Origin of the sequence: Stenotrophomonas sp. GD03654 (assembly GCF_029845105.1) — a bacterium.
Taxonomy (GTDB): Bacteria; Pseudomonadota; Gammaproteobacteria; order Xanthomonadales; family Xanthomonadaceae; genus Stenotrophomonas; species Stenotrophomonas africana.
Genome location: NZ_JAOCLC010000010.1, coordinates 1 through 55,413, shown reverse-complemented (window position 1 = coordinate 55,413; position 55,413 = coordinate 1). Strand labels below are relative to the sequence as shown.

At 66.8% G+C, this 55,413-nt stretch carries 55 protein-coding genes (1 of these 55 only partly in view); 28 read left to right on the top strand and 27 right to left on the bottom strand.

Going from position 1 to position 55,413, the window contains the following annotated elements:
* From N5J73_RS06215 to N5J73_RS06195, 5 genes are all read left to right on the top strand, one after another.
* Nucleotides 1–443 carry the 3' portion of an SDR family oxidoreductase gene (locus N5J73_RS06215; RefSeq protein WP_049446041.1) on the top strand. 340 nt of this gene lie to the left of the window's left edge, so only the last 443 of its 783 coding nucleotides appear in the window; its start codon lies off the left edge, out of view; the stop codon is at nt 441–443.
* A gap of 211 nt (nt 444–654) precedes the next feature.
* Entirely contained in the window at nt 655–1,560 is a 906-nt protein-coding gene (locus N5J73_RS06210) for a TIM barrel protein (RefSeq protein ID WP_049446040.1), read from the top strand.
* Nucleotides 1,561–1,587: 27 nt separating this feature from the next.
* The gene (locus tag N5J73_RS06205; RefSeq protein ID WP_049446039.1) at nt 1,588–3,273 is read left to right on the top strand and encodes a GMC family oxidoreductase; all 1,686 of its coding nucleotides are present in this window, start codon (nt 1,588–1,590) and stop codon (nt 3,271–3,273) included.
* On the top strand, nt 3,273–3,848 hold the full coding sequence (locus N5J73_RS06200; RefSeq protein ID WP_049446037.1) for a gluconate 2-dehydrogenase subunit 3 family protein: 576 nt from the start codon (nt 3,273–3,275) through the stop codon (nt 3,846–3,848). Before N5J73_RS06205 ends, N5J73_RS06200 begins: the two co-directional genes overlap by 1 nt.
* On the top strand, nt 3,848–4,606 hold the full coding sequence (locus tag N5J73_RS06195; protein WP_088480588.1) for a DUF1080 domain-containing protein: 759 nt from the start codon (nt 3,848–3,850) through the stop codon (nt 4,604–4,606). Before N5J73_RS06200 ends, N5J73_RS06195 begins: the two co-directional genes overlap by 1 nt.
* Nucleotides 4,607–4,636: 30 nt before the next feature.
* Here the strand turns inward: N5J73_RS06195 and N5J73_RS06190 are convergent, their stop codons facing one another.
* From N5J73_RS06190 to N5J73_RS06170, 5 genes are read right to left on the bottom strand one after another with little or no spacing between them, the layout of a single operon-like run.
* Nucleotides 4,637–4,933 (bottom strand): cytochrome c, encoded by a 297-nt coding sequence (locus N5J73_RS06190; protein WP_049446035.1) that lies wholly within the window; start codon nt 4,931–4,933, stop codon nt 4,637–4,639.
* Between the two features lie 18 nt (nt 4,934–4,951).
* The gene (locus N5J73_RS06185; RefSeq protein WP_088480582.1) at nt 4,952–5,815 is read right to left on the bottom strand and encodes a sugar phosphate isomerase/epimerase; all 864 of its coding nucleotides are present in this window, start codon (nt 5,813–5,815) and stop codon (nt 4,952–4,954) included.
* A gap of 19 nt (nt 5,816–5,834) precedes the next feature.
* On the bottom strand, nt 5,835–6,959 hold the full coding sequence (locus N5J73_RS06180) for a Gfo/Idh/MocA family oxidoreductase (RefSeq protein WP_049446031.1): 1,125 nt from the start codon (nt 6,957–6,959) through the stop codon (nt 5,835–5,837).
* A gap of 12 nt (nt 6,960–6,971) precedes the next feature.
* Nucleotides 6,972–8,189, bottom strand: a complete 1,218-nt coding sequence (locus N5J73_RS06175) for a nucleoside permease (RefSeq protein ID WP_049446029.1) — start codon at nt 8,187–8,189, stop codon at nt 6,972–6,974.
* Nucleotides 8,190–8,216: 27 nt separating this feature from the next.
* Nucleotides 8,217–9,269 (bottom strand): sugar phosphate isomerase/epimerase family protein, encoded by a 1,053-nt coding sequence (locus N5J73_RS06170; RefSeq protein WP_049446027.1) that lies wholly within the window; start codon nt 9,267–9,269, stop codon nt 8,217–8,219.
* A 95-nt stretch (nt 9,270–9,364) separates the two neighbouring features.
* Here N5J73_RS06170 and N5J73_RS06165 point away from each other — a divergent pair, with 95 nt between their 5' ends.
* The 7 genes from N5J73_RS06165 (at nt 9,365) to N5J73_RS06135 (ending at nt 16,112) form a co-directional block, all read left to right on the top strand.
* Nucleotides 9,365–10,372, top strand: a complete 1,008-nt coding sequence (locus tag N5J73_RS06165) for a LacI family DNA-binding transcriptional regulator (protein ID WP_049446025.1) — start codon at nt 9,365–9,367, stop codon at nt 10,370–10,372.
* A gap of 145 nt (nt 10,373–10,517) precedes the next feature.
* A complete protein-coding gene (locus N5J73_RS06160; protein ID WP_049446023.1) occupies nt 10,518–11,570 on the top strand; it encodes a sensor domain-containing diguanylate cyclase in 1,053 nt (350 codons plus the stop codon).
* Nucleotides 11,571–11,686: 116 nt separating this feature from the next.
* Nucleotides 11,687–12,712 (top strand): AI-2E family transporter, encoded by a 1,026-nt coding sequence (locus N5J73_RS06155; protein ID WP_049446021.1) that lies wholly within the window; start codon nt 11,687–11,689, stop codon nt 12,710–12,712.
* A gap of 55 nt (nt 12,713–12,767) precedes the next feature.
* Nucleotides 12,768–14,510: a GGDEF domain-containing protein gene (locus N5J73_RS06150; RefSeq protein WP_049446019.1), complete on the top strand. Its 1,743-nt coding sequence runs from the start codon at nt 12,768–12,770 to the stop codon at nt 14,508–14,510.
* A 72-nt stretch (nt 14,511–14,582) separates the two neighbouring features.
* Nucleotides 14,583–15,026 (top strand): hypothetical protein, encoded by a 444-nt coding sequence (locus N5J73_RS06145; protein ID WP_049446017.1) that lies wholly within the window; start codon nt 14,583–14,585, stop codon nt 15,024–15,026.
* Between the two features lie 69 nt (nt 15,027–15,095).
* Entirely contained in the window at nt 15,096–15,536 is a 441-nt protein-coding gene (locus N5J73_RS06140; RefSeq protein ID WP_239508836.1) for a GNAT family N-acetyltransferase, read from the top strand.
* Between the two features lie 144 nt (nt 15,537–15,680).
* Nucleotides 15,681–16,112 carry a pyridoxamine 5'-phosphate oxidase family protein gene (locus tag N5J73_RS06135; RefSeq protein ID WP_049446070.1) on the top strand — a complete coding sequence of 144 codons (432 nt, stop codon included), beginning with the start codon at nt 15,681–15,683 and terminating at the stop codon, nt 16,110–16,112.
* A gap of 42 nt (nt 16,113–16,154) precedes the next feature.
* Here N5J73_RS06135 and N5J73_RS06130 read toward each other — a convergent pair whose 3' ends face one another.
* Nucleotides 16,155–17,543, bottom strand: coding sequence for a DUF2867 domain-containing protein (locus N5J73_RS06130; protein WP_164078493.1), 1,389 nt, complete (start codon nt 17,541–17,543; stop codon nt 16,155–16,157).
* Nucleotides 17,544–17,554: 11 nt separating this feature from the next.
* Nucleotides 17,555–17,866, bottom strand: coding sequence for a metalloregulator ArsR/SmtB family transcription factor (locus tag N5J73_RS06125; protein WP_049446013.1), 312 nt, complete (start codon nt 17,864–17,866; stop codon nt 17,555–17,557).
* A 132-nt stretch (nt 17,867–17,998) separates the two neighbouring features.
* Between N5J73_RS06125 and N5J73_RS06120 the strand changes: the two genes are divergently transcribed.
* The 6 genes from N5J73_RS06120 (at nt 17,999) to N5J73_RS06095 (ending at nt 22,759) form a co-directional block, all read left to right on the top strand.
* The gene (locus N5J73_RS06120) at nt 17,999–18,592 is read left to right on the top strand and encodes a hypothetical protein (protein WP_049446012.1); all 594 of its coding nucleotides are present in this window, start codon (nt 17,999–18,001) and stop codon (nt 18,590–18,592) included.
* 184 nt (nt 18,593–18,776) lie between these two features.
* Nucleotides 18,777–19,244, top strand: coding sequence for a DUF2975 domain-containing protein (locus tag N5J73_RS06115; protein WP_049446067.1), 468 nt, complete (start codon nt 18,777–18,779; stop codon nt 19,242–19,244).
* Nucleotides 19,245–19,257: 13 nt separating this feature from the next.
* On the top strand, nt 19,258–19,482 hold the full coding sequence (locus N5J73_RS06110; protein ID WP_049446010.1) for a helix-turn-helix transcriptional regulator: 225 nt from the start codon (nt 19,258–19,260) through the stop codon (nt 19,480–19,482).
* 43 nt (nt 19,483–19,525) lie between these two features.
* A complete protein-coding gene (locus N5J73_RS06105) occupies nt 19,526–21,064 on the top strand; it encodes a TerC family protein (protein ID WP_049446009.1) in 1,539 nt (512 codons plus the stop codon).
* A gap of 82 nt (nt 21,065–21,146) precedes the next feature.
* Nucleotides 21,147–22,283, top strand: coding sequence for a metallophosphoesterase (locus N5J73_RS06100; RefSeq protein ID WP_049446065.1), 1,137 nt, complete (start codon nt 21,147–21,149; stop codon nt 22,281–22,283).
* A gap of 71 nt (nt 22,284–22,354) precedes the next feature.
* Nucleotides 22,355–22,759, top strand: a complete 405-nt coding sequence (locus N5J73_RS06095) for a hypothetical protein (protein ID WP_049446007.1) — start codon at nt 22,355–22,357, stop codon at nt 22,757–22,759.
* 62 nt (nt 22,760–22,821) lie between these two features.
* Here N5J73_RS06095 and N5J73_RS06090 read toward each other — a convergent pair whose 3' ends face one another.
* The 5 genes from N5J73_RS06090 to N5J73_RS06070 all read right to left on the bottom strand — a co-directional run bounded on the left by N5J73_RS06090 (nt 22,822) and on the right by N5J73_RS06070 (nt 26,359).
* On the bottom strand, nt 22,822–23,460 hold the full coding sequence (locus N5J73_RS06090) for a ferric reductase-like transmembrane domain-containing protein (protein ID WP_049446005.1): 639 nt from the start codon (nt 23,458–23,460) through the stop codon (nt 22,822–22,824).
* 2 nt (nt 23,461–23,462) lie between these two features.
* Nucleotides 23,463–24,248, bottom strand: coding sequence for a putative DNA-binding domain-containing protein (locus tag N5J73_RS06085; RefSeq protein WP_049446003.1), 786 nt, complete (start codon nt 24,246–24,248; stop codon nt 23,463–23,465).
* Nucleotides 24,241–25,086, bottom strand: coding sequence for a DUF692 domain-containing protein (locus N5J73_RS06080; protein WP_049446002.1), 846 nt, complete (start codon nt 25,084–25,086; stop codon nt 24,241–24,243). Before N5J73_RS06080 ends, N5J73_RS06085 begins: the two co-directional genes overlap by 8 nt.
* 56 nt (nt 25,087–25,142) lie before the next feature.
* The gene (locus tag N5J73_RS06075; RefSeq protein WP_049446000.1) at nt 25,143–25,619 is read right to left on the bottom strand and encodes an EF-hand domain-containing protein; all 477 of its coding nucleotides are present in this window, start codon (nt 25,617–25,619) and stop codon (nt 25,143–25,145) included.
* 95 nt (nt 25,620–25,714) lie between these two features.
* On the bottom strand, nt 25,715–26,359 hold the full coding sequence (locus tag N5J73_RS06070) for a DoxX family protein (RefSeq protein ID WP_049445998.1): 645 nt from the start codon (nt 26,357–26,359) through the stop codon (nt 25,715–25,717).
* Nucleotides 26,360–26,700: 341 nt separating this feature from the next.
* On the opposite strand from N5J73_RS06070, the gene N5J73_RS06065 reads away from it, so the two are divergent.
* From N5J73_RS06065 to N5J73_RS06040, 6 genes are all read left to right on the top strand, one after another.
* Nucleotides 26,701–27,507 carry an alpha/beta hydrolase gene (locus N5J73_RS06065; protein WP_049445997.1) on the top strand — a complete coding sequence of 269 codons (807 nt, stop codon included), beginning with the start codon at nt 26,701–26,703 and terminating at the stop codon, nt 27,505–27,507.
* Nucleotides 27,508–27,510: 3 nt separating this feature from the next.
* Entirely contained in the window at nt 27,511–28,056 is a 546-nt protein-coding gene (locus tag N5J73_RS06060; RefSeq protein ID WP_049445995.1) for a redoxin family protein, read from the top strand.
* A 58-nt stretch (nt 28,057–28,114) separates the two neighbouring features.
* Nucleotides 28,115–28,855, top strand: a complete 741-nt coding sequence (locus N5J73_RS06055; RefSeq protein WP_049445993.1) for a response regulator transcription factor — start codon at nt 28,115–28,117, stop codon at nt 28,853–28,855.
* Entirely contained in the window at nt 28,852–30,165 is a 1,314-nt protein-coding gene (locus tag N5J73_RS06050; RefSeq protein ID WP_049445991.1) for a HAMP domain-containing sensor histidine kinase, read from the top strand. Before N5J73_RS06055 ends, N5J73_RS06050 begins: the two co-directional genes overlap by 4 nt.
* Before the next feature lie 103 nt (nt 30,166–30,268).
* Nucleotides 30,269–31,279: a hypothetical protein gene (locus N5J73_RS06045; RefSeq protein ID WP_049445988.1), complete on the top strand. Its 1,011-nt coding sequence runs from the start codon at nt 30,269–30,271 to the stop codon at nt 31,277–31,279.
* An 81-nt stretch (nt 31,280–31,360) separates the two neighbouring features.
* Entirely contained in the window at nt 31,361–32,620 is a 1,260-nt protein-coding gene (locus tag N5J73_RS06040) for an MFS transporter (protein ID WP_049445986.1), read from the top strand.
* Between the two features lie 4 nt (nt 32,621–32,624).
* Here the strand turns inward: N5J73_RS06040 and N5J73_RS06035 are convergent, their stop codons facing one another.
* Nucleotides 32,625–33,572 carry a nucleoside hydrolase gene (locus N5J73_RS06035; protein WP_049445985.1) on the bottom strand — a complete coding sequence of 316 codons (948 nt, stop codon included), beginning with the start codon at nt 33,570–33,572 and terminating at the stop codon, nt 32,625–32,627.
* A gap of 151 nt (nt 33,573–33,723) precedes the next feature.
* Here N5J73_RS06035 and N5J73_RS06030 point away from each other — a divergent pair, with 151 nt between their 5' ends.
* Nucleotides 33,724–34,056 (top strand): hypothetical protein, encoded by a 333-nt coding sequence (locus tag N5J73_RS06030; RefSeq protein ID WP_049445983.1) that lies wholly within the window; start codon nt 33,724–33,726, stop codon nt 34,054–34,056.
* A 71-nt stretch (nt 34,057–34,127) separates the two neighbouring features.
* On the opposite strand, the gene N5J73_RS06025 is transcribed toward N5J73_RS06030, so the two are convergent.
* The 13 genes from N5J73_RS06025 to N5J73_RS05965 all read right to left on the bottom strand — a co-directional run bounded on the left by N5J73_RS06025 (nt 34,128) and on the right by N5J73_RS05965 (nt 48,474).
* Nucleotides 34,128–34,847 (bottom strand): GntR family transcriptional regulator, encoded by a 720-nt coding sequence (locus tag N5J73_RS06025; protein ID WP_049445980.1) that lies wholly within the window; start codon nt 34,845–34,847, stop codon nt 34,128–34,130.
* A gap of 56 nt (nt 34,848–34,903) precedes the next feature.
* Nucleotides 34,904–36,271, bottom strand: coding sequence for an SLC13 family permease (locus N5J73_RS06020; protein WP_049445977.1), 1,368 nt, complete (start codon nt 36,269–36,271; stop codon nt 34,904–34,906).
* 104 nt (nt 36,272–36,375) lie between these two features.
* Complete coding sequence (gene mdcH / locus N5J73_RS06015; RefSeq protein WP_049445975.1) at nt 36,376–37,296, bottom strand: malonate decarboxylase subunit epsilon; 921 nt, start codon at nt 37,294–37,296, stop codon at nt 36,376–36,378.
* A complete protein-coding gene (gene mdcB / locus N5J73_RS06010; protein WP_049445972.1) occupies nt 37,293–38,150 on the bottom strand; it encodes a triphosphoribosyl-dephospho-CoA synthase MdcB in 858 nt (285 codons plus the stop codon). The genes mdcH and mdcB overlap by 4 nt, the downstream gene beginning before the upstream one ends.
* The gene (gene mdcG / locus N5J73_RS06005) at nt 38,147–38,788 is read right to left on the bottom strand and encodes a malonate decarboxylase holo-[acyl-carrier-protein] synthase (protein ID WP_049445971.1); all 642 of its coding nucleotides are present in this window, start codon (nt 38,786–38,788) and stop codon (nt 38,147–38,149) included. Before mdcG ends, mdcB begins: the two co-directional genes overlap by 4 nt.
* Nucleotides 38,781–39,485: a biotin-independent malonate decarboxylase subunit gamma gene (gene mdcE / locus N5J73_RS06000; protein ID WP_049446064.1), complete on the bottom strand. Its 705-nt coding sequence runs from the start codon at nt 39,483–39,485 to the stop codon at nt 38,781–38,783. Before mdcE ends, mdcG begins: the two co-directional genes overlap by 8 nt.
* A 2-nt stretch (nt 39,486–39,487) precedes the next feature.
* Entirely contained in the window at nt 39,488–40,396 is a 909-nt protein-coding gene (locus tag N5J73_RS05995; protein WP_049445969.1) for a biotin-independent malonate decarboxylase subunit beta, read from the bottom strand.
* On the bottom strand, nt 40,393–40,713 hold the full coding sequence (gene mdcC / locus N5J73_RS05990) for a malonate decarboxylase acyl carrier protein (protein WP_049445966.1): 321 nt from the start codon (nt 40,711–40,713) through the stop codon (nt 40,393–40,395). The genes N5J73_RS05995 and mdcC overlap by 4 nt, the downstream gene beginning before the upstream one ends.
* A gap of 10 nt (nt 40,714–40,723) precedes the next feature.
* Entirely contained in the window at nt 40,724–42,367 is a 1,644-nt protein-coding gene (gene mdcA, locus N5J73_RS05985; protein ID WP_049445964.1) for a malonate decarboxylase subunit alpha, read from the bottom strand.
* Nucleotides 42,368–42,523: 156 nt separating this feature from the next.
* Nucleotides 42,524–44,716 (bottom strand): TonB-dependent siderophore receptor, encoded by a 2,193-nt coding sequence (locus N5J73_RS05980; protein WP_279940728.1) that lies wholly within the window; start codon nt 44,714–44,716, stop codon nt 42,524–42,526.
* A gap of 319 nt (nt 44,717–45,035) precedes the next feature.
* Nucleotides 45,036–46,724: a malate dehydrogenase (quinone) gene (gene mqo / locus N5J73_RS05975; RefSeq protein ID WP_049445961.1), complete on the bottom strand. Its 1,689-nt coding sequence runs from the start codon at nt 46,722–46,724 to the stop codon at nt 45,036–45,038.
* Nucleotides 46,725–46,955: 231 nt separating this feature from the next.
* A complete protein-coding gene (locus tag N5J73_RS05970; protein WP_049445959.1) occupies nt 46,956–47,402 on the bottom strand; it encodes a GNAT family N-acetyltransferase in 447 nt (148 codons plus the stop codon).
* 166 nt (nt 47,403–47,568) lie between these two features.
* Nucleotides 47,569–48,474 (bottom strand): LysR family transcriptional regulator ArgP, encoded by a 906-nt coding sequence (locus tag N5J73_RS05965; RefSeq protein ID WP_049445957.1) that lies wholly within the window; start codon nt 48,472–48,474, stop codon nt 47,569–47,571.
* Between the two features lie 138 nt (nt 48,475–48,612).
* Between N5J73_RS05965 and N5J73_RS05960 the strand changes: the two genes are divergently transcribed.
* Nucleotides 48,613–49,248 carry a LysE family transporter gene (locus N5J73_RS05960; RefSeq protein WP_005408523.1) on the top strand — a complete coding sequence of 212 codons (636 nt, stop codon included), beginning with the start codon at nt 48,613–48,615 and terminating at the stop codon, nt 49,246–49,248.
* Nucleotides 49,249–49,415: 167 nt separating this feature from the next.
* Nucleotides 49,416–51,398, top strand: coding sequence for a S9 family peptidase (locus N5J73_RS05955; RefSeq protein WP_099588816.1), 1,983 nt, complete (start codon nt 49,416–49,418; stop codon nt 51,396–51,398).
* A gap of 58 nt (nt 51,399–51,456) precedes the next feature.
* Here N5J73_RS05955 and N5J73_RS05950 read toward each other — a convergent pair whose 3' ends face one another.
* On the bottom strand, nt 51,457–53,211 hold the full coding sequence (locus N5J73_RS05950; protein WP_049445953.1) for an oligopeptide:H+ symporter: 1,755 nt from the start codon (nt 53,209–53,211) through the stop codon (nt 51,457–51,459).
* A gap of 255 nt (nt 53,212–53,466) precedes the next feature.
* Here N5J73_RS05950 and N5J73_RS05945 point away from each other — a divergent pair.
* Nucleotides 53,467–55,413 (top strand): oligopeptide transporter, OPT family (locus N5J73_RS05945; protein ID WP_279940726.1); only part of this gene is annotated, 1,947 nt, incomplete at its 3' end.

Here is a 55,413-nt window from a genome sequence, read left to right as displayed (position 1 = left end):
CGGTTCGTCTGGATCGCGCCTTGCTGCCAGCCATGCTCGCGCAGCGCGCTGGCGTGATCATCCATGTCAGTTCGATCCAGCGCATGCTGCCTCTGCCGGAGTCCACCACCGCGTACGCCGCGGCCAAAGCGGCACTTACGACGTACAGCAAGTCGCTTTCAAGAGAGGTCACCGCCAAGGGCGTCCGCGTGCTCAGCGTTGCGCCGGGCTGGATCGAGACAGAGGCTTCCCGGGAATTTGCAGAACGGATCGCGGTAGAAGCGGGAACCGATTATGAAGGTGGCAAGAGGCTGGTCATGGACTGGCTCGGGGGGATCCCGGTGGGGCGGCCCGCGGCACCGCAGGAGGTGGCCGATCTGATCACGTTCCTGGCGTCTCCCCGGTCTGCCTCGATTTCCGGAACGGAGTATCGGATCGACGGCGGCACGGTCTCTACCCTGTAGCCAACAGGCGTCGTCCCGCTGCCACCGCCCAGAAAGAAAGCCCTGGCCATGCGGGGCTTTCCTTTGTCCGCGATTCCTGCGGAGTTGTGCCCCGCAGCATCAGTTTTCGTGCACCGCGACTTGCAAACAGACAAATTTCTCCCCTATGGTGCAATCGATTGCATTGCTGTGAATCGTTGCGTTTGATACCGGTTGGGAGGCCGGAAGGTGGATGTCCATCCATTCGATCAGGCCGGCCCCGGCGACGGGCCTCACGCGGCGCGATGCGCTGCGCCTCGCAGTTGCCGGCAGCATTGGCCTGGGGGCCGCGACAATCGCGGGCACGTTGCCCGCATTCGCCGCCACGGCGCCGCTCAAGGGCAACCTGAAGCACTCCGTCGCACGCTGGACCTTCCCGCAGCTGTCGGTCGCCCAGCTCTGCGCGACGGTGAAGGACATTGGTTTTGCCGCGATAGACCTGGTCGGCCCGGAAGACTGGCCCACGCTGAAGGCGAATGGTGTCTTCAGTTCGATGTGCAATGGCGCAGAGCTGGGCCTGACCAAGGGCTTTGCCGGCCGTGAGTTCCACGACCAACTGGCGGAGCGCTACACGCGGCACATCGATCTGGTGGCCGATGCCGGTTACCGCAATCTCATCTGCTTCTCCGGCAACCGCAACGGTATGGACCCGCATGACGGCATGGCAAACGCCGAGGCCGGCCTCAAGCGCATCCTCGGGCATGCCGAGAAGCGTGGCGTCGTGCTGGTGATGGAGCTGCTGAACTCCAAGGTCGACCATCGCGACTATCTGTGCGACCACTCTGCGTGGGGCGTGGAGCTGTGCCAGCGGCTGGGCTCAGACAATTTCGGCCTGCTCTACGACATCTACCACATGCAGATCATGGAGGGCGACATCATCGCCACCATCGGCAAGCATCACGCCTGCTTCAAGCATTACCACACCGCAGGCGTGCCTGGCCGGAACGAGATCGGAGACCAGCAGGAGCTCCACTATCCGGCCATCTGTCGCGCGATCCGCGACACCGGTTTCAAGGGGTATCTGGCGCAGGAGTTCACGCCTGCAGCGCCCGATCCCGTTGCCTCATTGCGCGAGGCGATCCGCCTCTGCGACGTCTGAAACGATATCCACCCAGGTGAGAAACCCATGGCAGATAATCACTACGACGCCATTGTTGTTGGCTCGGGAATCAGTGGCGGTTGGGCAGCGAAGGAGCTGACCGAGAAGGGCCTGAAGGTCTTGATGCTGGAGCGGGGCCGCAACATCGAGCACGTCAAGGACTACGTCAACGCGATGAAGGAGGCGTGGGATTTCCCGCACCGAAACCGTCCGACGCAGGCGATGAAGGCCAAGTTCCCGGTGCTGATGCGCGACTACGGCCTCGCAGAGAACCTGGAAGGGATGTGGGCCGACGAGCAGGACTCGCCCTACATCGAGACCAAACGTTTCGACTGGTTCCGCGGCTACCACGTGGGCGGTCGCTCGTTGATGTGGGGCCGGCAGAGCTATCGCTTCTCCGATCTGGATTTCGAGGCGAATCTCAAGGACGGTATCGCCGCGGACTGGCCGATCCGCTACGCCGACATCGCGCCGTGGTACGACCACGTGGAGAAGTTCGCCGGCATCGCCGGCACGCGCGAAGGACTGGACGTGCTGCCGGACGGCGAGTTCCTGCCGCCGATTCCCCTGAACATCGTCGAGAAGGATGTGGCCGCGCGGATCAAGAAGGCCTTCGGCGGAACGCGCCATATGATCCACTCGCGCACTGCAAACATCACCCAGCCGATGCCCGAACAGGGGCGCGTCAATTGCCAGTACCGCAACAAGTGCATCCTGGGCTGTCCTTTCGGTGCCTACTTCTCGACCCAGGCGGCGACGCTGCCAGCGGCGATGAAGACCGGCAACCTGACCTTGCGGCCGTTCTCGATCGTCAAGGAAGTGCTCTACGACAAGGACCGCAAGCGTGCGCGTGGCGTGGAGGTCATCGACGCCGAAACCGGCCAGACCTACCAGTACACCGCCAAGGTCATCTTCCTCAACGCGTCGTCGTTCAACTCGACGTGGCTGCTGATGAACTCGGCCACCGATGTCTGGGAAGGGGGGCTGGGCTCCTCGTCGGGAGAGTTGGGGCACAACGTGATGGACCATCATTTCGGTGCGGGTGCCTCGGGCCGGGTCGAGGGTTACGAAGACAAGTACTACTTCGGCCGTCGTCCGTGCGGTTTCTACATTCCGCGGTTCCGCAACGTCGCCTCGGACAAGCGTGGCTACCTGCGCGGCTTCGGCTACCAGGGCGGTGCCAGCCGCACCGGTTGGTCGCGCGAGATCGCCGAGCTGAACATCGGAGCCGACCTGAAGGAGGCGCTGACCGTACCGGGCGACTGGCGCATCGGCATGACCGGGTTCGGTGAAATGCTGCCGCACCACGACAATACGATCCGCCTGGACCACGACCGGAAGGACAAGTGGGGGCTGCCGGTGCTGGCGATGGATGTTGCCATGCGTGCCAATGAACTGGCGATGCGCAAGGACATGGCCGCCGATGCCGCCGAGATGCTGGAAGCGGCCGGCGTCAAGGACGTGAAGATGCACGACAACGACTATGCCCCGGGCAAGGGCATCCACGAGATGGGGACCGCGCGCATGGGACGTGATCGGAAAAGCTCGGTATTGAATGCGCACAACCAGGTCTGGGATGCGCCCAACGTCTATGTGACCGACGGTGCCTGCATGACCTCCAGCGCCTGCGTGAATCCCTCGCTGACCTACATGGCGCTGACCGCGCGCGCGGCCGACCATGCGGTACGCGAACTGAAAGCGGGGAACCTCTGATGGATCGCCGCGAACTGTTGAAGATGATCGTTGCCGCCACCGGTGCGGCCATGGTTGGCCTGCCTGCGCTGGTGCAGGGGCAGGCGCCGGCGGGCGCCACGAAGATCCATTTCTCCGACGCCGATGTCGGCATGCTGGACGAGATCGCCGAGACCATCCTGCCGCGGACAAGGACACCCGGGGCCAAGGACGCGGGTGCCGGTGCGTTCATGGCGACGTTCGTCAGCGACTGCTACACGGCCCGGCAGCAGGCGACGTTCCGCGCCGGCCTGGCCGACATCGACAAACGCGCCGGCGGCCGCTTCGTATCGCTCACGCCGGAAGCCCGCACCGGGTTGCTGCGAACGCTGGACGCCGAAGCCAAGGCACGCAATGCCGACGTGACCGAGACCGGTACGCCTGAAGAGGGCGAGGCGATGCCGCATTACTTCACGATGCTCAAGCAATTGGCCATCTTCGGCTTCTTCACCTCCAAGGTCGGTGCGACCGGGGTGCTGCAGTACGTCGCCGTGCCGGGTCGCTACGACGGCGACCTTGCCTATGTTCCCGGCACGCCTGCGTGGGGGACCAGCTGATGGACACCAGCCTGATGACCCGATCTCTGTTGATTGTCACCGGCCTGCTGGCCGCCACATCTGTATTCGCGCAGAACGGTGCCGACGCCGCGCGCGATCCGAAGAAGACCGAAGTGTGGACTCCCGTGCCCGAAGTCGTCGCCACGCCACCAGGCAAAGCCCCCTCCGACGCCATTGTGCTGTTCGATGGCAAGGATGTCTCCGCGTGGGAGGCAGAGCACGGCGGACGTGTGCCCTGGACGGTTGCCGATGGCGCCATGACCGTCGTTCCGGGCAGCAAGGGCATCCGCACCCGGCAGCGCTTCTGCGATGTCCAATTGCATGTCGAATGGCGCACGCCCACCGATACAAAGGGCTTCGACGGCCAGAACCGGGGCAACAGTGGCATCTTCCTGCAGGAACTGTATGAGCTGCAGGTGCTCGACAGTTACAACAACCCAACGTATGCCAACGGCCAGGCGGGTTCGATCTACAAGCAGGCCATGCCACGGGTGAACGCCTCGCGCGCACCGGGCCAGTGGCAGGTCTACGACATCATCTGGAAGGCGCCGCGCTTCTCGCAGGGCGGCGGCCTGGCGTCGCCCGCGCGCATCACGGTGCTGCACAACGGCGTGCTGGTGCAGGATGACACCGTGCTGGCGGGGAAGACGGAGTACATCGGTGCGCCGTCGTACGCGCCTCATGCGTGCGCGCCGCTGTATCTGCAGGAGCATGACTCCAAGGTCAGCTACCGCAATATATGGGTGCGCGAACTGTAGCCGCACACGGCCGGCGTGGTCGCCGGCCGCTTACTTCGCCAGGTAGCTGGCGATGTCATCGATTTCCTGTTGCGACAGCTGGGAGAAGGGCGGCATCAGTCCACCGCCCTTGCTGATCTTTTCCTTGATCTGCGCCGGTGCCATGCGCTTGCCGATGTCGGTGAGCGCCGGGAACGCGCCCGGCATGCCCGCACGATCGGCGCCGTGGCAGGCCACGCAGTTCGCGGTGTAGAGCTTTGCGCCCGCAGCCGGGTCGTCCTTGCACCAGGCTGCCGTCGCAACGCTCATGCCGCCCAGGCCGACAGCCATTGCCAGGATCATTCTCATGTGGGGCTCCTTGATGCGTCAGCGGCGCGCACGGGCGTGCACGCGGGTGGTCAGATGTTCACGCAGGTAGTCCGCACCGGTCTGGATGACCTTGGCCGGATCGCGTGGCTGGTCGTGCTCGATGATGTACCAGTGGACGCCGGCGGCTGCTGCAGCAGGCAGGATCGCATTCCAGTCCAGCACGCCCTGGCCCACCGCAGCGAATCCGCCTTCGTCCTGGGCCTGGCCCTTGGGCGCATTGTCCTTGGCGTGCACCGCGAATACGTGGCCGCGGAGCTTTGCCAGCATCACTGCAGGGTCCAGGCCCGCGCGCGCGACCCAGGCCAGGTCCAGCTCGGTCTGCAGGTCTGGACCGGCGGCGGCGAACAGCAGCTCCAGTCCGGTCCTGCCATCGAAGTCGACCAGTTCGAAGTCGTGGTTGTGATAGGCCAGGCGCATGTCCTTGCCGCGCACCTGCTTGGCGAGGCGGCCCAACTCCTGGCCCAGTGCCGTCCAGCCCGCCGCATCGGTCGGCCGGTCCTTCGCATCCAGGTAAGGCACCACCAGCGTGGTGTTGCCGATCGAGCGGTTGAAGGCCACCACCCCATCCAGATTGCCGCGCAGCTCGGCCAGCGGCACATGCGATGAAATCGCCTTGATCGAGTACCGGTCCAGCAGCTGCTTGAGTTCGGTGGCGCTGGTGTTCTGCGTACCGACCGTTTCCACCGCATGGACGCCCGCGTCGTGGACGATCTTCAATTGCTGCTCAAGCGAGCCTGCATCGCGCAGGGTATACATCTGCACCGCGATCGGCTTCTGCGTGCTGGCGGCTTCGCCTGCGAAGGCGGGCAGGGCAGCGAGCAGCAGGATGAGGCCTGCACTTCTACGGAAAAGGGCTTTCATCAACAGATCCTCCCGGCATTCAACCGATGGTGGTCCAGGCGCGTGACCTGGCCGATGCAATGACACGATCAACGATCTGCGCCGAGCGCAGGCCGTCTTCGAAGGTGGGCAGGCCCTGCGGCTGATCGCCTTCGATGGCGCGATAGGTGTCGGCGACAAACGCTTCGAAGCACTGGGCGTAGCCCTGTGCATGCCCGGCCGGCAGCGCGGACAGCCGGCGCTGTTCGGCACTGCCGGCGCCTGGCCCGCGTACGAAGATTTCCTCGCGCTGGCCGGGCAGGCCGATCCAGAGTCGTTCGGCGTCCTCCTGGTTGAAGGCCACGCTGGCCTTGGCGCCATCGATCTCGAACCAGAGGCGGTTGTGGCGCCCGGCCGAGACCTGGCTGACCGTCAATGAAGCCAGCGTACCGGCGCCGGTCCTGAACATCGCCGCGGCAACGTCCTCGCTCATGACGGCCTGCATCGCGCTGGCTGCCATTGGCGTGCTGAAACTCTGCCCGCTGACGGCGCCGCGCTCGGCGATCACCGTGGCGAATGCCGCGTTCACTTCGGCGAAGCGCTCGCCACTGATCCATTCCACCAGGTCGCACCAGTGCGAACCGATGTCGGCGAACACGCGCGACGTGCCGCCCAGCGCCGGGTCAACACGCCAGTTGTTGCTGGCGGGGTCAAGAAGCCAGTCCTGCAGGTAACTGCCGTGGATGAGGTGCAACGGCCCCAGTTCACCGTGGGCGATACGGGCGCGCGCCTCGCGGACCACCGGGTGGTAGCGGTAGACGAAGGGAACCGTGGCAACCAATCCAGTCGAGGCGGCCAACGCCGCCAGCGCCTGCGCATCGTCCAGCGTCGTCGCCAGCGGTTTCTCGCAGATCACGTGCTTGCCGGCTTCCAGCGCGGCCTGTGCCATGGCGCGGTGCAGATGGTTGGGCGTGCACACATGCACGACCTGCACCTGGGGATCGGCGATCACGTCCTCGATATCCCGGTAGGCACGGGGGACATTCCAGGAGTGTGCTGCTTCATGCGCGCGCTGCGGTGACGAGGCGGCCACGCCGCGTACCTCGGCACCTGCCAGCAGTGCCGCACGACGATGCACTGCACCGATCATGCCGGCGCCAACGATGGCGATTCCAAGCTTGGGCATCGACGGGGATCCTCAGGGTGTGGAGGGCGCGGCCGCAGCCGCCGGCCGATCGCGGAACAGCAGCAGGAAGGCGACCAGCACCACCAGCGCAACACCGGCCGGGAACAGCCAGATCTGCTGCCAGTCGGGTCCGGCTTCGGTGGTGAAGTGCTCCACCACCGCGCCGGACAGGAAGGTGCCGATCAACATGCCCACGCCATAGGTGGCCAGGGTGATGAACCCCTGTGCGCTGCTGCGCGCGGCAGGGCCGGCATGGGCATCGGTGTAGATCTGGCCGGTGACGAAGAAGAAGTCGTAGCAGATGCCGTGCAGCACGATGCCGATCACCAGCAGGGAGAAACCGCTGCCCGCATCGCCGAAGGCGAACAAGGCGTAGCGCACCACCCAGGCGGCCATGCCGACCGCCAGCATGGTCTTCACCCCCAGCCGCACGAACAGGAACGGCATGGCCAGCATCAGCAGCACTTCGGAGACCTGGCCCAACGACTGCAGGCCTGCTGCACCCCGCACGCCCAGGTCGTTGAGATACGGATTGGTGAAGTTGTAGTAGAACGACAGCGGGATGCAGATGGCGATGGAGGCCAGGAAGAACACCAGGTAGGCGCGCGACTTCAGCAGACGCAACGAATCCAGCCCCAGGATCTGTCCCAGTCCGGCATCGCGCTGCTGCGCCAGCGGCGGCGTGTGCGGCAGAGTGAACGCATACAGGCCCAGCACCAGAGACGCGAGTGCCGCCATCCGGAACGTCAGTTCAAGCCGGTGCGCCTGTTCCCAGCCCAGCCAGCCGATCAGCACGCCGGCGATGATCCAGCCGATGCTGCCCGCCACCCTCACCAGCGGGAACTGTTTCTCGGGCGACTGCATGTGCCGCATCGCCACGCTGTTGGCCAGTGCCAGCGTCGGCATGAAAAGCAGCATGTAGCCCATCACGCAGGCAGAGAACATGCTGAAGCTGGTGGCCGTGGACGCCAGCCACATGAGCACCGCACCGGCCAGATGCAGTACCGCAAGGATGCGCTGCGCCGCAAAGTAGCGATCCGCGATCAGCCCGACCAGGAACGGCGCCACGATGGCGCCGATGGATTGGCTGAGGAAGGCCGTGGCCACCTGGCTGGCGCTGGCCTGCAGCGGGCCCTGCACCAGGTACGTCCCGAGGGTCACGAACCACGCTCCCCAGATGAAGAACTGCAGAAACATCATCGCGCCCAAGCGCGACATGGCGTGCGACATGGCTTGCCCTCCCGGGGCGGTAATGGCTCAGATTCCCAGCATGCGGTGCAGTGATGCGGCGTCCGTTCCGCTGTCGGCGAAGTCGTCGAAGGCGCGCTCGGTGACCCGGATGATGTGGTCGCGTATGAAGGCGGCACCCTCGCGTGCGCCGTCTTCCGGGTGCTTCAGGCAGCACTCCCATTCCAGTACCGCCCATCCGGGGAAGTCGTACTGGGCGAACTTGGAGAAGATTGCCTTGAAGTCGATCTGGCCGTCACCGGGTGAACGGAACCGCCCCGGGCGATCGATCCAGTTCTGGTAGCCGCCGTACACGCCGCTGCTGGCACTGGCGTGGTACTCCGCATCCTTGACATGGAAGGCACCGATGCGCGCGTGGTAGCGGTCGATGAAACCCAGGTAGTCCATCTGCTGCAGCAGCAGATGGCTGGGGTCGTACAGGATCTTCGCGCGTGGGTGGTGATCGACCACATCGAGGAAGCGTTCGAAGGTCGCGCCGTCGTGCAGGTCCTCCCCGGGGTGGATCTCGAAGCACAGGTCCACGCCGCAGGCGTCATACGCATCGAGGATGGGACGCCAGCGGCGGCCGAGTTCGGCGAAGGCTTCTTCCACCAGGCCGGGCGGGCGCTGCGGCCAGGGATAGAAGTAGGGCCAGGCCAGTGCGCCGGAGAACGTGGCGTGTGCGGTCAGTCCCAGCCGCTGGCTGGCTTTGGCGGCCAATAGAAGCTGCTCCACGGCCCAGGCCTGGCGGGCGGCGGGATCGCCGCGCTTGTCCGCGGGTGCGAATCCGTCGAACAGACTGTCGTAGGCCGGATGCACCGCGACCAGCTGCCCCTGCAGATGGGTGGACAGCTCGGTGATCTGCACGCCATGACCGGCCAGCATGCCGGCAATGTCGTCGCAGTACGCCTGGCTGCGCGCGGCCTCTGCCAGATCGAGCAGATGAGGCGCGCTGGTCGGCACTTGTACGCCAGAATAGCCCAGACCCGCGGCCCACCCGGCCAGCGTGTCCAGCCGATCAAAAGGAGCTGCGTCGCCGATGAACTGCGCCAGGAACAGCGCTGGACCCTTGAGCGTCTTCAACGTGATTCGCCCTCGATGCAATCGATTGCATTATCCTAGCAGGGGCTCACGCAGGACCTGTTGTGCAGTGCACAGCGGGCAGGAGGACTAACGCCATGGCCACCATCTACGACATCGCAAAGCACGTGGGCGTCTCCGCAGGCACGGTGTCGCGGGCGCTTTCGCGGCCGGACAAAGTCCTGCCGGCCACCCGTGCGCGCATCGAGCAGGCCGCCGCCGCGCTGGGCTATGTGCCCAACACGGTGGCCCGCACGCTCAAGACCCAGCGCAGCGGCAAGATCCTGGTCACCGTCCCGGACATCGCCAATCCGTTCTTCGCCCAGATCCTGCAGGGTGCGGAGGACGCCGCGCAGGCCGTTGGCTACGCGGTCCTGCTGGGGGACACCCAGCATCAACCGGATCGCGAGGAGCGCTATGCACAGATGCTCCGGCGCAATGAGGCCGACGGCATGATCGTGCTCGGGCATCGCCTGCCACCCACGGCGCGGGAGATCGTCGCACAGCGGGGCGCGGCCGCGCCGGTGGTCAACGGTTGCGAGTTCGATCCCGCGCTGGGCATCCCCAGCGTCCACATCGACAATGCGGCCGCCGCGCGCGCGGTGATGGAGCACCTGTATGGGCTGGGGCACGAACGCATCGCAGTGGTGGGCGGACCTCCCGACAATCCGCTGCACCAGCAACGGCTGGAAGGGGTCCGGGCAGCCGGCAAGGCGCGTGGACGCCTGCGCCAGTTGAACATCGTGCCGGGTGACTTTTCCGTGGAGTCGGGCCATGCAGCCGCGATGTCGATGTTGGCCGCCGCGCCGGTACCGACCGCGGTCTTCTGTTTCAGCGACCAGATGGCGCTGGGTACCCTGGCGGCCTGCCGGGAGCGGGGCATCCGCGTGCCGGAGGACCTGTCCATCGTCGGCTTTGACGACCTGGCCTCCTCGCGCTACCTCACGCCGCCGCTGACGACGATCAGGCAGCCGATGCGGGAGATTGGCGAGCGCGCGGTCAACCTGCTGCTCGCCATCATCGAGCACGTGGATGTGCCGCTGCAGCAGACGCTGGAGTTCAGCCTGATGCTGCGGGGCTCGACGGCTGCACCCAGGGCCCGGTGAAGGCAGGGCAGCGCTCGCTGCCCCATGATTGTCGCCAGACGGCTTCTGCAACCTTGATCCCGAATTGACGCAGAGCTGTCAGACTAACGGCAGGCAGCCCGGCAAGGGCCTTGGTGGCAGCTGCGATCGCTCAAGGGGGTCGGCAATGCCGTTCTTGACGGACTCGACCGAGGTCTCGGTCGAAGGCATCGGCGCGGCACGGCGCATCGGCTGGATGCGTTTCGTGGGCAACGGGTTGGGGGCGGTCCCCATTGCCTCGATCATGCTCGAACGCCAGGACGGCGCGCTGGCGTGGGTCCTGCTGCTGCTCAATGCGCTGGCCTGGCCGGCGCTCGCGCTGGTACTGACCCGGCGCTCAAGGCAGCCTGCCGTGGTCCAGTTCCGCTGCATGGTGATTGATTCCTACTTTGGCGGTGGCTGGATCGCCTTCATGGGGCTCAGCGTCGTACCGAGTGCGTTGTTCGCCGCGCTGCTGGTCGCCGACAAGATCGCCGCCGGCGGGGTGAAGCTGGCGGTACGGGCCACACTGGCCCTGGTAGTGGGGTTCGCGCTCACCTGGTGGGTGCTTGGGTTTCCCTACCAGCCGGTGTCATCGCAGCGCACGATCGTGCTCAGTGTGCCGTTCCTGTTCGTCTACGGCATCGGCCTCAGCATCCTCAGCTGGCAGCTGGCGCGCCGGGTCAAATCGCAGAACCGACAGCTGCAGCGGCTGAGCCGGATGGATCCGCTGGTCGAGCTGGCCAACCGTGGCTTCCTGATCCTGCGAGCGCAGCAGGCACTGGACCGGGCGCAGGGCCAAGGTGGCTTCGCCTGCCTGTTGATGCTCGATGTGGATGACTTCAAGCGCATCAATGATTCGCTTGGCCATCGCGCGGGCGACGAGGTACTACGGCATATCGCTGCAACATTGCGTACGATTGCGCGGCCCGGTGATACCCCGGCGCGGCTGGGGGGCGATGAGTTCGTGGTACTGCTGCAGGACTGCGCACCCGTCGATGCGATGCACGTGGCCGAGCGGGTGCGCCTGCATCTGCTCGAGGCCGCGCGCCAGATCACCCCGGGCGTGGAGTTCAGCGTAAGCATCGGCATTGCCGCCACGCCGCGGGGTGGCAGTGTCGAGGACTGGCTGGCACTGGCCGACCGCGCGCTGTACCACGCCAAGCGGCAGGGCAAGAATACGGCCAGTTACGGCGAGTGAGTGGATGGGGCGGCTGCAGGGCCGCCACGGCATGAGAGCGTAACGCCCGTTCAGCCTGCACGCCGAATCGGCGGGTCAATCCTCTACCATGGGCCACCCCGCCCGGACGCGCGCCCATGCAAGACGCCCTTGTTGCCCAGCCCAAGCCCCCCATCCCAAGGATCGCGGCGTGGCTGATGATGTTGCTGGGCATGTGGCTGGCGCTGAAGCTGGGCCTGGTGGTGACCCTGCTGTCCGGCCTGCTGGTGTTCCAGCTGACGCACGTGCTGGCCTCCACCGTGGAAGGCAAGCTGCCGCCGGGACGGGCGCGGGCGATCGCGGTGATCATGCTGTCGGCGATCATCATCAGCGGGCTGGTACTGGCCGGCATCGGCGTGGCCTCGTTCTTCCGCAACGAGACCGGCGGCCCGGATGCACTGCTGGCGCGCCTGATGGAGATCCTCAACACCTCGCGCCACCAGGTGCCGGCGCTGCTGCAACCCTATATTCCCGAAGACATGCCGGCGCTGCGCACGGCGCTGAACGACTGGGCCGCTGAGCATCAGCGCCAGCTGGGCGTGGCCGGTACCTCGGTGGTGCAGGTCGGTGTGCGCGTACTGATCGGCATGGTGCTGGGCGCGATGATCGCGCTGTACGACGAACTGCCGCTGCCGAAGATGGGCCCGCTGGCGCAGGAACTGATCGGCCGCACCAGCCGCCTGGCCACCGCGTTCCGCCAGGTGGTGTTCGCGCAGGTGAAGATCTCGCTGCTCAACACCGTATTCACCGCCGTCTTCCTGCTGGGCGTGCTGCCACTGTTCGGCGTGCACCTGCCGTTGTCGAAGACGCTGGTGCTGATCACCTTCCTGGCGGGCCTGCTGCCGGTGGTGGGCAACATCATCTCCAACACCATCATCACCATCGTCGCGCTGTCGGTGTCGTTCTACGTGGCAGTGGCTGCGCTGCTGTACCTGGTGGTGATCCACAAGCTGGAGTACTTCCTCAACGCGCGCATCGTCGGTGGCGAGATCCAGGCGCGTGCCTGGGAGCTGCTGCTGGCCATGCTGGTGATGGAGGCAGCCTTCGGCCTGCCGGGCCTGGTCGCCGCGCCGGTGTTCTACGCCTACGTGAAGCGCGAACTGGTGGACCAGCGCTGGATCTGACCCGCCTTCGCCCGGGCAGAGCGCTACACTGATCCGCACCCCAGGGGACACATCGATGGGCCGCAGGGCATCGCCAAACGGACTGCAGACCTGGCTCTGGATCCTCGGTGGCCTGTTCGTGCTGTGCACGCTGCCGCTGATGGCCATCGCGCTGGTGCAGGGCACGCAGCGCTACACCGAAGCCGAGGCGAACCTGGTCAGCCTGCAGCAACTGCGGCAGACCTTCGAACTGGCCAATCTGGTGTCGGCGGAGCGGGGACCGGCCAACAGCCTGCTCGGCGCCGACAGCACCGATGTGCAGCAGCAGCGCCGACTGGCCGCGCAGTTGGCGGTCGCACGGCAGCGGGTGGACGCAGCGACGCAGCACCTGCAGGACGTGTTCCAGAACGACCCGCGGGTGGTGGACGAAACACCGCGCCTGCACGAAGCACGGCGGCGCTTGCAGACTGCGCGCGCCGCGGTCGACCGGGTGGCCGCGCTGCCAAGAGGCGAGCGCTCGGCAGAGGAGGTGGAACACGCGATCAACAACATGTTCGCGGTGTACGACCGGCTGCAGGCGCTGACCTCGGTGCAGATCAGCGATCTGGTCGCGGCTGATCGCGAAGCCGCGATTCCTGCCATGCAGGGGCAGATCCTGATCGACCTGCGCGAGCACGGTGGCCGCTTGGCATCCAGCGTGATGGCGCCGCTGGCCGTGCCCGGCGCGTGGCGGGAGCCGCAGGTACGCGCTGCGCAGCAGACCGAGGGCCGCCTGCTGGAGCTGTGGCGATTGGCGGCCAGCCACGAATCGGTGTTCCGCAGCGAGCCGGCGCTGTCCCTGCACTGGGACATGGCGCGCCGGCAGTTCTTCGGCCAGTCGCTGCCGATGGTGGAAAAGCTGATCGACGATGGCCGGCGCGGCGTACCGCCACCCTGGACGGCGGCCGAGTTCACCGCGCGCTACGTGCCCACCCTGCAATCGCTGGAAGCGCTGCGTGATGGCTACCTCGGCGTTTCGATCGCGCGCTTCCAGCACACCCGCAGCAAGGAAGCGGTACGCCTGACCGTGCTGGGTGCCACCGCGCTGGGTACGCTGCTGCTGCTTGCGCTGGCATTGCGCATCGCCCATGTGCAGATCCTGCGGCCGTTGCTGCAGGCGCAGGCGCAGGTGATCCAGATCGCCTCGGACACGCCGGGTGCAGAGCAGCATGCCACCCACCCGATGGCGGAAATGCAGCGCCTGTTCGATGCCATCGAGGTACTGCGGGCGAAGTCGCACCAGCGCTCGGCATTGACCCGTGAGCTGCGCGAGCTGGCCGATACCGATCAGCTGACCGGCCTGTTGAACCGGCGCTCGCTGGAGGAACGGGTACGACAGCGGCGTGCCGAGGGAAGCACGCAGGCGGTGGTGATTCTGCTGGACGTGGATCATTTCAAGGCGATCAACGATGGCCAGGGGCATGCGGCCGGCGATGATGTGCTGGTGCAGGTGGCGCAGTTGCTGCGCAGCCATCTGCGCCGCAACGACAGCATCGCCCGTTACGGTGGCGAGGAATTCCTGGTGCTGCTGGCCGATGGTGATCTGGCCAGTGGCCGGCGGTTGGCCGAATCGCTGCGGGTGGCATTGCGTGCGCAGGACATCGTGCTGGGCAGCCGTGACATCCTGCGGGTCACTGCCAGCTTCGGTGTTGCCCAGGGCGCGCTTGACCCGATCGGCTGGCACGCGCTGGTGCGTGCCGCCGACGCCGCCATGTACGAGGCCAAAGCGCTGGGCCGCGACCGGGTGCAGGTGTCCCCTGCTGGACGTGCGGCACGCTGAGGGCAGCCTCTTTCATCGCCAGCGCACGCGCTGCTGCCTAGACTGGCCACTCGCCCGTCCCAGGAGTACGCCATGACCCTGCGTTCCGTTGTGACTGCCACGCTGCTGGCGGGCCTGTCCGCTGGCTGCGCCAGCAGCACACCGCAGCCCGATCCGGGCGCCGATGCGCCACGTCATCCGTCGATCGCCGCTGGTGCCAGCCCGGTGCCTGCCTTCACCGGCGGTGGCGCCGGCTGGTCCATCGAGATCGCCTCCACCGGCAAGGGCAACCACGATGCCACGCTCACCGTTGCTGGCCGCAGCAGCGCTGGAACGCTGCGCTACCTAGGCCAGCCGGCCGGTGCGCCCAGTTCGTTGACGGTGCTCAACGGTACGCTGGGCGAGCAGCCCACCGTCGTCGAGATCAAACGCGAGCCCTGCCGCAACGCCGAAGGCGTGGATACATCGGCCAGCGTGCAGGTAACTGTCGAGGGCCAACCACAACGCCGCGGCTGCGGCTTCCTGGCCGTGTACTGACTGGCACACGCATGATCCACATCCCAGTGCTGGAGACACCGCGCCTGCGCCTGCGCGCGCAATGCCTGGATGACTTCCCGGTATGCCGCGTTCCTGGCCTCGCCCCGTGCGCGCGGCATGGGCGGGCCGTTCGCTGAGGTCGCCGCGTGGGGGCAGTTCTGCCACGACCTGGCCAGCTGGCATCTGTTCGGCCACGGCGCGTTGATGATCGAGCGCCGCGACACGGGCGAGTGCATCGGCCAGGTCGGCATCAACCATGGCCCGCTGTTTCCGGAACAGGAACTGGGCTGTTTGCTGTATGCCGGGCAGGAAGGGCAGGGTTTCGCCAGCGAGGCGGCGGCGGCGCTGCGTGATTGGGCGTTCATGGTGCGCGGATTGCCGACGCTGGTGAGCTACATGGCAGCGGACAACCACGCCTCGCAGGCAGTGGCAGTCCGCCTCGGCGGCGTGTTGGACGCGCAGGCGGTGCGCAGCGATCCGGATGACCTGGTGTTCCGCTATCCGCGCTGATGAGTGACGGTCACCGCGGCGCGGGCGCGCTGCACGCGGGAATGCCAACTGCGGCCACTGCGTGAAGAAGGCGCCAGCAGCCATCCACGCATCGGTCACCGCGTCGGGCAGACGCTGGACACCCATCTGTTGAAGGAACTGCCCATGACCACGCTCACCCTTCCCGAACTGGCCAAGAAAATGGCCGGCATTGACTTCACCATGCTGCAGACCCATGCCGGCGGCCAGATCGCTGGCCGCCCGATGAGCAACAACGGCGATGTGGACTACGACGGCGACAGCTGGTTCTTCACCGTGGAAAACACCGACATGGTGCGCGAGATCAGCGCCGACCCGAACGTGGCGCTGGGCCTGACCGGCAGCAAGTCGCTGCTGGGCAAGCCACCGCTGTTCGTGCACGTGCAGGGCAGGGCGGTGCTGATCCGCGATCGCGCCACGATGGCCCAGCATTGGGTGAAGGACCTGGAGCGGTGGTTCGAGCAGGGCGTGGATACGCCGGGTCTGGTGCTGATCCACGTACACGCCAGCCGCATCCATTACTGGGATGGCGACGACGAAGGCGAGATCGTGGTCTGATCGCGGGGGCCGCACAGGGCCCCTGCACATTACTGCCGCAGCTCAGGAATGTGCAGGCGTGCCGGACCACGCGGCCAGTTCCGGTGCCAGCGCATGTTCAACGGCGCGGCGCAGCAGTGCCGGGGCCACGTAATGACGATGGGCGCTGTCGATCATGGCCATGTAGAAGCGACCAAACGCATTGAGCGTCTGCACGCGCGAGCCCAGGCTGATCTGGACCTGGCCGTCCTCGCAGAACTGCACGCGCACGCTGCTGCGGAAGCGGAGATGGCGGTCGTCTGCGCCGAGCAGCACTTCGGCACACCGGTCTTCCGCATCTACTTGGGCATCCAGCACCGGGAAACGTCCGCAGAACACGCGGCTGCGATCGGTGGACAGCAGCGACGACACCGGGCAGCCCAGCGGCGAGGTGCGCAGACGCAGTGGTGCAACCAGACGATTGCGCAGGGCCATCAAGCGACCGACGCCCGCCGGCGGGTTGCACAGGAATCCATCCAGTATGTCGGCCAGCAGGGCGGAGGCCGATCGATGGCCGGTCTGCCCGCCGTGCAGGGTCAGCGTGGTCGTGTCGTTGTAGTGACTGTGCGGCAGGGCGCTGGCGAGCATTCCCGTTGGAGGCGACGACGCGCTGCTGCAGACCGGGTACGCCGGCGTCGCCCGCTCCACGAATCCGCGCAGTGGCTCCAGGCTGAAGCGACGCAGCGGCCCCAGCAACGTGCGCGTCTGCACGCACAGGCGTGCGCGCAGGCTGGGCACTGCCGCCTGCAGTGACAGTTGCAGCAACGGCGTGGCGGCGAGTGTGGTTGCGCTGGGCCAGTGCGCTGCTGGCAGCACGTCGGTCAGGCTGGGAATGTCCGCGGCGTTTGCCTGTGCCTGCGCGCGCGCCTGCTCGCTCATTGCCCCGGCCAGCTCATTGCTGTGGCACGAGAGCGCGAACAGGGCAGGATGGGCCGGACTGTTCGAGGCGAACTGGTGCCAGGTGCCACCACCAAAGCGCACGGTGAACAGGCAATCGGGCGGAATGCGGACACGACGCAGCGACCGCAGGAAGTGCGAGGGATCGCCCGCCAGCTGCTGATCGGATGCGCTGGCAAACCGTAGCTCGGCACCGGCACTGCCGGCGATGGCGGTGAACATGCGCGGCCCGGCATGGCGGTGGAAGGGATGGCCGCCGGCACCCACCACGAAGCTGTACAGCGATGACGGATCGCCGTGCTGCAGGTGCATGCCACCCAACCGTGCCGAGGGCTCGTCCAGCGCATCAATGAAGGCCGGGTGGTGGCGCTGGCGCTGGCTGGCATCGCTCACCAGCGCATCGCCGGCACCGATGCCGAGCTGCGCGATCAGGGTGACTTCCACCGGGCCACCACCGTCGTATGCCGTAAGCTGGATACTCGGGAACGAACGGCTGGTGCGGGTCGAACCGGGCATCGCAGTGCTCCTCAGCGGGCGGGTGTCTTGCGGCGTGCGCGCGCTTCGCGCTTCAGCGGGCCGCCGACCGGACAGACTTCGGCAGCCCAGGAAAACAGCGTGTTGGCCAGGCGGTCGGGCACCTGCCGGAAGTACACGAACTGGCCGCGCTTCTCGCGTTCGATCAGGCCGGCGTCTTCCAGGATGCGCAGGTGGCTGGAGAGTGCCGGCCTGCTGAAATCGAAGCGCTCGGCCAGCTCGCCCGCGCTGAGTTCGCCGGCGCTGAGGTAGGCCAGGATCTGCCGGCGTGCGGTGGAGGCCAGGGCTTCGAAGATGCGGTCCATGGTTGTAATTAACTAATTCGTTAACTGATGTTCCCCCCTGGCGGCAGGTGATGTCAAGCGCAGGCGTGCCCGTTGCGTACTGCCTTCCGGCTTTGTCATCCTCCCCGCTGTTTTCCGTTCCGTGGAGTTCCGATGCGCCCTGCGTTCTGGCTGATCGCTGGCCTGCTGCTGCCGATCGTGGTGATGGCCCAGCCTGCGCGAGCGCCGAAGGCACCGGCGCAGGATCCCTTCAGCGAACTGTTCGACACGGCCTGCATGCAGCACATCGGCGCGCCGGCGCGGCTGCAGTCGCTGATGGATGCCAATGGCCTGACGCCGCTGCAGCCGGCCGAGGCCGCTACGCTGCTGCAGGGCCAGCCGGGCATGGCATGGATGGTGCCGTTGGCCAGTGGCCGCTACGCGGTCAGTTGGGCCGACGATGGCACCTGCACCGTGTATGCCGAGAAGGCCGACCCGGCGGTGGTGCAGAAGGGCTTCGCGCGGCTGATGCAGGCCGCACCGAAGCCGCTGCAGATCCGCTCGCTGCCCTCGCGCGGTCCATTGTCCGGCGACCAGGTGGCGATCCAGTACGGTTGGGCAACGCCGGGCGAAAGCAAGCTGCGCGTGCACTTCCGGCTGGTCACCCGGCAGGCCACCGAGGCCGGGGTGCAGGCGATGGCCTCGGCCACGCCGGGCGAGGCGATGCGCGAACAGGCCACTTCGCCGGCGCCGACACCCGCCCGGTAGCGCTGCCGGAGCACGAGATTCAGCCGACAGCCCGGAGATGTGATATATCGTTTATCGATAAATCCACCCCGGGGCGGCAGGGCCGCTCCACATCGGAGGCTGCTTGACCGCTCGTCCCGCCCGCGTCCTTCCTGCGCGCGGCTTGTTCACCCTGGCCCAGACCGCCGTGCAGGCGGTGCGCGCGATGTGCTGGCTGGGCATCCTGGCCGCGCTGCTGGCGGTGCCGCTGGTGGCCTACGACCGCAGCTGGCTGCTGGACAGCGTGCACGACGCGCAGGCCGCGGCCGTGCACGGTTCGCATCTGTTCCTGCATTTCTGCGTGGGCCTGGCCGCCATCGTCGCACTACTGGTGCTGTGCCTGATGTTCCTGCGCCACCTGGCGCGGCTGCTGCGTTCTGCGGCCAACGAACGCCCCTTCACCCATGCCAATGCCGTACGCCTGCAACGCATGGCCTGGCTGATGCTGGCGATGGAGGTGCTGTCCATCGTGATCGGTCTGTACGCCAGCTGGATGGGGCCGGACTTTGCGTGGATGGAAGTTGGCGGTGGCATGTCGATCACCGGCCTGGTGGCCGTACTGATGCTGTTCGTACTGGCGCGGGTGTTCACCGTTGGCGCAGCGATGCGCGACGATCTGGACGGTGTGATTTGATGAGCATGATCTGATGGCGATCGTCATCACCCTCGACCGCATGCTGCAGCAGCGCGGCATGACCTTGTCCGAGCTGGCCGGGCGCATCGACATCACCCTGGCCAACCTGTCGATCCTGAAGACCGGCAAGGCACGCGCGATCCGCTTTTCCACGCTGGATGCGATCTGCCGCGAGCTGCAGTGCACGCCCGGCGACCTGCTCGGGCATGACCCGGCGCAGCTGCAGGATGCCGACTGAATGATTGCTCTTTTCCCTTACCTACTGACGAAACGGACCTGAAATGGAATGGTTGGCTGACCCCTCGATATGGATGGGCCTTGCAACCCTGGTCGTGCTGGAGATCGTTCTCGGCATCGACAACCTGGTGTTTATCGCGATCCTTGCCGACAAGCTGCCGCCGCACCAGCGCGACCGCGCGCGGGTGATCGGCCTGGCGCTGGCGCTGCTGATGCGGCTGGTGCTGCTGGCGGCGCTGGCCTGGATCATGAAACTGACCGAGCCGCTGGTCACCTTGTTCGGCCACAGCTTCTCCGGGCGTGACCTGATCCTGCTGGGCGGTGGCTTGTTCCTGCTGTTCAAGGGCACCATGGAGCTGCACGAACGGCTGGAAGGCCGCGAGCATCACGAGGACGGCAAGAAGGTCTATGCCAGCTTTGCGATGGTGGTGGCGCAGATCGTGGTGCTTGATGCGGTGTTCTCGCTTGACTCGGTGATCACCGCGGTCGGCATGGTCGACAACCTGGGCGTGATGTACGCCGCGGTGACCATCGCGATGGCGCTGATGCTGCTGGCCAGCAAGCCGCTGACCCGCTTCGTCAACAAGCACCCGACCGTGGTGGTGCTGTGCCTGGGCTTCCTGCTGATGATCGGTTTCAGCCTGGTGGCCGAGGGGCTGGGCTACAAGATCCCGAAGGGCTACCTGTACGCGGCTATTGCCTTCTCGATCCTGGTTGAAGCATTCAACCAGTGGGTGCGCTTCAACCGCGAACGCAACGAGCGCCGCCAGCCGTTCCGCCAGCGCACCGCCGATGCCGTGTTGCGCATGCTGGGTGCGCGCCCGGCCAATGGCCACGACGACGAAGCCGCAGACGAACACGTCGATGCCGAAGAGCGCCTGCAGCCGGCCGAACACGAGATGATCCGCAGCGTGCTGGGCCTGGCCGATCGGCCGGTGTCGAGCGTGATGACCGTGCGTGCCGATGTGCAGTGGATCGACCTGGCGCGTGGGCAGGAGGATGTGGTGGCCCGCCTGGTGGCGTCGCCGCATACCCGGCTGCTGGTGGGCGACGGTGATCTGGACAGCCTGCGTGGCGTGGTGCAGAGCCGCGACCTGCTGGCCGATCTGCTTCAGGGCAAGCCGCTGCAGCTGGAAGGCAACCTGCGCGAGCCGCAGTACGTGCTGTCCAGCGCCAGTGCGCTGCAGGCGCTGGAGCTGATCCGCCAGCATCCGGTGCCGTTGGCGGTGGCGGTGGACGAGTACGGCAGCGTGGAAGGCTTGGTGACCGCCAACGACCTGCTGGCGGCCATTGCCGGTGACCTGGCCGATACCCAGGACGAGCGCTATGGCGTGGTCGCACAGGGCGAGGATCAGTGGGAGGCCGACGGTGCGCTGACCCTGGACGACCTGCAGCGGCTGGCCGGCGTGTCGCTGCCGCGCAGCGCGGACTACATGACCATTTCCGGGCTGGTGCTGGAGCAACTGGGCCGCCTGCCCGACGTCGGCGACACGCTGGAGGTGGCCGGGATCCGCATCACCGTATTGGCGATGGAGAAGCGCCGCATCGCCCGCCTGCGGGTGGAACGCCTGCCGGAAGCGTGACGATGTCGGGGCTGGACCCTTGCCCGGCTCTATCCATTGCCATCTTCTGCCGTCACCATGGCGGACCTGTTCGCCGTTATGGATTGTCGTAGTGCTGAGTACGATTGGTTTTCTGATGGGCCTGTATGTGGCCTGGCGCCTGTTCTGGCCGCTGCGCATGCCCGCCGCATTGAAGGTCGTGCTGTCGCTGCTGCTGGTGGCCGTTGCCGTGCAGCTGCGCATCGTCGCCACCTTCTGGGGTACGACGGCGTCGCCCGAGATCCCCAAGCTGGCCATCGCCACGCTGGCCACCGGCTCCACCGCGGTGTTGCTGCTGGCGCTGGTGATGCTGGTGCTGGACGCCGGCCTGCTGCTGTCACGCCTGTTGCGCTGGCCTCGCGCGGTAGCCGCAATGCGCACGCGGCGTCTGCGACCGGTGGCCGGCGTGCTGGCACTGCTGGTCAGTGGTTATGGTGTCAGCCAGGGCATGGCGGTGCCCAAGCCCCGGCATATCGAGGTGAGCATCGCCGGATTGCCGGCCGCGTTCGACGGCTATCGCGTGCTGCAGCTGACCGACATCCATACCAGCCGCCTGCTGACCGGCGACTGGGTGCGCAGGGTAGTGAATGAGAGCAACGCACTGACGCCGGACCTGATCGTGATCACCGGCGATCTGATCGACGGCAGTGTCGAGGCCCGCCGTGACGACGCGCGTCCACTCGCGGACCTGCGGGCGCCGGACGGTGTCATCGCCATCACCGGCAACCACGAGTATTACGCGCAGTACCAGGCATGGATGCAGGCGTTCCGCGCGCTGCACATGCAGGTGCTGGAGAACAGCCACGTGCAGGTACGACGCGGTGATGCAGCGCTGACCATCGCCGGGGTCACCGACCCGGTGGCGGCGCGCTATGGCCTGCCACTGCCGGATCTGGAGACCGCGCTGGCTGGCGCCGATCCCACCGCGCCGGTGATCCTGCTCGACCATCGCCCGCGCAATGCGCGCGAGGCGGCCGCGCGTGGCGTGAAGCTGCAATTGTCCGGGCATACCCACGGCGGGCAGATCATCGGCATGGACCAGCTGGTGAAGCGAGCCAACGGTGGCTACGTCTCCGGTCGCTACGACGTGGATGGGATGACCCTGTACGTGAGCAATGGTGCGGGCCTCTGGGCGGGTTTTCCGGCGCGCATCGGTGTACCGTCGGAGATCACCCTGGTGACGCTGCGCCGCGCGCCGTGACCGGAAGCGGGGTCAGATCCCTTTGCCGCAGGGAAAGGGATCTGACCCCTGACAACCACATGGAAGGAACCATGGCCCATCCCCGTGCCCCGATGGAGCGCCTGATCCGCGCCAATACTGACGAGATCAACCGGCTGCAGCAGGCCATCCACGAGAGTGCCGCGCTGCGCTGGCGTGACCCGGAGCAGAAGCTGCTGCACGCCCAGGCCTGCGCGGCGTTCCACCAGCACTACGAGCGGCTGGCGTTTCCGGGAGGCTATGCCAACGCGTTGAAGCAACTTGCCGAGCACGATCCGGATACGCTGGATGTCGCGCTGACCTTCCTTGAGGTGCGGCCGTATTTCTTCCGGTCCGGATACATGTGGAAGACGCTGCTGAAGCGCGTGCAACGGGTCCCCATGGGCACGAAACAGCACGCGCGGCTGCAGAAGATCCTCGATGCCTACGCGGCCTATCGCGCCACACGTGACGGCTGATGGGGACGGCATGATGGGGTCAGATCCCTTCGCCTTTGGCAAAGGGATCTGACCCCGGCCCGTCAGGCCGCCCGCAGCGGCGGCCGCGCATGCGCACTTCGGCGCAGCGCCTGCGCCCGCTTGGCGATCCAGCGCACCACGAAGGCGGTGAACAGCAGCGCCGACGGCACCGCATACCAGAAGTTGCCCGGCACGCGCTTGAAGTACGAGTAAGTAAACACCGCCGCGATGATCCACATGCTGATCACGTGCAGGCGACGCCACGCGGTGGGGCCCATGCGGCGGGCGATGCCACGGTGCGAAGTGATGGCCAAGGCGAGGATGGCGACGTAGCCCACTGTGCCCGGCAGGTTGGCCAGGGCCGAGCGCGCTGGCCAGAACGCAGGGTTGAGGATGCCGAAGGTGGTGATCGCCACTGCATGCAGCAGGTGCGAGAACGCGAACGACAGCCCGACAATGCGACGCTCGCGCAACAGGAAACGGGTGAACGGGCCCGGCAGAAGGCTGGCGAACGACGATGCCGTGTATGCCGCCAGGAACAGTAGGAACGATGTGCGTGCAGTGACCCGGATCGCAGCTCGGCTGCCCTCGGCCACATCGGCATGCAGGGCGAACGCGCCCAGCGCGAAGGCGATCAGTACCGCCGCGATGGCCACGAACAGGCGCCAGCCGTGCAGGAAGTACGTGTTGGAAACAGTCATGGTCAGGCCTCGAAGAATGGAGAAGGGGTAGTGCCGGCCGCTGGCCGGCATTCCCGGAGATGAGTCGACGCAACCAGAACGCCGGCCGTGCAGAGTTCGCTCAGCACTGGAATGCAGGCCGCACGCAGCTCATCCGGCGCAACACCATGTGCTTCAGCCACGGTCTGCAATACGTCATCCACACGCGTGCCGTCATCGCTGAAGACCGACAGCAGCGCGTAGGCCAGCGGTGACAGTTCGTCGACCTGCAGGCTGAATTCAGGCATGCGGCGCATCATCAGCAGCACAGGAGCTGTATCCAGCACCGGCTCCAGCGCCCCGTCCTCATGTACCGGCCACTGGTAGCCCAGCACCCGCACCAACGGCGAAACCGCCAGCACATCACTGTCCACCGGAACGCGGTGTAGCGAACGCCCGGCGGCGCGCGCTTCAATATGCAGCGACTGCTGCGTGCTCTCGTAGTGGGCCATTTCCGCTGCCCAGGCCGGCAGCGCCAGCGTGTCCTGCACCGCCAGCCAGCCCGCGAACTCGCCGGCGATCCGTGGGAACAGCGGGGTGTGACAGGCGTGGCTGGCGTAGTAGTGCTCCACTGTGTCGCGCCAGCAGGCATCGCCCAGCTGCGACTTCAACCGCGGCAGGCTGCCCGCCAGCAGGCTGTCCAGACTGTCGATGCACAGGCGGCGGTAGACCGCCATCCGCCGTGCCTCGACGCCATCGGGCGCAGGCATCGACGGGTCCCGCACATGATCGGCCCAGCGCCGTTGCAGCGTAGCCAGCAACTCAGACATGGGCCACCTCGGGCAAACATGCCTCGGCCTGCGCCTGGCGGATCTGCGCAACCTCGCCCAGCAGTTCTGCAAGCGACGGGAAGTTGAAGTCGCGTTCGAGCAGCGTGGGGCGTACGCCCACCCGCGCATAGGCCTCGCGCAATAGCGCCCAGACCACACCTTTCACCGGCGCGCCGTGGGTGTCGATCTTGAAGCCATCGTCTTCATCGAAGTGGCCCGCCACGTGCAGCGAGGCGACACGGTGGGACGGCACGCGGGCCAGGAATTCGAAGGCGTCGTAACCGTTGTTGCAGGCGTTGACGAAGACGTTGTTGACGTCCAGCAGCAGGTCGCAGTCGGCTTCGGCGAGCACGGCGTTGATGAAGTCGATCTCGCTCAAGTCCGCGCCGGCAACGGCGTAGTAGGAGATGTTCTCCACCGCGATGCGCCGGCCCAGCACGTCCTGTACCTGGGCGATGCGGCCGGCCACATGGTGTACGGCCTCGGCGGTGAACGGCAGTGGCAGCAGATCGTAGAGATGGCCACCGGCGGCGCAGTAGCTCAGGTGTTCGCTGTACAGCTGCACCTGGTGCACGTCGAGGAAGGCCCGGGTCTGTGCCAGCAGGGTGCGGTCCAGTGGATCAGGACCGCCCAGCGACAGTGACAGTCCGTGGCAGGTCAAGGGGTGGCGCTCGCTGAGTTGGCGCAGCGCGGCGCCGTGTGCACCGCCGACGCCGATCCAGTTGTCGGGGGAGACTTCGAGGAAGTCGATGGCACCGGACGGCATTGCCAGCAGTTCGTCGATCAGGCCACGGCGCAGGCCAAGACCGGCGGCATTGAAGGGCAGGGGCAGGGACATGGCGGATGCTCCAGAGGGAGGGCGCCGCCTCGAAGGCGGCGCCGGTTGAACGTCGATCAATCGGCAACGCGGGCGAACAGGCCCTTCGGCATCGGCTTGCCGTTGGCGGTGTAGACGCTGCGCAGGTAGTCGTGCGCTTCCTGCTCGCTGATGTAACCGTCGTGATCGGAGTCGATGCGGTCGAACTCGGCGGCACGCTTGGCGGCCACAGCGTTGAACTCGGCGCGCGAGACCTTGCCGTCGCGGTCACGGTCGGTGCGGGCAAACGAGGCGTCGCCGCACTTGCCTTCGCCACACTGGCCCTCGGCCACCTTGGCCTTGCCGGCGGGCTTGCCGGTGGTGGCCTTGTTGGCCCCGCACTTGCCTTCACCGCACTTGCCTTCGGCGGCGGCGCTCATGGCCACCGCGCTGATCGCCAGCGGTTGGATCGCGGCGGCCTGGCCGGCCAGCAGCAGGCCACCGGCCAGGGCGATGCCGATGGCACCGATGCGCGGCAGGCGGGAGGAGGGGGTGTTCTTGGTCGAGACGGACATGGTGGTGACTCCTTGGGAAAGCACGCGGGGCGTGCGGGATGGACGCCGCCGAAGAGGCGACGGAAAGCGAAACGCGCGGGTACAGGGGAATCAGCTCAGGCGGCGCGGCGGCGACGCAGCAGATGGCCCAGCAGCAGCACACCGCCGAGCAGGGCACCGCCGAAGCCGATGCCGGGCAGCAGCGCGGCAACCGGCAGCAGCAGGGCGATCAGGCTCACACCCCAGCCCAGGCCGTCATTGCCGGCGGGGGCATGCGGCGTGCCGGCCAGCAGCCGGTCCACGCTGAGCGCGCCACCGCCGTTGAGGATCAATGGCAGCAGCATGGCCAGGAACAGCAGCGGCAGTTTGAAGTTGCCGTAGCCCTGGTCGGTGATCGCATAGCCCTGCCAGAGTTCACCCAGGCCGTTCCATTGGTCGGGCCAGTGCACGGCGGCGATGGCGACCACGGTCAACACCCAGAAGATGTAGGCCACCGAGCGCGTCGCCAGGCCAAGCAGCAGCATCACCGCACCCACCAGTTCCAGCCAGGTGGCCAGCTGCCAGTTCAGCGACGCGGGCAGGGTGGAGAACGGGAACGGAAAGCGACCGTCCAGATCGGCGAACCAGTTCTGACCGCCCAGCTTCTCGCGGCCGGATTCAAAGAACTCCCAGGCCAGCAGGGTGCGCAGCGCCAATGGCGAGAGCCAGCGGCCGACGGCATCCAGGCGGGGGGTATACACGGAAGAGGCGATGCTGATCATGGTAGTGTCCTGCGGGCCAGTGGTCGATGAAGGCCATTCCAGGCGGCGCAGGTATCGGCAACGTGTGCCGTTGCCTGGGGTTTTGTCAGCGACTGTGGTCGCGGCCGGGGTTTCGTACAGTCAGATACAAAGACGATGCGTTGATGCACATCGGGCGTTGCGCGCCCGCATGCGGGGAGCGATATCCACCCGGCAGCGCCCAGCCAGGACCGGCGCCCGAATGTATCCCACTGTAGAAACCCGCCCGCGCTCTACAGTCCGGTACAACTCCGCGCTACGGAGAAACAGCGGCGATACACCGGCAGGCGGAAATGGCTACTCCCAACACCGGAGTGTCACCCATGATCCGTACCTCGCTGCTTGCCGCCGCGCTCGCCGTTGCCGGCGCCGCCGCCCCCGCCCCCGCCCCCGCCTTCGCTGCCCGGGCCGATACTGCTGCACCGCCCACCGTCATCCTGGTGCACGGCGCCTTCGCCGATGGCTCCAGCTGGAGCAAGGTCATCAGCACCCTGCACGACTGGAAGCTGCCGGCGGTGGCCGTACAGAATCCGCTCACCTCGTTGGCCGACGACGTCGCCGCCACCCGCCGCGCGATTGCCGCCGCGCCCGGCAAGGTGGTGCTGGTCGGCCATAGCTGGGGTGGCACGGTCATCACCGAAGCGGGCAATGACCCGAAAGTACAGGCGCTGGTGTACGTGGCCGCCTTCGCGCCGGATGCCGGGCAATCTTCGGCGCAACAGGGCGAAGGTTTCCCGGTTGGTCCGGGCCTGGCCCGACTGCAGGAAAGGGATGGCTACCTGACCTTGCCGGCGGATGCCATCGCCCAGGACTTCGCGCCGGACGTGATGAAAAAGTCGGCCGCACTGCTGTACAGCACGCAGGTCCCGTTGAAGGCCAGCGCGCTGGGCGAGGTGGTGAACGTTGCGGCGTGGCGCAGCAAGCCGAGCTGGTACGTACTCAGCCGCGATGACCGCATGCTGTCGCCGCAGCTGCAGGCCGCGACCGCACGTCGCATTGGTGCACAACTGCAATCGGTCGGCAGCAGCCATGTGTCGCTGCTTTCGCATCCAGCGCAGGTGGCCGACAGCATCCTGGAAGCAGCGGGGGTGAAGCCGGCGGAACTGCCGCTGGCCGAGCAGGGTGGCTGAGCGATGGCCGGACTGCGAGGGTACGCATTGCCGCTGTTGCTGGGCCTGCTGGGCGGAGCGGCGTTGTTGCTGGCATGGCCCGGTGCGGATGCCGGCGCGCAGCCGCTCGATGCAGTACCGATGGCGGGGTTCAACGGTGGCGGGCCCTGGCACAACAGCCCACCGCTCACGCTGACGCAGTTGCGGGGGCAGGTGGTGCTGGTTGAGTTCTGGACCTACACCTGCAGCAACTGCCTCAACGTGGCGCCGTATGTCCACCAGTGGCATGCACGGTACGCGCCGCAGGGCCTGAGGGTAATCGGCGTGCATACGCCGGAGTTCGCCTATGAAGGGCTGCCTGGCAACGTGCGCAAGGCCATCGCACGGTTGGATATCACCTGGCCGGTGGTGCAGGACAACCAGTACCGGATCTGGAACGCCTGGGGCAACCGCTTCTGGCCCGCGCTGTACCTGCTCGACCGGCAGGGGCGTGTGGTCTACCGCCATTACGGCGAGGGCGACTACGCACGTACCGAAAGCGAGATCCAGCGCCTGCTGGCCAACCCCTGAGCCGCGCTACCATGGCCGCGCCGCGCGGCGCTGTCCCCCTGCCTTCATCGAGAACGCAATGAACCACGTACCGCATATCCTGGTCGTCGACGATGACAGCGAGATCCGCCAGATGCTGGCTGACTACCTGCAACGCAACGGCCTGCGCGTGAGCCAGGCCGACGGTGGCCGGGCGATGCGCGCGCTGATGGATACCCATGCCGTGGATCTGGTGGTGCTGGACGTGATGATGCCGGGCGAGGATGGACTGAGCCTGTGCCGCAACCTGCGCGCCGGCAAGCAGGTTGCGGTGCCGGTGGTGCTGCTGACTGCCCGCGACGACGAGACCGATCGCATCATCGGCCTGGAAATGGGTGCTGACGACTACGTGACCAAACCCTTCTCTTCGCGCGAACTGCTGGCACGCATCAATGCAGTGATCCGCCGCACCCGGATGCTGCCGCCGAACCTGCAGGTGAGCGAAGCAGGTCGCCAGCTGGCCTTCGGCGAGTGGCGCCTGGACACCACCGCACGCCATCTGCTGGATGCGCAGGACACCGCGTATCCACTCAGTGGCGCCGAGTTCCGCCTGTTGCGCGTGTTCCTCGATCACGCCAATCGGGTGCTCAGCCGCGACCAGCTGCTCAGCCTCACCCAGGGCCGCGATGCCGAACTGTTCGATCGCTCGATCGACCTGCTGGTCAGCCGCGTGCGCCAGCGCCTGGGTGACGACGCACGCGAGCCGACCTACATCAAGACCGTGCGCAGCGAAGGCTATGTGTTCAGCGTGCCGGTGCAGTTGCTGGGGCCGGACGAATGAACACGGCCGCACGCCGTCCACGCTGGCCGCGCACGCTGTCGGCGCGGCTGCTGCTGGTGCTGCTGGGCGGACTGGCCCTGGCCCACGCACTGTCCTTCGGCCTGCTGTTCTTCGAACGTTACCAGTCCACCCGCAGCATGATGCTGCGCAACCTCGATGAGGATGTGGCGGTCAGTGTCGCGCTGCTGGAGCACCTGCCTGCGGCGCAACGCGATGCCTGGGTGCCTCGGCTGGAGCGGCGCACCTACCGTTACCTGCTGCGCCCGGCCGCGGCCGGACCAGGGCTGCAGACCGATCGTGCACGCCAGGTCACGGCGATCATCGACGACAGCCTGCAGCACCGCTATCCGTTGCAGGCGCGTCAGGTGGCTCGCCTGCCGGAGCGGTTCGAGGTGGAACTGCGCCTGCACGACGGTACCCCCGTGACCATTGAAGTCACCCCGTCGGGCCTGCCGCTGGCGCGTTGGCTGCCCGCCGTGCTGCTGCTGCAGCTGGCGCTGCTGCTGGTCTGCGCGTGGCTGGCGGTGCGCCTGGCCATGCGCCCGCTGCAGCAGCTGTCGCATGCGGTGGAGCATCTGCAGCCGGGCAAGGACGGGCCCGCACTGCCTGAAGATGGTCCTGCGGAAGTAGGCGGTGCGGCGGCCGCACTCAATGCACTGCAGGCACGCATTCGTGGCCATGTCAGTGAGCGCCTGCAGATCCTGGCCGCGATCTCGCATGACCTGCAGACTCCCATCACGCGCATGAAGCTTCGGGTGGAGACCCTGCCTGAAGACAGCACCCAGCAGCGGCTGCTGGCCGACCTCGACCACCTGGGTCAACTGGTGCGTGAGGGCGTGTCCTATGCGCGCAGCAGCCACGTCGCCAGTGGCGCGCCGGTGGCGATGGACCTGGGCGCATTCCTGGCCAGTGTGGTCGGCGATTACGAGGATATGGGCAAGCCGGTCAGTGGTGGTGCGCCGGCTGGACTGGTCGTGCAGACCTGGCCGCAGCCGCTGCGCCGGGTGGTCGGCAATCTGGTCGACAACGCGTTGCGTTACGCCGGTGCCGCCGAGATCGAGGCGGGTCGCGATGGGGCCGGAAGGGTGTGGATCAGCATTTCCGACCGTGGCCCGGGCATTCCCGAGGACCAGCTGCAGGCAGTGCTGGCGCCGTTCCACCGGCTGGAAAGCTCGCGCAATCGCGGTACCGGCGGGACTGGCCTGGGCCTGGCCATCGCGGTGCAGCTGGCGCAGTCGCTGGGCGGCTCGCTGCGGCTGCTCAACCGCGAGGGTGGCGGCCTGCGGGCGGAGCTGCAGCTGCCGGGGTAACGGACGGGGCCAGAGCGCCCACGCATGGCGTGGATCTACGGCATTCCTGCACGGCCTCGGGATCGGCGATCATCCAGCGGGTGTCGAAACCAGGAAACACGCAATGCAGGGAACGCATCATTCAATCCGGCGTGCGCGCCACGCCGCGATGCTGGTCGGTCTACTCGCGCTGGCGGCATGCCAGCGCACATCGGATGCGCCGACCGGGGCACCCGTAGCGGGCACACCGCTTGCCGCCCCGGCCACCGCAACAGACCTCTCTCCGCTGCTCGATGCCCTGCCGACCTGCGCGCTGGACGGCTGGTACATCGATCAGCAGACCGGGCATCCGGTCCATCCCTGGTTGGCCGCGAACGCGTCGAAGCCCTGCAAGGAGGATGAGGAGAACGAGATCGCCACGTTCTGCGTGCAGGGGCAATGGAAGGGGCTGCCGGTGGAGGAAGTGATCCTGCCGACGATGACCTTTGTCTCATTCCGTGGCGCGAAGATCGGCCTGCCGCTGGAGAAGGCACGTCCCATCGTCCGCCAGCGCTTCGGGCAGGAATTCCCGGGTGGCGCGGCGTACGAGGCGGGCCGCGAGCCGAAGTTGATGGCCGATCCCGAGGATGCGCAGCGCTCGTGGCTGCTGTGCAGCACGCCGGAACCGGGAGACGATCTGGGCAGCCAGGCAGGCGTGAGCTATTCCGGCATGAACCTGCCCTACGACCACGACGGTTGCAGCTACCGCTACAGCCCGGTCGACTTCTGCGATGCGCCGCACCGGGCCGCCATCGAAGATGCGCTCCAGCACCAGGCGCCCAATTTCAACCAGCACTATCTGCTGGTGCAGGTCGATGATCGTCCCGAATACTTCCAGCGCACGCTGGTGCTGGTCGACACCCGCACCGGACGCGCCACGCCATTGCCGATCGATGCCTTCACCAGGCCGGCGGGGAAGGGCGGAGAGGCTAACGGCTACGGGACACTGGAAACGGGCGTGGACCAGCCGCAGTTCTGCCTTGATGGCGCCTTGCTGGTCTACCGCGTATTCGAGGAAGGGCGGTTCTGCTTTGGCTTTGACGGTGAGCGCTTCACCGGCCATGAAACCCAGTACATGCAGGCGACGGATAGCTGATGACCCGTATTTCACCCCGGCCATGCCACCCTGCTTCGAACCTGCACATCCGGGATCGAGGCTGTTGAAGGCGAACACGCAATGAACGCGGCGCGGCAGCGCTCGATGTGGGTGGCTGGCCTTTCCACTGTAGTGGAGTGGTACGACTTCACTCTCTACCTGTACTTCGCCACGGTGCTGTCGCGGGTGTTCTTCGGCGGCGGTAAAGAGGCGATGCTGGTCACCCTGGCCGGCTTCGCGGTGTCCTACCTGATGCGCCCGCTGGGCGCGCTGTGCTTCGGCCACCTGGGCGACCGCCTGGGCCGGCGCTGGATGCTGCTGGCTTCGATGGCGTTGATGGCAGCAGCAATGCTGGCCACTGCCCTGCTGCCGACAGCGGCCACGGCAGGTACGACGGCGGGCGTGCTGCTTCTGGTACTGCGCTGCGTGATGGCGTTTTCGGTGGGCGGTGAGTACACCGGGGTGGTGGCGTACCTGCTGGAAAGCGCGCCGGCGCGGCGGCGTGGCCTGGTGACCTCGCTGGCGTCGGCGGCCAGTGAAGTAGGCGCACTGCTGGCAGTGGCGATCTCCGCAGTGACGGTGGCGATGGTCACACCCGCGCAGCTCGATGGCTGGGGCTGGCGCATTCCGTTCTTCGTCGGTGCGGCGCTGGCGCTGGTGATCCTCATCGCACGCTCTGGCATGCACGAATCGCCTGAATTCGAGCGCCAGCGCCGCGAGGGCAGCATTCCCGCGACGCCGCTGCGCCACGTGCTGCGCAACCATCCCGGCGCAGTAGCGCGCACGTTCGCAATCTCGGCACTCGGTTCGATCACCTACTACGTTGGCATCACCTACGTGCCGGCCTTCCTGCATGCGCAGGGCCACGACGAAGGCGATGCGCTGTGGCTGTCTACGGTGGCTGCGGTGGCTGTGATCGCGATCACGCCGCTGTGCGGTGCACTCTCTGATCGCTACGGCCGGCGACCGCTGCTGCTGGGCCTGACCGTGCTGGCAGCGCTGCTGCCGCTGTCCCTGTTTGCGTGGATGGCGCAGGCGACGGCGGTGGGCATCGCACTGGCCGCGGTGCTGCTGGCTTGCGTAGCCGGTGGCGTAAGCGCGGTGGCTGCCCCGGCCACCGCCGAGCAGTTCCCCGGCGAAGGCCGCGTAAGCGGGTTGGCACTGGGCGTGACCATGGCCACTGCATTCTTTGGCGGTGCAACACCCTGGCTGGCGCAATGGTGGGTGGAACGCAGCGGCTGGGCGGCGGCGCCGGGCGCGATGATCGCGTTCGTGGCGGTGCTGGTGCTGCCGGTGCTGTGGACCCTGCCCGAGACGACCCCGGGCAGGGGCAAGCGCTAGGCGATCAGACCGCCAGGGTCTGCTCGATGTCGGCCAGCACGGCCGGTGCATCCACGCCGATGGCGATCGACTGCAGTACGTGGCCATCCCACACGCTGGGGCCGAAGCCCATGCCTTCCGGCTTCGGAATGGTCATGCCGCGGGCGACGCCGTCGGTGGCCACGCGCACGCTGGCGCGCTCGAACTGGAACAGTTCGGGACGGGTCAGTGCGATGCAGGCGCAGCAGTCATGCACGACCATGCCCTTGTGGCCGGCCTGCAGGTAGAAGTCCACGTAGTCCTGCGACAAGGCGCGGACCAGTTCGGCATCGGCGCCACCGATGGCGGCCAGTTTGTCCAGGCCGTCACGGTCCATTTCCACGCGGGTGGTGACGTCCAGACCGATGGCGGTGACCGGCCAGCTGGCGGTGAACACCACGTCGGCCGCTTCGGCATCGCCCCAGATGTTGGCCTCGGCGGCCGGGGTGATGTTGCCGTTGACGTGGAAGGCGCCGCCCATGATCACCACGCCGCGCACCAGGCCGGCAATGTCCGGGGCCTGCTGCAGGGCCAAGGCCAGGTTGGTCATGCGACCGACCGCGACCAGGGTCACTTCGCCCGGGTGAGCGCGGACCAGGTCGATGATCAGCTGGTGGGCCGGGCGCGCATCGGCGGCCACGTCCAGCGCAACCGGCACCGCGTGGTTGCCCAGGCCGTTGTGGCCATGGATGTGCACCGGCCAGGCTTCCGGGGTGGCTTCCGGCTGCAGCGGACCCGCGGCGCCGCGCGCGACCGGGGCGGCAAAGCCCCAGGCCTGCTTCAGGTACAGCGCGTTGTGCGTGGTCGACTCCACCGAGGCATTGCCGAAGGTGGTGGTGACGCCGATCAGGTCGATCTGGGCGTGCTTGTGCAGGTACAGCAGGGCCAGGGCGTCGTCGACGCCCGGGTCGGTATCGAAAATGACTTTCAGCATGTTGTTGTTCTTCTTCTTCCGTGTGGTGCGGGGGGCGCCGGCGGCCCGGAGGCAGGCCGGCGCGCCCTACATTGTCCCATCTTCATGACAGGCAGGGCCATTGCCGGGGTGGCAGGCCATAATGCCCCCAGTCCAGGCACGGAGTCGCCGAATGCTGATCGTTGCCCTTCTGCTTGTCCTGCTGGTGCTGGGCCTGAACGTGGTGGCTACCGTGGTGATCGTCAGGCGGGATGGCCTGTCGGCGGGCGGCCGGGCGGTGCAGTTGCTGCTGATCTGGCTGCTGCCGCTGGTCGGCGCCATCCTGTGCCTGGCGGTGGCCACGGCCGATGGCTCGGGCAGCCGGGGGGACAACGGTCTCGGCGGCGCCTACGATTACTCGGGCGGGTATTCCGGCGACAACTACAGCCAGCACAACCACAGCAGCTCCGACTGCAGCAGTGATGGTGGTGGGGGTGACGGCGGCAGCTGCGGCGGTGGCGATTGACGAGATGTTCCGGGATGCCGGCCAAGGTCACGTCCTGGTAGTGCCGGCCGCTGGCCGGCAACCTCATCGGCTCAACCGCCGCCTTCGGTCGGCAAGGGCGCCGGCACGTTCAACAGCCCGCCTGCTGCCACATAGGCGGCCAGAGCCTGGCCCTGGCTCAGCAGGTGGCGTTCCATGGTGCGTTCGGCAGCCTGCGCGTCGCGGCGTCGGAAGCACTCCATCAACTCGCGGTGTTCGGCCAGCGACTGCGCGGTGCGGCCCGGTGTCAGCAGCTGGCGGCCACGGTGCATCTTCAGGATGCGATGCAGATCGTGGGTGATGCGGATCAGCCACGGGTTGACGGCGTAATGCTGCACGGTTTCGTGAATGAGGTAGTTGTTGCGGTAGTACTCGGCGATGTTGCCTTCGGCCGCTGCCGTCTCCATTGCTGCATGCAGGTCTTCCAGCTGCTGCACACCGGCATCGTCGATGTGCTTCACCGCCTCGTGCGCGCAGCGGCCTTCCAGCATCGCCATCACCGGAAACAGCTGGTTGAGGTCTTCCAGCGTCAACCGGGTGACCCGGCAGCCACGGCCGGCATCGATCTGCACCAGGCCTTCGGCGGCCAGCAGCTTCAGCGCTTCGCGTAGCGGTGTGCGGCTGATGCCCAGTTCTTCGCACAGCGCGGGCTCGTCGATCCACTCACCCGGCGGCAGGCGGTAATCGTAGATGCGTTCGCGCACGTGTTCGGCAACCTCTTCATACAGAGGCGCGCGCTTCTTCGGTGACCGCGGGGCAGGGGCAATAGCCATGCGCAGAGTGTAACGCCAGGTCGTGCCGACCAGTGGCCGGCACGACCGTTCGGCGGTTACATCCAGCCCGGCACCACGAACACCAGCCAGGCCAACAACGGCCCCAGGGCCACCACCAGGCCGCTGTAGACCAGGAAGCGGCGGAACAGGGTTTCGCGCTCTTCCTTCGCGGCCGAAGCCACCACCAGCGCGCCATTGGTTGAGAACGGGCTGACATCGACGATGGTGGATGACACCGCCAGCGCACAGATCACGCCGGCCGCACTGAGGTGCCCCTGCATCAGGAACGGCACGGCCAGTGGAATCGTGGCGCCCAGCACTGCGGCCGACGAGGCGAATGCAGAGACGATGCCACCCACGTAGCAGACCAGCAGTGCACCCAGCAGCGGGATGCCGATGTCGGACACACCATTACCGATGAAGTCCACCGCGCCGGCATGTTCCAGCACGCCGATGTAGGTCACCACACCGCAGATCAGCAGCACGGTGGACCAGCTGATGCCATCGACCGCACCCTTCTGGCTTTGTGGCGACAGCAGCGCCAGCGCCACCGCCACGGTGATCGAGACCAGACCGACATTGAGGTTGTAGATCAGCGCGGCCACGCCCAGGCCGAGCAGGCCGATCAGGGTGAACAGGCGCTCGCGGGTCAGGCCCACCGCATCCAGTGCCGCCGGATCATTGCTGAGCGTGCCGCCGCCTGCTGCGACCAGCGCGCCATGGCCTTCGATCGCGAACTGGCGTGACGACGCCTGCGGGCCACCGGCCATTGCCAGTTCGGCATTGCCGATCGTTCCTGCTGCGGTGATCGAGCCGCGACGCAGCAGGGCGATGCCACCGAAGGCGAAGAAGCAGATCGTCGCCATCATGAAGTTGAAGCCCAGGCTGGTCAGGAACACCGCCATCTCGGTCACTTCCAGCCCGGCCTTCTGCACCACGCCGTTGGTGATGCTGCCGTACACGCTGATCGGCGAGAAGCCGCCCGCCTGTGCGCCATGGATGACCAGCAGGCCCATCATCAGCGGGTTGATGTTGTACTGCTTGGCAAAGCGCAGCGCGACCGGGCCGATGATGGCCACCGCTGCCGGGCCGAGCGCGCCGAAGGCGGTCAGCACCGCGGTGATCACGAACATTACCCACGGGATGGCCACGATATGGCCGCGCACGGCTTTTACTGCCCAGTGCACCAGCAGGTCGATGGTGCCGTTCTTCTGCGCGATGGCGAACAGGTAGGTGATGCCGACCAGGGTCAGGAACAGATCGCCGGGGAACCCGGCCAGGACCTCCTTGCCGCCCATGTCGACCCACAGCCCGCCGATGATGAAGGCCAGCGCGAAGGCGACCGCGCCCATGTTGATCGGCATCGCCGTGGCGACGATGAACATGATCACCAGACCGATGATCGTTGCGATTTGTGGACTCATGCGCCCTCCCAGACACGTGACTCACGTACAGCGCGGATGGAGACCCGCCATCCCGGGGTAAGGCGACGTACTGCGTGGTGCGTGATACGTACTGCTCGAACCCGTTACCGCAGCCGCTCCAGCGCACTGCGGACCCACGCCGCGGCGCCTTCAAGGCTCTGGAATTCTTCCACCGCGCGCACTTCGCAGCACGGATAGGCCGGTGCGACCATGCGCGCCAGCGCGTTGCCCGGGCCCAGCTGCAGGAAAACCCGCGCGCCGCGCTCGAAGGCCTGGCGCATCACCTGCGCCCATTCGATGGTCTGTGCCAGCTGCGCCGACAGCGTGTGGACCGCCATTGCGCGATCCCGCACCGGTCGCGCATCGATGCCGGCCAGCAGCGGCAGGCGTGGGGCCTGCAGTGGCGAGGCAGCGAGTGCGGCAGCAAACGGTGCTACCGCCGCCGCCAGCAACGGTGTGTGTGCAGGCACGTGCACCGGCAGCGGACGGATGTCCGCACCCTGCGCCTGCGCTGCATCGGCCAGCCGCAGCAACGAGGCGTGCGTGCCGCCCACGATGAAATGGTCCTGCCCGTTGGCGATGGCCACGTGCGCACCGTGCAGATCGCACAGCGGCTGCAGTACATGGCGTTCCAGGCCAAGCACGGCCTGCAGGCCTGCATCGGCGGGGCTGGCGCCGTCCATCAACTGCGCGCGCTGCGCCGCCAGGGCAAGGCAGGTGGTCGCATCGAAGCTGCCGGCGATGGCATGCGCGGCCAACTCGCCGATGCTGTAGCCCGCGATCAGCGTCGGCGTTGGCACGCTGTCGCGCAGCCCGTGCCACTGCGCCAGGCTGGCCGCGCACAGCAGCGGTTGCGCCTGTGCATTGTCGAAACGGTCGTCGGCCGCAGCGGCGGAAAGCACATCGCGGCCGAGCACCGTGCTGGCCGCATCAAGGGTGTGGCGTGCGGCCGGAAGATCGCGCACGCGGTCGAACATCGCTGCGTGCTGCGCGCCTTGGCCGGGGCAGAGCAGGGCCAGGCTCATGCACGCTCCTGCTGCAGCAGGAACCCGCTGCAGGCCAACAGGTCTGCGCTGCCGCCCGGGCTCAGCCGGCGCGCGACGAAGCCGTCACCGATGCGACGCAGATGTGTCCGCCAGTCCGGCGCGAAGGTGCCGCCCGCTTCCAGGAAGGTGCGGGCCTGGCGCTGGGCCCAGCGCAGGCCGTCGGCGCCGCCACGGTGCAGCAGGTTGAGGTCATCCACGCACGCGATCAGCTGCATCAGCGTCTGGCACATCGCGGCCTCGCGTGGCAGGCCGCTGGCCAGTGCGTGACGCAGGGTAGGCAGTGCCACGCCGCGCAGCAGCGGATAGCCGGCGGCCGCTTGTTCGCGCACACCCTGCACGCCGTGCCGTGCACGCGCGCGCTGGCCAGGGCTGTTCGCATCCAGGGGTGCGTCGGCGAGCTCGACAGACCAGCGGCACACGTCCTGGCAGACCTGCTCACCCGTGGCGGCATGGCCCAGGCGGGAGCGACAGGCCGCGGCGGCCGCCACCAGCAGGCCGAGACTGAAGACCGCGCCACGATGGGTATTGACGCCGGCGGTCGCGCGCAGCATCGCGATTTCGGCGGCGATGCCACACCGGCGCAAGGCGTCGAAGTCCGCCCCGGTTGCACCGAGGTAGGCCACGGCGGTGAAATAGTGGCGCAGCGCGAACAGGCTGCGCAGGAACGTGCCGGCGTCCATGTCGTGATGGCTGCCGCTGTCGAATGGTGTGACCAGTCCGGGCTTGGGTGCCAGCGCCAGCTCCGCATGCAGGCTGGCGACGGCGAGGCGCCCCAGACGCGCGCTGTCCACGGCAGCTGCCGGCCTGACTGCCGATTGCACGACGGCGTTCATGCGCTCACCCCGGCGGAGGCGAACAACGCATCGCGGAGTTCCAGTGCGGCACCATCGAGGCGCTTGACCAGTACCTCGCGGCTGCGTCCGGCGTACTCCCGCCAGTTCACGGCGGCGTCGCGGCCCAGGCACAGCTCGCCATCGACCCGCCGGTTGTGTCCGGCTTCCCATGCCTGTAGCCGTGCAGCCAGGGCATCGGCCTGCGCGGTGGTGCCGATCGGCCACAGCAGATCGACGTCCGAGCGCGCGTGCACATAGCGCAGGCCAGTAAGGTGCTGCCATGCGAAGGCACCAAATACGCGCGCCTCAGCGATGTTCTGCAGCACTTCAAGGGGCCGCCGCCAGTCCTGGGGAACGTCGCCTTTCAGCACCGTCTGAAGTGCCGGCGGCGGCGTGGTGCGCAGCACATCGTGTGCTGGCACGCGCAGGCCCAGGCGCAGTTTGCCCTCGGCGGGCGGCAGCGGCACGCCGAGACGCAGGCGTGGATCGGCATCGTCGGCGGCACGCCGCGCGACGATGGCCGGGCGGCCCTGCGCAAACCAGTCGGCCAGGCGCGACTCATGCGCGGCGATGTCCGCCTGCCAGCCGGCGTGCGCTGACAGCCAGACCAGCGTATGGCGGGGCAGCCGCTCAGGCATCGCCCTGACTCACCGCTTCAGCCACGCGTGCGGCCAGCATGCGCCCGCCACGTTCGGCTCCGCGCACGGCGCGGCGGTCGCCATCGGCGGGCGTGCGCAGGGCCTGCAGAAGGTGCTGGGCAAGATCGCCCTCCCACAGCGATTCCACCGCACCCATCGCCACGTAGTTCTCCACGCCCGGTGCGAACACCGGTGAGGTCTGGCTCAGCGCCTGCAGTTTATCCAGCGGCTGCTTGGTCACCCGGGCCATCGCGCGCAGGTCCATCACCCGCGCCTGCGCATCCGGCAGGGCGTGGATGTGGTCGGCCATCAGCCCGAACGAGAGGAAGCCGCCACTGACGGATTCACCGTAGACCAGCGTGACCAGTCGCGCGCCACGTCGACGCGCGAGATCCAGCGTCTGCGCCAGGTGCGCGAAACAGCCGTTGATGCCGAGCAGTTCGTCGCGGCGAGCCAGGCGCTGGCCGGCGGTGTCGACCAGCATCACGATCGCTTGCTGCGGATGCGCGGCGGTGCTGGCCAGCACCGTTTCGGCCAGTACCAGTGCGTGGTCCACGCCCACCTCGAGCTTGTCGGCGGTGCCGATCACGGTCACGTCGCCGTCGTCGGTGGTGGCGCTGCCGGTCAGCACCGAATCGTTCACCGCAACGGCATGCCCATGCGGAAACAGGGCATCGAGCAGTGTCTGCAACGGCATGCTCATGGCAGGCTCCGGTCGGCGGTGGCGATGAGGAATTCATCGGTGTCGAGCAGTGGCAGGCGTTCGGGGTGGGCAATGCCCAGCCGCGCCCAGATCTCCAGGCCATCGCGGCAATCGCTCCAGGCCTGCACGCGCGCCTTCAATGCCAGATGGCGTTCCTGCAGCGCGGCCAGTGCAGTATCCGCATCGGTACTGCTGGTATCAGGCTGCAGCGCATTGAATGCCGCTTGCGCGAACGCCTCGATGACATCGGGCACCAGCACCTGCGCCTGGTCGATCAGGTAGCGGTGCTTGCCTCCCGTTACGCGCCAGACCAGTGCGCGGTCGCGGGAATCGAACTCTTCCACGCCACGCACGGTTTCGATCACCTCTGGCCCGGACAGCGACAGCCGGCCTTCCTCGGACATGATCACCATGCTGCAGCAACGAGCAACGATGCCCATGCCACCGAATGCGCCGTTGCCGCTGCCGATCAGCGCGATCACCGGCACGCCCGCTGCACGCGCGTCCAGAGTGGCGCGCATGATCTCGGAAATGGCGATGAGTCCAGCATTGGCTTCGTGCAGCCGCACACCGCCGGTATCGAGCAGGAGCAGCACGCCGTCAGGGCGGGTTTCCGCCGCACGACGCAGCAGCCCGGTCAGCTTGGCGCCGTGCACCTCGCCCACGCCGCCGCCCATGAATTCACCCTGCTGTGCCGCCAGCAGCACGCGTCGGCCGCGCAGTGTGGCTTCGCCAACAACAATGCCGTCGTCGAACGCCGCGGGCTGGTCGAGCTGTGCCAGGTGCGGGCTCATCATCCGCCGCGCCGGGCCGAGGAATTCACGGAACGAGCCGGCATCGACCAGGCCGGCGATACGCTCGCGCGCATCGGCCTCGTAGTAGCTGTGGCGCTGCGTCCGGTTCATCGTTCTTCTCCAGCAAGCAGGGTTTCCACGGCCTGGTCCAGGCGCAGGCTGACCACCGCCGGGGTGGCACCGGCATCGTTGATCGAGATGCGTACATCGCTCAGCGGATGACGCTGTGCGAAGTCGTTGATCACCGCTTGCCACACGCTGCCGAAGCCCTTCGCGGCGGTGATGATGCGCACCGTCATCGCGCCATCCAGCGCAGCGGGTTCCAGCAGGATTTCCAGGTTGCCCGAGGCCAGCACGCCGACCAGCACCGCGTCGCGCGGAAACTGCACCGCAGTGTGGCCTTCGAATCGATAGTCGAGGGTTTCCATGCTCAGCCCCTTACCAGTTGCGGAAGCGCTTGGGCGGGTCGTACAGGCCGCCGGACCAGCGCACCAGGTCCTTCACCGAACGCGCCGCCAGCAGGTCACGGCTGGCATCGCGCACGGAGATGCCAAGGTCATCGGGACGGCGGATCACGCCGCGGTCGCGCAGGTTTTCCACCATCGCGCGGTCGCGGCCCAGGCCCACGGCGGTATAACCGGCCACGCCGCGGATCGCCTGTTCGCGCTCCTCAGGGGTGCGGCACAAAAGCAGGTTGGCGATGCCTTCTTCGGTCAGCACATGGCTGACGTCGTCGCCATAGATCATCACCGGCGGCAGCGGCATCTGTGCGCGCTCGGCCAGTTCCCAGGCATCGAGGCGGTCGACGAAGGCCGGCGCCATGTGTTCGCGGAAGGTTTCCACCATCTGCACCACCAGCTTGCGCCCGCGCGGCATCTCACCCGGGCGTGCGGCCTGCTGGCCGGCCTTGATCCAGGCCTCGCTGGCATGGCGCCGGCCACGTGCATCGGAACCCATGTTCGGTGCGCCACCGAAGCCGGCGATGCGGTCGCGGGTGGCGGTGGAGCTGTTGCCCTGCAGGTCGATCTGCAGTGTGGAACCGATGAACATGTCGCAGGCATACAGGCCGGCGGTCTGCGAGAACGCGCGGTTGGAACGCATCGAGCCATCGGCGCCGGTGAAGAACACATCGCCTCGCGCGGCGATGTACTTCTCCATGCCCAGTTCCGACCCGAACGAATGCACCGATTTGACGAAGCCCGATTCGATCGCCGGAATCAGTGCCGGGTGGGGGTTCAGCGCCCAGTGCTGGCAGATCTTGCCCTTCAGCCCCAGCGATTCGGCGTAGGTCGGCAGCAGCAGCTCGATGGCCGCAGTGTCGAAGCCGATGCCATGGTTGAGGCGGTTGACGCCGTACTCGGCGTAGATGCCTTTGATGGCCATCATCGCCATCAGCACCTGGATCTCGGAGATCTGCGCCGGGTCGCGGGTGAACAGCGGTTCGATATGGTTCGGCTTCGGCGCCTGCACCACGAAGTTGACCCAGTCAGCGGGGATGTCGACGCGGGGGAGGGGGTCGACGATCTCGTTGACCTGGGCGATGACGATGCCGCCACCGAAGGCGGTGGCCTCGACGATCACCGGCGTGTCTTCGGTGTTCGGGCCGGTATAGAGGTTGCCGTGCCGATCTGCGGCCTGCGCGGCCACCAGGGCCACGCGCGGGGTCAGGTCGATGAAGTAGCGGCCGAACAGTTCCAGGTAGGTGTGGATGGCACCGATCTGGATGCGCCCTTCAGCCACCAGGTTGGCCAACCGTACCGACTGCGGGCCGGAGAACGAGAAGTCCAGTTTCGAAGCGATACCACGCTCGAATACATCCAGGTGCGACGGCAGGGACAGCACCGACTGCACCATGTGCAGGTCATGCACGCGGGCGGGGTCGAGGTCGGCCAGGGCCTGGGCGAGGAAATCGGCCTGCTTCTGGTTGTTGCCTTCCAGGCAGACCTTGTCGCCCGGTTCCAGCAGTGCATGCAGCAGTTCACCCACATCGGTGGCGGCGACCTCGCGTCCCCGGGCCCACGGCGCGGCACGTTCCAGGCGCCCCTGGCGGCTGCGTTCCAACGTATCCCAGCTCAGGTTCATCGACCGGCTTCCGATGGGTGTTGATGTAATTACGGCATAATTACAAAAAAGGATGCAACCTGCAGTGCAGCAAAAGGAAGGGCCCGCGCGGAGGCGGGCCCATTCAGGTTGGGGGTGTGCCGACCAGCGGTCGGCACCCACCGGTTCGCGAGTCGCTCAGAACTTCCAGCGCAGGCTGGCCGACACGAAGCGCGGCTCGCCGAAGTTGTTGTAGTCCAGGTTGGCCCAGTAGGTCTTGTCCAGCGCGTTGCGCACGCTCAGCGTCGCGGTCCAGCTGTCGCTGATGCGGTAGTTGGCGTTGAACTGCACCAGCGAATACGCCGGCTGGTTCACCGTCACCGTGCCGCCCAGCGGGTAGGCGATGTTGTAGCCCTGCACCTTGCTCTGCCACTGCACGCCACCGCCAACGCTCAGGCGTTCCAGCGCACCGCGCAGCTGTAGCTGGGTGTTGAGCTGCAGCAGATCCTTCGGCGGGTTGGCGTACAGCAGGTCGGTGGCGGCACGGGTGACCTTGACGTGGGTGTAGCCGGCATTGACCGTCCAGCCCGGCAGGATCTCGCCGTTGACGTCCATCTCCCAGCCGCGCGCCTTGGTGCCGTTGACGCCGATGTAGGCGGAGGTGCCATCGCTCAGCGAACCTTCCGGCACGCCCATGTCACGCACGGCGTAGTTGTCCTGCTTGGCCTCGAACACGGCAGCATTGGCGGTCAGGCGGCCGTCCAGCCACTGGGTCTTGATGCCCGCTTCCAGGTTCGAGCCCTGTACTGGTGCCAGCAGGTTCTCGTTGCGGTCCTTGAAGTTCTGCGGGTTGAAGATCTCGGTGTAGCTGGCATAGGCCGACACGTTCGGGGTGATGTCGTAGATCAGGCCCACGTAGGGGGTGACTTCATCGCTCACTTTGTACGCACCGCTGGTGCCGGTGTAGGCGCCTGCGGCGTTGTACGAGCGGCTGAGGGTTTCCCAGCGGCTCAGGCGTGCGCCGGCAATCAGCGACAGCGGATCGGCCAGGCGCAGGCGGGTGGCCAGATAGACGCCACTCTGCGTGGTCTTGGCCACGCGGCGCGCGCCGGTGCGGCGGTAGGTCACCTCGGAGATGTCGCCATTCCAGTTGTACACGTTGGGAATGTAGTAGCAGCGCTCGCCGCCGCAGCGCGCCCAGTCGTTCGGGAAGTTCAGCGCCAGGGTGTTGGTGGTGCCTTCCAGGTCCGACCACTGCGCGCCGACGGTGAGGTCGTGGTCGCGGCCGAACAGCGGGAAGCTGCCGGTCAGGTAGGCATCGACATTGCGGCGGGTGTCCTTCGAATCACCGGCGGCCGCGCGCAGGTAGATGCCCGAGCCGGTCACCGGGTCCGGGTTGCCGGTGCCATATAGGCGCACGTTCTGCACGTTGCCGCGGGTGTAGGCGGTGTTGATCTTCAACAGCCAGTTGTCGCCGAAACGCTGTTCCAGGTTGGCGAAGGCGGTATTGCTCTCGCGCTTCCAATAGCTCCACTTCGGCGACAGGTTGGTCGAGCGCGGCAGGTGCGCGAAATTGCCCTGGCTGTCGAAGAACGGCACGGTGCCCCAGGTTGAACCGGTGGGGTTGTTGTCCTGGCTCTGGTAACCCAGGGTGATCGTGGTGCTGTCGGTGATATCGCCTTCCAGCACTGCCATGCCGGCCATCTTGTTCTCGTCGTAACGGTCGTAATACAGGCCACGATCGGTGTAGGCGGCGACCACGCGGCTGCGGAAGCGGCCGTCGGCGGTCAGCGGCGCGGTCACATCCGCCTCCATGCGACGGTAGTCCCAGCTGCCGGCGCTGACCGCGAACGACGCGTCGAACTCCTTGCCCGGGCGCTTGCGCAGCAGGTTGACCGTGGCCGAGGGCACGCCGGCGCCGCTGAGCAGGCCGTTGGCGCCGCGGATCACTTCGATACGGTCGTAGAAGGCAGTGTCGTATTCCTGGTTGGTGGAGCCGCTGTAGGTGGGGATGCCATCAACCTGGAAGTCGGTGATGGCAAAGCCGCGCGCGTAGTACAGCGGGCGCTGGGTGTCATAGAAGGACACGCTGACGCCGGTGACGTTGCGCATCACATCGTTGATGCTGAACAGCGACTCGTCCTGCAGGCGCTGCAGGCTGATCGCAGTGGCCGACTGCGGGGTTTCCTGCAGGGTGATCGGCAGGCGGGTGGAGCTGGAGGGCGGAGCGGACTGCTCGGCACGCACGCTCACCCGGTCCAGGGTCTTGGCGTCGGCAGCGCCATCGGTGGCGGCGAACGCGCTGGGCGCGGCCAGCAGGGTCAACGACGAAAGCAGGGCAGCCGGCAGCAGCGCGCGGCGGGGCAGGCGGTTACGGAAGGTCAGGGGCATGGTCGAGGCTCGGAAGCGGGGAAGGGCGGCAACAGTCGTCCAGCACCCGGGGCGGCGGCTTCGGGCACGGTCAGGTCCATCTGGAAAGGCGCGGTCACTGCGCAGGACGCAAATGTAAATAATTCTTAACAACATTACAATTCGCGTCATTGTGCGCAGGGTTCCCGGCACGGGGCATCGCTTTCCGTAGAGCCGAGCCATGCTCGGCTGCTTTTTGCCGGAGCCGAGCATGGGCTCGGCTCTACAGGCGATGGCCCGCCCAAACGCAAACGGCCACCCGAAGGTGGCCGTCCGTCTGCAGCAAAAGCAAACTGCGGGCTTACAGCGCCTGCAGTTCCTCATTGGCGTTGCGCTTTTCCTTGGCCGCTGCCGGCACTGCAGCCGGAGCGGGCGATGCCGCGTTCGCATCCACCGGCACCTCCAGATACGGCAGATGCAGGGTCTGGCTGGTCAGTGTACGGATCTCGTTGACCAGCGCGGCGCTGTCGTTGAGCTTGCGACCGTACGACGGCACGATCTCGCGCAGGCGGGTTTCCCAGCCGGCCTTCATCTGGTCCGGGAAGGCCTTGGCCATCAGGTCCAGCATGATCGGCGGCGAGGTCGACGCGCCCGGCGAGGCGCCGAGCAGGGCGGCGAGGGTGTGGTCCTTGTCGGTCACGATCTCGGTACCGAACTGCAGCACCGGGCCCTTCAGCGGATCGCGCTTGATGATCTGCACGCGCTGGCCGGCGGTGACCAGCTTCCAGTCACCCGGCTTGGCGTTGGGGAAGTACTTGACCAGTTCGGCCTGGCGGTCGGCATCGTTCAGGCGCGCCTGGCCCATCAGGTACTGCACCAGGTCCAGGTTGTCCTTGCCCACTTCCAGCATCGGGCCGACGTTGTTGTGGTTGACCGAGGAATACAGGTCCCACCACGAGCCGTGCTTGAGGAACTTGGTGCTGTACAGCGCGAACGGCCCGAACAGGACCACCGGCTTGCCGTCCAGCTTGCGTGCATCCAGGTGCGGCACCGACATCGGCGGCGAACCGGTCTCGGCCATGCCGTAGGCCTTCACGCCATGGCGGGAGGTCACGTCCTGGCCCTGGAAGGCGAGGAACTGGCCACCGACCGGGAAGCCGGCGTAGTCCTTCGATTCCGGAATGCCCGACATCTGCAGCAGCTTCAGTGCGGCGCCACCGGCACCGATGAACACGAAGCGGGCGTGGGTGGTGGACTCGGTACCGGCCTTGAGGTCCTTCACCGTCACGTTCCAGCTCTTGTCGGCGTTCTGTCGCAGCGCGCTCACTTCATGGTTGAGGTGCAGGCTGAAGTTCGGGCTGCGCTGCAGGCCGGTGGTCAGCTGGCGGGTGATCACACCGAAGTTGACGTCGGTGCCCAGCGGCATCCAGGTCGCGGCCACCTTCTGCTTCGGGTCACGGCCTTCCATCAGCAGCGGTGCCCACTGCTTGATCTGTGCCGGATCCTCGGAGTACTGCATGCCATAGAACAGCGGATTCTTCACCAGGGCCTGCTGGCGCTTGTGCAGGTAGGCAATGTTGTCATCGCCCCAGACGAAGCTCATGTGCGGGGTCGGGTTGATGAAGTCGCTGGGCTGGCTCAGCCGGCCTTCCTTCACCTGGTGCGACCAGAACTGGCGTGAGACCTCGAACGATTCGGCGATGCCGACCGCGCGCTTGGTCTCGATGCTGCCGTCGGGCAATTCCGGGGTGTAGTTCAGTTCGGCGAAGGCCGAGTGACCGGTGCCGGCGTTGTTCCAGCCGTCGGAGCTTTCACCGGCGACGCCGTCGAGGCGTTCGTAGACCTGGATGTTCCAGTCCGGCTGCAGTTCCTGCAGGTAGGTGGCCAGGGTGATGCTCATGATGCCGGCGCCGACCAGCACAACATCGACGGGCTTGTCGTTGCTGGCGGCGGGCACCGAGCGCTGGGTCAGCGGCCAGTACAGGAACAGCGCGGCGGCCAGCAACAGCAGCACGAGCAGGGCGAGAAGAGCCTTGCCAAATTTCTTCATGGGGGCGGGATCGTTGGCGGAGGGGAAGGGGTCAGGATGCGCGTGGGGCAGGGAAAGGGCGTGAAGAAACAACGCCTTGCAACATCCTGGCGCGATTCTAACCGGTTCCGGTCCTTTTTTGATGCAACGCAGCATCCGATGTTTCGCGGTCCCGTCACCAAGGCGGGCGGGGCCGCTCTGGCGATCGCATCCGTGGTAGCGCCAAGCCATGCCTGGCGGCGACGCCTTCAATCAGACGAGCTCAAGAATCTCATCGCCGGCCTCATCAATCTCGCCGGTCGGGCGCCAGCCCAGGCGCCGGTAGAAGCCATGCGAGCGCGAACGCGGGTCGGCCGAACAGGCCAGGAACAGGCGGGTATGGCCGGCATCGCGGGTCAGGCTCACCACTTCCTGCAGCAGTTGGCGGCCGATGCCGCGGCCTTCGTACTCTGGAAGCAGGGCCAGCACCAGCACCTCGCCGCTGTCGCGGTCGGCAAAGCAGTAGCCGGCCATGCGCTCGCCCTCCCAGGCGACGCGGCCAATCGAATCTCCCTGGGCGATGCCGGCCGCCCAGCTGTCCCCGGTGATGCCCAGCTGTGCCAGCTGCTCGGCACTGAAGGCGTTCTCGCGGGTGCGCCCACGCAGGTCGATGCAGGCGGCGGCATCTTCGGGGCGGGCATCGCGCAGGTACACGGGCATGCCGGACATCCTTGTAATGGTCGGCCCGCCAGTATCCGCATCGCGCATGGACCTGGTGTGTAGGCTCGATGGAGATCCGATGGAGCAGAAAAGGGGACGGAGGGGATTAAGTCGTCTTTGCCCCGTATGTCGTTTGGCCTTGAACGCCTTGATCCCCGTCCCCTTTTCAGCGCTTGCGCCGGATCAGTGCCGAGGATGCATCCAGCACCGCGCGGGTCAGCAGCGCCATGGTCTGCACGTCGCCCTTCCAGTGCTGCCAGTACAGCGGCACGTCTTCCCACGCGCGCTGGCGTACGTAGACCAGCCGGCCGGCGTCCAGGTGCCGCTTGACCAGCGGCAACGGGTTCATGGTCCAGCCCATGCCGCCCAGGTTGGCCTGCACGAAGGCGCGGGTGGAGGGAATCCACCAGGTTGGTGCAGTGCTGGGCAGGTCGTCGCCGGCCATGCGCCGGGCGAAGCGCGACTGCATGTCGTCCTTGCGGTTGAACACCAGCACCGGGGCCTGCGCCAGCGCCTGCGCGGTCACGCCCTTGGCGAAATGACGCTCGCGGAACTCCGGCGTGCAGGTCGCCGCGTAGCGGATGCTGCCCAGCGCATGGATCTGGCAGCCCTGCACCGGCTCGTCCAGCGTGGTCACTGCACCCAGCACCGTGCCCTGGCGCAGCAGCTCCACGGTGTGGTCCTGGTCCTCCACGCGCAGGTCCAGGGTGGTGCCGGTGCTCTGTGCGAACTGCGAGGCGGCCTGCGGGAACCAGGTTTCCAGGCTGTCGTGGTTCACCGCTACCGGGATGCTGGCCTGTGGCAGATCCTCGTCGGCCAGACCCATCCGGTGCAACGCATCGTGTTCGAGCAGGGCGGTCTGCTCGGCCAGCTGCACCAGCAACTGGCCTTCGGCGGTGGCGGTGGCCGGGGTGCCACGCTTGACCAGCAGCCGGCCGATCCGGTCCTCCAGCGCCTTGACCCGCTGCGAGATGGCCGACGGCGTGACATTGAGCGACTGCGCGGCGCGGTCGAAGCTGCCTTCGCGGATCACTGCGGCCAGGGCACGCAGCTGGGCATGATCGATACGCATGGAATTAAGTTCCGCTAATGTTGGTTTAGGAAGTTTAGCTCGTCTTTTCCATGTTGCGGCGCGACAATGGCGCCCGTTCCGGTGCTGTCCGCCTTCGCGAGGCACCGTCCCCCCAAGCAAGCAAAGGCAGTGAATCCCATGTTCTCGGTCATCTCCGCCAGCACCGGCCTCGGTGCCTGGTTCTCTGGTGCAGCTACCGGCATCGGCCTGTTCGCCGTGGTCGGCGCCCAGAGCGCCTTCATCCTGCGCCAGGGCATCCTGCGCAAGCACATCGTGCCGGTGGTTGCCACCTGTGCGGCCATCGATGCGATCTTCATCTTCGCCAGCGTGGCCGGCCTGCGCACGCTCACCTCGGCACTGCCGTGGCTGACCACCGCCGTGCTGTGGACGGGCGTGGCGTTCCTGGCCTGGTATGCGATGAAGTCGGCACGTCGTGCGATCGCCGGTGGCGGCGGCATGGGCGAGGCTGACAGCGACGACGGCAGCCGCCGCGCGGTGCTGATGGCTGCGGTCGGTTTCTCGCTGATCAACCCGCACTTCTGGCTGGACATGATGGTGATCGGCTCGATCGCCGAGAACTTCGGCAACGCCCGCATGGCTTTCGCCGCTGGTGTGGTCACCGCCAGCTGCCTGTGGCTGACCGCGCAGGGCCTGGGCGCACGCCTGCTGGCACCGCTGTTCACCAAGCCCAGTACCTGGCGCGTGCTCGACGGCACCATCGCGGTGATCCTCAGCATCCTGGCCCTCACGTTGGCGGTGCGCGGGGTCCACTGACCCGGCGCACGCCCCCCGAACCCACGTCCTGACTCTCTCTCCAAGGTAGTGGTAACGACGGCACCGGCAACGGTGCCGTCGTTTTTTGTGCCGATGTGGCGCGGCAAACGGTCACATGCCTAGAATCGTGCATCCGGACAGGGTGTCCGGTTTTCCATGGGGGAAGGATGCGCAGGATTGTGCTGGCTGCACTGTTGGGAGCGGCTGTGGGTGGGGCATCGGCTGCAACGCTGGACCTGGATCGCTATCTGCGGCAGGAGTCGTTTACCGACATCAAGATTTCACCGGGGGGCGAGTACATCGCCGCGACGGTTCCGCTGGAGGCGGGAACCGCGCTGGCGATCTATCGCATTGCCGACATGAAGATGGTCGGCAGCTTCCGTCCGCCCCGCAACGATCACGCCCACACCTTCGACTGGGTCAGCAACGAGCGGCTGCTGGTGGGCATGGCACAGAAGTTCGGCGTGCTGGACCGGCCGACGCCGACCGGCGAACTGTTCGGTATCAATGCCAACGGCAAGGGCGGCGAGCTGCTGGTGGGGTACCGGGTTGCCGACCAGAGTCTGGGCACCAACATCAAGGTCAAGCCGGCAGGACTGGTGGCCGCGTACCTCAGTGATGAACTCAAGGACGATGATCGCAATGCACTGGTGACCGTGATCCCGCTGGTCGGCAATTCGCACGCACAGGTCGAGCGCATGGATGTGGTCACCGGTCGCCGCAACGCGGTGGCACGGGCTCCCATTCCCGATGCGGACTTTACGATCGATGAGCAGGGCGAAGTGCGTTTCGCACGTGCTGTCGTTACCGATGGCACGCAGAAGCTCTACTACCGCACAGGCAGCAACAGCGACTGGATCCTGCTCAACGATGAATCCTTGAGCAAGCACATCGAGTTGCCCCTGGGCTTCTCGGCCGACGGTCGCCTGGCGTACCTGCAGGTCGAGCAGGCAGACGGACCTGATGCCATTGTCAGCTGGGACCCCCAGAGCAATGAACGGCGCACCCTGCTGCGCGATGAGAGCGCCGACCCCGCGCGCATCATCCGGCGCCCCGGCAGCCGCGTGCCGGTCGGGGCACTGTTCCTTGGCGGTGCGCCGCGAACGGCATTCTTCGATGACGCCTCGGACGAAGCTCGCCTTTACCGCAGCCTCGAAGCGGGCCTGGGCGGCGCGGCCTACGTCACCTCCAGTACACGCGATGGCAAGACGGTGCTGGTGGAAACCTGGTCAGGCAGCAATCCGGGCGATTTCTATCTCTATGACACGGTTGGCAAGAGTGCACGGCACCTGATCAGCCGCAGCGACTGGATCGACCCCGCGCTGGCGGCGGAGGTGCGTCCGATCAGCCTGAAGGCGCGTGATGGGCGTCCGCTGCATGGCTTCCTTACCGTCCCGCATGGCCGCGACGCCCGTGCGCTGCCGATGGTGGTGGTGCCGCACGGAGGTCCGATCGGTGTCGCCGACGATGGTGGCTATGACACCGAGGCACAGATGCTGGCCGCGGCAGGTTACGCGGTATTGCAGGTGAATTTCCGCGGCTCTTCCGGCTATGGCCGGGCCCACATGCAGGCTGCGCGCAAGCAATGGGGACTGTCGATGCAGGATGACGTCACCGATGCCACGCGCTGGGCGATCGAACAGGGCGTGGCCGACAGGAACCGCGTCTGCATCTACGGGGCCAGTTACGGTGCCTATGCGGCGATGATGGGGGCGGTGCGCGAACCGGGCCTGTACCAGTGCGCGGCCGGCTACGTCGGCATCTACGACCTGCCGTTGATGTACGCGCGCGGAGACATCCAGAGCGATGAGTCAGGCCTGGCCTACCTGCGCAACTGGCTGGGATCGCCCAAGGATCTGGCAGAGCGTTCCCCGGTGAATCTGGCCGCGCAGGTGCGGGTGCCGGTATTCCTGGCCGCGGGTGGCCAGGACCAGCGTGCGCCGATCATGCACAGCGAACGCATGGAAGCTGCGTTGAAGAAGGCCGGTTCGCCGGTGGAAACCCTGTACGTCAAGAACGAAGGACATGGTTTCTATTCTCCCGCCAATCAACGAACGTACTACAGCAGGTTGCTGGCCTTCCTCTCGCGCAGCCTGGGGGGACAGGTGGCTGGGCAGGCAACGCCTGCGGAGAAGAGCAGCGCGCCCTGAACAAGCCGAGGGCGGCGGATGATCGTTCCGCCGCCCTGGTTTTCCGAACGGGCGGGGGTTACTTCACCCCGTGCATCATCTTCTTCAGCAGCGGCGCGGCAATGAAGGCGGCCAGCGCACAGCCCAGGCCGATCCACATCAGCAGCCAGAACAGGTGCGCATAGGCACCGGCGGCGGCCACCATGTCCAGCGATTCGCCTTCCGGCACCTCGATCGCAGCCAACTTGCCGAACAGCGCGGCCAGCGTTTCCGAAAATGCCGTGGCGAGGAACCAGGTGCCCATCATCAGGCTCATCACCCGCGGTACCGCCAGCTGGGTGACCGCCGACAAGCCGACCGGCGACAGGCACATCTCGCCACTGGCCAGCAGGAAGTAGGCCAGCACCAGCCACCACACGCTGGCCATCTCGCCGGTGGCGCCCACCTGCTGCGCGGCCAGTGCCAGCGGCACGAACGACAGCGCGCCGATCACCAGGCCCCAGGCTGATTTGACCGGCTTGCCCGGTTCCCAGCCGCGGCGGTCCATCCACGTCCACAGTGCGGCGAAGGCCGGTGCCAGCAGCACCAGGAACAGGCCGCCGAGGTAGGTCAGCGAGCCGGCGGTCTGCGGAATCACCAGGCAGTCGCGTACCAGCAGCACCAGCATCAGCACGACGATGGCGGCGAAGAACGTGCGTGGCGCAGATGAGCCCGGACGACGCTCGGACAGCCGCGCGCTGACCACGAAGCCCAGCGGTGCCAGCAGCAGCGAGATGATCGACCAAGGCAGCGGCGTACCGCCGGTGATCACCAGCGAGGGCACGATGTCCTTGGTCAGCAGGCGGTCGGTGAAGGTCACCCACGAGCCGTAGGACTGCTCGTACATCGTGAAGAAGACCAGCGCCATGAAGATCAGCACCATCAGCGCGATCATCTGCTGGCGCTGCACCGGCGTGCACTTGCTGCCGGTGAACCAGGCGAACCAGACCAGCACGCCGCCCAGCACCACCAGCATCAGCATCAGCGCCAGGCTGACTTCACCACCCAGCGCGAACGCGCCGTTGCCGGCCGCCCACATCAGCCACGCCACCGGCAGCACACTGAGCACCGCGCATAGATAGATGAGCCATTCGCGCGGCAGGCCCAGCACCTTCTGCTTCAGCGCAGCCGGCTGCGGTGGCTCGGCGTGACCCTGCAGGTATTTCTGGCCCCACAGGAACATCGCCAGGCCGGCCAGCATGCCGATACCGGCCGCACCGAAACCGTACTTCCAGCCGTAGGCCTCGCCTAGGAAGCCGCACACCAGCGAGGAGAACAGCGCGCCGAGGTTGATGCCGGCGTAGAACAGCGAGAAGCCCGAGTCGCGGCGCGGGTCGTCCTTCGGGTAGAGCTTGCCGACGATGGTGGAGATGTTCGGCTTCAGGAAACCGACGCCCATGATGATCAGCGCGAGCGAGAGGTAGGTCACTGCCAGCGCCGAGGTGTCGCGCACCACTTCACCGTTGACCCGGTAGGCCGCGTGACCCTCGAACGCCATGCCGAGGTGGCCGAGTACCAGCAGGATGCCGCCGAACAGCACCGCCCGGCGCATGCCCAGCCAGCGGTCGGCCAGCATGCCGCCGAACACCGGGATGCAGTACACCAGGCCACCGTAGGCACCGAGCAGGTCCAGGCCGGCCTTGTCGCCGAACAGGTGGTACTTGGTCAGGTAGAGCAGCAGCAGCGCCTTCATGCCGTAGAAGGAGAAGCGCTCCCACATTTCGGTGAAGAAGCAGACGTAGACGCCCTTGGGATGGCCCAGGAAGTCGTCGGAAGCGGTAGCGGCAACGGTCATTGACGGCGGGGACTGCGGAAAGGGCGCGATTATAGAAGGGGAGGGGCCGGATCACGGTGCTTATGACAAATGCGACTTAATCCCCTCCGTCCCCTTTTTGCTACAGGTGTGGCCTGGCCTTGCCGGATCGGCCGGTTGGCGTTGCCGGGCGGGTCGGGGAGGGCGTTGGGCCATGTCCGGCGGTGACCATGCGCACTGGACTTGCCGCCCCCTGAACGCTAGCGTGATCGGGATTTTTTGCCAGCAGGGGCTTCCATGAACCACGACGCTGCGCCCAAGCAGCTCACCTTCCGCGCAGTGGCCCTAGCCATCGTGCTGGCGGTGGTGCTGTCGGCCGCAAACGCCTACCTCGGTCTGTTCGCAGGCCTGACCATCGCCACCGCCATTCCCGCTGCGGTGATATCCATGGGCGTGCTGCGCCTGCTGGGCGGTGGCTCCATCCTCGAAAACAACATCGTGCAGACCGGCGCTTCGGCCGGTTCGTCGATCGCCGCCGGTGTGATCTTCACCATCCCGGCGCTGGTGATCATGGGGTACTGGCCGGACTTCAAGTACTGGTGGGTGCTGGGCATCGCCGGTCTCGGCGGCCTGCTGGGCGTGCTGTTCTCGGTGCCGCTGCGCCGTTCGATGATCGTCGAAGACCCGCTTCCGTTCCCGGAAGGCAAGGCGGCGGCAGAAGTGCTCAAGGCCGGTGAAAACCCGGGCCCGGGCCTGAAGATCCTCGGCCTGTCGGCGGTGATCGGTGCCTTCGTCAAGCTGGCCGCGGAAAGCGGCATGCGCCTGATTCCCGATGCCTGGGCCACCTCGGCCTACGTCGGCAGTTCCAAGATCACCGCCTTCATCGGCACCAACCTGTCGCCGGCGTTGCTGGGCGTGGGTTACATCGTCGGCCTCAACGTCGGCATCGTGGTGGTGTCCGGTTCGATCCTGACCTGGCACATCGCCATTCCGATCTACCAGGCGTTCTTCATGAACACCGATCCGGCACTGGCCGCGTCGGTTGCCGCGGCTTCGTCCACCGAGGCAGCGTTCGCCATCTGGGGCGCGAAGATGCGCTACCTGGGTGTCGGCGCAATGCTGATCGGCGGCATCTGGACCCTGATCTCGCTGCGCAAGTCGCTGCTCAACGGCGTCAAGAGCGGCTTCGCCGCCGCCCGCAAGAGCGGTGGTCCGGTACTGGCGCACACCGAGCGCGACCTGCCGATGAAGTGGATGCTGGTCGCCCTGGTGGTGTTCGTGCTGCCGCTGCTGGCCCTGTACCAGGCCATTGTCGGCCAGTGGCACGTGTCGATCCCGATGACCCTCATCATGATCGTCGCCGGCTTCCTGTTCGTGTCGGTCTCGGCCTACCTGGCCGGCCTGATCGGTTCGTCCAACAACCCGGTCTCGGGCATCACCATCTCCACCATCCTGTTCGCCTCGGTCGTGCTGGTCGTGCTGCTGGGCAAGGATGGCCTGCAGCCGGTCGGCGCCTTCGGCGCGCCGCTGGGTGCGGTGGCCGCGATCATGATCGGCGCGGTGGTGTGCTGTGCCGCAGCGGTCGGCGGTGACAACCTGCAGGACCTCAAGGCCGGCTACATCGTTGGCGCCACCCCGTGGAAGCAGCAGCTGATGCTGGGCATCGGTGCGTTCTCGTGCGCGCTGATCATGGCGCCGGTGCTGAACCTGCTGGCCACCGCCTACGGCATCGGCGTGAAGTCCGAGCTGCACCCGAACGCACTGGCCGCACCGCAGGCCAACCTGATGGCCTCGGTGGCCAAGGGCCTGTTCGGTGGCGAACTGCCCTGGACCTTCATCGGCATCGGTGCCGTGGTCGGCGCCGCCATCATCGCGCTCGACAGCTGGCTGAAGTCGCGCAATGCCCGCTTCCGCGTGCCGGTGCTGGCTGCCGCCATCGGCATCTACCTGCCGCTGGAACTGATGGTGCCGATCTTCCTCGGCGGCCTGATCGCCTACCTGGTCGAGCGCTTCCACAAGGTGCGTGCCGATGACGAGGAAGGCCGCGACCGCGTGCACAAGCCGGGCGTGCTGTTCGCCGCCGGCCTGATCACCGGTGAGGCACTGATGGGCATCGCCATCGCGATTCCGATCGTGGTCAGCAGCCGCGCCGACGTGCTGGCCGTGCCGTTCCACCTGCCGGGCGCACAGTGGATCGGCCTGGCCGTGCTGTTCCTGGTTGGCTGGCTGATCTACCGCACCGGC

What these genes read in the sequence shown, in the direction of transcription:
- N5J73_RS06115 (WP_049446067.1), top strand. Translation starts at nt 18,777, where the DNA reads ATGTGCTGGCTGGGCATCCTGGCCGCGCTGCTGGCGGTGCCGCTGGTG.
- N5J73_RS06075 (WP_049446000.1), bottom strand. Translation starts at nt 25,619, where the DNA reads ATGTCCGTCTCGACCAAGAACACCCCCTCCTCCCGCCTGCCGCGCATC.
- N5J73_RS06185 (WP_088480582.1), bottom strand. Translation starts at nt 5,815, where the DNA reads ATGAAAGCCCTTTTCCGTAGAAGTGCAGGCCTCATCCTGCTGCTCGCT.
- N5J73_RS06165 (WP_049446025.1), top strand. Translation starts at nt 9,365, where the DNA reads ATGGCCACCATCTACGACATCGCAAAGCACGTGGGCGTCTCCGCAGGC.
- N5J73_RS06045 (WP_049445988.1), top strand. Translation starts at nt 30,269, where the DNA reads ATGCAGGGAACGCATCATTCAATCCGGCGTGCGCGCCACGCCGCGATG.
- N5J73_RS06050 (WP_049445991.1), top strand. Translation starts at nt 28,852, where the DNA reads ATGAACACGGCCGCACGCCGTCCACGCTGGCCGCGCACGCTGTCGGCG.
- N5J73_RS06095 (WP_049446007.1), top strand. Translation starts at nt 22,355, where the DNA reads ATGGCCCATCCCCGTGCCCCGATGGAGCGCCTGATCCGCGCCAATACT.
- N5J73_RS05980 (WP_279940728.1), bottom strand. Translation starts at nt 44,716, where the DNA reads ATGCCCCTGACCTTCCGTAACCGCCTGCCCCGCCGCGCGCTGCTGCCG.
- N5J73_RS05965 (WP_049445957.1), bottom strand. Translation starts at nt 48,474, where the DNA reads ATGCGTATCGATCATGCCCAGCTGCGTGCCCTGGCCGCAGTGATCCGC.
- N5J73_RS06200 (WP_049446037.1), top strand. Translation starts at nt 3,273, where the DNA reads ATGGATCGCCGCGAACTGTTGAAGATGATCGTTGCCGCCACCGGTGCG.
- N5J73_RS06055 (WP_049445993.1), top strand. Translation starts at nt 28,115, where the DNA reads ATGAACCACGTACCGCATATCCTGGTCGTCGACGATGACAGCGAGATC.
- N5J73_RS06150 (WP_049446019.1), top strand. Translation starts at nt 12,768, where the DNA reads ATGGGCCGCAGGGCATCGCCAAACGGACTGCAGACCTGGCTCTGGATC.
- mdcB (WP_049445972.1), bottom strand. Translation starts at nt 38,150, where the DNA reads ATGAACGCCGTCGTGCAATCGGCAGTCAGGCCGGCAGCTGCCGTGGAC.
- N5J73_RS06160 (WP_049446023.1), top strand. Translation starts at nt 10,518, where the DNA reads ATGCCGTTCTTGACGGACTCGACCGAGGTCTCGGTCGAAGGCATCGGC.
- N5J73_RS06145 (WP_049446017.1), top strand. Translation starts at nt 14,583, where the DNA reads ATGACCCTGCGTTCCGTTGTGACTGCCACGCTGCTGGCGGGCCTGTCC.
- mdcE (WP_049446064.1), bottom strand. Translation starts at nt 39,485, where the DNA reads ATGCCGTTGCAGACACTGCTCGATGCCCTGTTTCCGCATGGGCATGCC.
- mdcC (WP_049445966.1), bottom strand. Translation starts at nt 40,713, where the DNA reads ATGGAAACCCTCGACTATCGATTCGAAGGCCACACTGCGGTGCAGTTT.
- N5J73_RS06190 (WP_049446035.1), bottom strand. Translation starts at nt 4,933, where the DNA reads ATGAGAATGATCCTGGCAATGGCTGTCGGCCTGGGCGGCATGAGCGTT.
- N5J73_RS06040 (WP_049445986.1), top strand. Translation starts at nt 31,361, where the DNA reads ATGAACGCGGCGCGGCAGCGCTCGATGTGGGTGGCTGGCCTTTCCACT.
- N5J73_RS06210 (WP_049446040.1), top strand. Translation starts at nt 655, where the DNA reads ATGTCCATCCATTCGATCAGGCCGGCCCCGGCGACGGGCCTCACGCGG.
- N5J73_RS06120 (WP_049446012.1), top strand. Translation starts at nt 17,999, where the DNA reads ATGCGCCCTGCGTTCTGGCTGATCGCTGGCCTGCTGCTGCCGATCGTG.
- N5J73_RS05955 (WP_099588816.1), top strand. Translation starts at nt 49,416, where the DNA reads ATGCGCAGGATTGTGCTGGCTGCACTGTTGGGAGCGGCTGTGGGTGGG.
- N5J73_RS06080 (WP_049446002.1), bottom strand. Translation starts at nt 25,086, where the DNA reads ATGTCCCTGCCCCTGCCCTTCAATGCCGCCGGTCTTGGCCTGCGCCGT.
- N5J73_RS06105 (WP_049446009.1), top strand. Translation starts at nt 19,526, where the DNA reads ATGGAATGGTTGGCTGACCCCTCGATATGGATGGGCCTTGCAACCCTG.
- N5J73_RS06110 (WP_049446010.1), top strand. Translation starts at nt 19,258, where the DNA reads ATGGCGATCGTCATCACCCTCGACCGCATGCTGCAGCAGCGCGGCATG.
- N5J73_RS06140 (WP_239508836.1), top strand. Translation starts at nt 15,096, where the DNA reads ATGACTTCCCGGTATGCCGCGTTCCTGGCCTCGCCCCGTGCGCGCGGC.
- N5J73_RS06175 (WP_049446029.1), bottom strand. Translation starts at nt 8,189, where the DNA reads ATGTCGCACGCCATGTCGCGCTTGGGCGCGATGATGTTTCTGCAGTTC.
- N5J73_RS06070 (WP_049445998.1), bottom strand. Translation starts at nt 26,359, where the DNA reads ATGATCAGCATCGCCTCTTCCGTGTATACCCCCCGCCTGGATGCCGTC.
- mdcG (WP_049445971.1), bottom strand. Translation starts at nt 38,788, where the DNA reads ATGCCTGAGCGGCTGCCCCGCCATACGCTGGTCTGGCTGTCAGCGCAC.
- N5J73_RS05970 (WP_049445959.1), bottom strand. Translation starts at nt 47,402, where the DNA reads ATGCCCGTGTACCTGCGCGATGCCCGCCCCGAAGATGCCGCCGCCTGC.
- N5J73_RS06195 (WP_088480588.1), top strand. Translation starts at nt 3,848, where the DNA reads ATGGACACCAGCCTGATGACCCGATCTCTGTTGATTGTCACCGGCCTG.
- N5J73_RS06180 (WP_049446031.1), bottom strand. Translation starts at nt 6,959, where the DNA reads ATGCCCAAGCTTGGAATCGCCATCGTTGGCGCCGGCATGATCGGTGCA.
- N5J73_RS06025 (WP_049445980.1), bottom strand. Translation starts at nt 34,847, where the DNA reads ATGGCTATTGCCCCTGCCCCGCGGTCACCGAAGAAGCGCGCGCCTCTG.
- N5J73_RS06030 (WP_049445983.1), top strand. Translation starts at nt 33,724, where the DNA reads ATGCTGATCGTTGCCCTTCTGCTTGTCCTGCTGGTGCTGGGCCTGAAC.
- N5J73_RS05950 (WP_049445953.1), bottom strand. Translation starts at nt 53,211, where the DNA reads ATGACCGTTGCCGCTACCGCTTCCGACGACTTCCTGGGCCATCCCAAG.
- N5J73_RS06130 (WP_164078493.1), bottom strand. Translation starts at nt 17,543, where the DNA reads ATGCCCGGTTCGACCCGCACCAGCCGTTCGTTCCCGAGTATCCAGCTT.
- N5J73_RS06155 (WP_049446021.1), top strand. Translation starts at nt 11,687, where the DNA reads ATGCAAGACGCCCTTGTTGCCCAGCCCAAGCCCCCCATCCCAAGGATC.
- N5J73_RS06090 (WP_049446005.1), bottom strand. Translation starts at nt 23,460, where the DNA reads ATGACTGTTTCCAACACGTACTTCCTGCACGGCTGGCGCCTGTTCGTG.
- mdcA (WP_049445964.1), bottom strand. Translation starts at nt 42,367, where the DNA reads ATGAACCTGAGCTGGGATACGTTGGAACGCAGCCGCCAGGGGCGCCTG.
- mqo (WP_049445961.1), bottom strand. Translation starts at nt 46,724, where the DNA reads ATGAAGAAATTTGGCAAGGCTCTTCTCGCCCTGCTCGTGCTGCTGTTG.
- N5J73_RS05960 (WP_005408523.1), top strand. Translation starts at nt 48,613, where the DNA reads ATGTTCTCGGTCATCTCCGCCAGCACCGGCCTCGGTGCCTGGTTCTCT.
- N5J73_RS06020 (WP_049445977.1), bottom strand. Translation starts at nt 36,271, where the DNA reads ATGAGTCCACAAATCGCAACGATCATCGGTCTGGTGATCATGTTCATC.
- N5J73_RS06065 (WP_049445997.1), top strand. Translation starts at nt 26,701, where the DNA reads ATGATCCGTACCTCGCTGCTTGCCGCCGCGCTCGCCGTTGCCGGCGCC.
- N5J73_RS06060 (WP_049445995.1), top strand. Translation starts at nt 27,511, where the DNA reads ATGGCCGGACTGCGAGGGTACGCATTGCCGCTGTTGCTGGGCCTGCTG.
- N5J73_RS06085 (WP_049446003.1), bottom strand. Translation starts at nt 24,248, where the DNA reads ATGTCTGAGTTGCTGGCTACGCTGCAACGGCGCTGGGCCGATCATGTG.
- N5J73_RS06035 (WP_049445985.1), bottom strand. Translation starts at nt 33,572, where the DNA reads ATGCTGAAAGTCATTTTCGATACCGACCCGGGCGTCGACGACGCCCTG.
- mdcH (WP_049445975.1), bottom strand. Translation starts at nt 37,296, where the DNA reads ATGAGCCTGGCCCTGCTCTGCCCCGGCCAAGGCGCGCAGCACGCAGCG.
- N5J73_RS06205 (WP_049446039.1), top strand. Translation starts at nt 1,588, where the DNA reads ATGGCAGATAATCACTACGACGCCATTGTTGTTGGCTCGGGAATCAGT.
- N5J73_RS06135 (WP_049446070.1), top strand. Translation starts at nt 15,681, where the DNA reads ATGACCACGCTCACCCTTCCCGAACTGGCCAAGAAAATGGCCGGCATT.
- N5J73_RS06125 (WP_049446013.1), bottom strand. Translation starts at nt 17,866, where the DNA reads ATGGACCGCATCTTCGAAGCCCTGGCCTCCACCGCACGCCGGCAGATC.
- N5J73_RS05995 (WP_049445969.1), bottom strand. Translation starts at nt 40,396, where the DNA reads ATGAACCGGACGCAGCGCCACAGCTACTACGAGGCCGATGCGCGCGAG.